This is a genomic window from Streptomyces sp. 1222.5 (assembly GCF_900105245.1).
GTDB lineage: Bacteria > Actinomycetota > Actinomycetes > Streptomycetales > Streptomycetaceae > Streptomyces > Streptomyces albidocamelliae.
Map to the genome: position 1 here is coordinate 7,951,762 of NZ_FNSZ01000001.1, position 56,701 is coordinate 8,008,462.

Consider the following 56,701-nt stretch of genomic DNA (forward strand, 5'->3'; position numbering starts at 1 on the left):
AGGAAACTGCCCACGGCGAGCGCGGTCAGCGAGACGGCGGCCAGCGCGGCGTGCCGCCACATGTCGGGCAGGTCCCGGGTGGTGACCTGGGGGTCCGGGGGCAGCCCGTAGACCTCGGGCTCGTCCAGCAGCAGGAAGAACGCTCCGTCGCCGCCGACCCCGTCGTCCGGACTCTCGCCGTAGAGGCGGGCGTCGGTGACACCGGCCGCGTGCAGCTGCCCCACCCGGGCCTGCGCGCGCTCGCGGAGTTCGTCCAGCGGGCCGAACTGGATGGACTCCGTCGGGCAGGCCTTGGCGCAGGCGGGTTCCATGCCGACGCCGAGCCGGTCGTAGCACAGCGTGCACTTCCACACCCGGCCGTCGTCCTTGCGCTGGTCGATGACGCCGTAGGGGCAGGCGGGCACGCAGTACCCGCAGCCGTTGCAGATGTCCTCCTGCACGACGACCGTGCCGAACTCGGTGCGGAACAGGGAACCCGTGGGGCAGACGTCCAGGCAGGCGGCGTGCGTGCAGTGCTTGCACACGTCCGAGGCCATCAGCCAGCGCAGCTCGGTGCGGCCGTCGGGGGAGACGGGGGAGATCTCGCCGGCGGGAGCGCCCGGGGGAGCCTCGTCGGGCGGGGGAGCGGTGGCGCCCGGCCCGGGTGACGCGGCGTCGGTGCCGAGCCGGGAGGCCGCCGCGAACACGTCGACGTCGTCGTGCGCCACCCCCGGCTCCTGCCCGCGGAACGGCTTGCGCTGCTCGATGAAGGCGACGTGCCGCCAGGTGTCGGCGCCGAGCCCCTGCGTGTTGTCGTACGACATGCCGGTCAGTTCGAGCCCGTCCTCCGGGACGGCGTTCCACTCCTTGCACGCCACCTCGCACGCCTTGCAGCCGATGCACACCGAGGTGTCGGTGAAGAATCCCATCCGCGCCGGAGCGTCCGGATAGCCGGCCGCTCCGGCCACGTCCGGCTCCGGGCCGTACAGCAGATTGCGGTGGGCCTCGTCCCCGCTCGTGCCGTGCCTGGTGGTCCCGCTCATGCCGCGCCTCCTCCCGGCGCGAAGGGAGACGACCGCCGCTCGGCGGACACGGCCGCCGTGCGCTCGCCCTCCGCCCGGTGCCGGGTCCTCGCTCCTCGTGCCCGCTCATCGAGCCTGGCACGGGTGCCCCACCGCCGCGCGCCCGAAACGACCGGGGCGGTCGGCGGTCCGCACGGCCGGGCCGTTTGCGTCCGGCGCGGGGTGGCTGCCCGGTGCCCGGGCGGGGGCCGGGGCCCTGTGCGCGGCCGGCGCGGACCGGTCCCGCCGTACGGCCGGGGCGGCGAGGCACGCCTCCGCCGTCGCCCTGGGAAAACTCTGGCGAGTACCCGGTCGGCAGGCCCTCATGCCTGTCCCGACCGCCGAGTTTCATGATCGTCAACGGTTGGCCGAATGCTTTGTCCACGGGCGTGAAGGTGGGTTACCCTGCGACGTATTTTCTCATCGGGCAAATCCGTGAACTGCGGAAATGCACACACCACTAGCCGGGTCAGGCCGCGTGCCCGGCATTGGTTCCGAGCCCTTGGCACGAGGGCTCCTGGGGAGCGGAACGAGGGTGCGCATGGCCGGCAAGGCTACCGGGACGATCGACGCCGTCCCGGGTGACCAGGAACTGAGACGACTGCTCGCGGGACTGACCGCGGTGCGCGACGGAGACTTCGGCACCCGACTGCCGGACGACTCCACCGGGCTGATGGGGGACATCGCCACCGTCTTCAACGGCATGGTGGACCAGCTGTCGGTGTTCACCTCCGAAGTCACCCGCGTGGCCCGGGAAGTGGGCACCGAGGGGACCCTCGGCGGCCAGGCGCAGGTGCCGGGCGTCTCCGGGACCTGGGCCGACCTGACCGATTCCGTCAACGCGATGGCGGGCAACCTCACCACACAGGTCCGTGACATCGCCCAGGTCGCCACCGCCGTGGCCAAGGGCGACCTGTCGCAGAAGATCGACGTTCCCGCACGCGGCGAGATCCTTCAGCTGAAGGAGACCGTCAACACGATGGTCGACCAGCTCTCCGCCTTCGCGGACGAGGTGACCCGCGTGGCGCGCGAGGTCGGCACCGAGGGCCGCCTGGGGGGTCAGGCGCAGGTGCCCGGGGTCGCCGGTGTCTGGCGCGACCTGACGGACTCGGTGAACTTCATGGCCGGGAACCTGACGGCGCAGGTGCGCAACGTCGCCCAGGTGACCACCGCGGTGGCGCAGGGCGACCTGTCGCAGAAGATCACCGTGGACGCGCGGGGCGAGATCCTGGAGCTGAAGAGCACCATCAACACGATGGTCGACCAGCTCTCCGCGTTCGCCGACGAGGTCACCCGGGTCGCGCGCGAGGTCGGCACCGAGGGCCGCCTGGGGGGTCAGGCGGACGTCAAGGGCGTGAAGGGCACCTGGCGCGACCTGACGGACTCGGTGAACTTCATGGCCGGGAACCTGACGGCGCAGGTGCGCAACGTCGCCCAGGTCGCCACCGCGGTGGCGCAGGGCGACCTGTCGCAGAAGATCACCGTGGACGCGCGGGGCGAGATCCTGGAGCTGAAGAGCACCATCAACACGATGGTCGACCAGCTCTCGGGCTTCGCGGACGAGGTCACCCGGGTGGCCCGCGAGGTGGGCACCGAGGGCCGGCTCGGCGGCCAGGCCCAGGTGCGCGGGGTCGCCGGCACCTGGAAGGACCTCACCGACAACGTCAACGTGATGGCGTCCAACCTGACCGGCCAGGTCCGCTCCATCGCCCAGGTCGCCACCGCCGTCGCCAAGGGCGACCTCTCTCAGAAGATCACCGTCGAGGCGAAGGGCGAGGTCGCGGCCCTCGCCGACGTCATCAACACCATGGTCGACACCCTCTCCGCGTTCGCGGACGAGGTGACCCGGGTGGCCCGCGAGGTGGGCACCGAGGGCCGGCTCGGCGGCCAGGCGCACGTGCCCAACGTGGCCGGCACCTGGAAGGACCTGACCGACAACGTCAACTCCATGGCCAACAACCTCACCGGGCAGGTGCGCAACATCGCCCTGGTGACCACCGCCGTGGCCAAGGGCGACCTGTCCAAGAAGATCGACGTCGACGCGCGCGGCGAGATCCTGGAGCTGAAGACCACCATCAACACGATGGTCGACCAGCTCTCCGCGTTCGCCGACGAGGTCACCCGGGTGGCCCGCGAGGTGGGCACCGAGGGCCGGCTCGGCGGCCAGGCCGAGGTCGAGGGCGTCTCCGGCACCTGGAAGCGCCTCACCGAGAACGTGAACGAACTCGCCGGGAACCTCACCCGGCAGGTCCGCGCCATCGCCGACGTGGCCAGCGCCGTCGCCGAGGGCGACCTGACCCGGTCCATCACCGTCGACGCCTCCGGCGAGGTCGCCGACCTCAAGGACAACATCAACTCCATGGTGGAGTCCCTGCGCGAGACCACCCAGGCCAACCAGGAACAGGACTGGCTGAAGACCAACCTCGCCCGGATCTCCGGCCTGATGCAGGGCCATCGCGACCTGCCCGTCGTCGCCGAGCTCATCATGGACGAGCTGGTGCCCCAGGTGTCCGCCCAGTACGGCGCGTTCTACCTGGCCGAGGAGGGCGCGGCCGGACCCGAACTGGGACTCGTCGGCGCCTACGGCCGGCCCGAGGAGGACAGCCGCCCCGTCCGGATGTCCTTCGGCCGCTCGCTGGTCGGCCAGGCCGCGCGCAGCCGCCGCACCATCGCCGTCGACGAGCTGCCGCCCGGGTACGTCACCATCTCCTCCGGACTCGGACAGGTCGAGCCGACCGCGCTGCTGCTGCTCCCGATCGTCTTCGAGGAGCAGGTCCTCGGCGTCATCGAGCTGGCCTCGGTCACCCGGTTCACCCAGATCCAGCGGGACTTCCTCCAGCAGCTCGTGGACACCATCGGCGTCAACGTCAACACCATCGTCGCCAACGCCCGCACCGACGAACTCCTCCAGGAGTCGCAGCGCCTCACCAGCGAACTCCAGTACCGCTCCGCGGAGTTGCAGGCCCGCCAGGAGGAACTGCAACAGTCCAACGCCGAACTGGAGGAGAAGGCCTCGCTGCTGGCCGAGCAGAACCGCGACATCGAGGCGAAGAACCTGCAGATCGAGCAGGCCCGGCAGGAACTGGAGGCGCGCGCCCAGCAGCTGTCGCTCGCCTCGAAGTACAAGTCCGAGTTCCTCGCCAACATGAGCCACGAGCTGCGCACCCCGCTCAACAGCCTCCTCATCCTGGCCCAGCTGCTGGCCCAGAACCCCTCCCGCAACCTCACCCCGAAGCAGGTCGAGTACGCGGGCATCATCCACTCCGCCGGCTCGGACCTGCTCCAGCTGATCAACGACATCCTGGACCTGTCCAAGGTCGAGGCCGGCAAGATGGACGTGACGCCGGAGCGGGTCCCGCTGCGCCAGCTCATCGAGTACGTCGAGGCCACCTTCCAGCCGATGACCTCGCAGAAGAGCCTCGACTTCACCATCGCCACGGCCCCCGGCGCCCCCGCCGACCTGCTCACCGACGACTCCCGGCTCCGGCAGATCCTGCGCAACCTGCTGTCCAACGCCGTCAAGTTCACCGAGCAGGGCGGAGTCGAACTGCGCGTCGAGCCCGCCTCCGACGACGAGGTCCCCGCAGGCGTGGTCCGCGGCGGCGCGGTCGTCGCCTTCCGGGTGAAGGACACCGGCATCGGCATCCCGGAACAGCAACTGGAGACCATCTTCGGCGCGTTCCAGCAGGCGGACGGCACCACCAGCCGCAAGTACGGCGGCACCGGCCTCGGCCTGTCCATCACCCGCGAGATCGCCCACCTCCTCGGCGGCGCCGTCAGCGTCGACAGCACCCCCGGCAAGGGCAGCACCTTCACCCTCTTCCTGCCCGTTGCACGGCCGGACTTCGAGGAGGTGCTGCGCATCGGCCGCGGCGCACCCAAGCAGGCCGAACTGCCGACGGCGGACGGCACGAGCGGGCACGAACTCACCGCGGGAACACCGCTCGTCACCGCCAAGCGGCAGCGCTCGCGCCGTCTGCTGGTCGTCGAGGAGCGCCCGCGCGGCCTGCTGACCCTCGTCGCCGAGAGCGTGGTCAGGGACCTCGCGCACAACCGGGCCGACGGCGGCGGCACACCCGTCGAGATCATCACCGCGGTCGGCGCCCAGGAGGCGGCCGGCGCTCTCGCCGCCGAGCCGTGCCACTGCGTGGTCGTCGAACTGGGCGTGCCCGACGGCGAGTCCGCCCACTTCCTGGAAGCCCTGCGCGGGGACTCCGCCCTGGCGAGCGTCCCCGTCCTGGTGCACAGCTCCCACCGCACCGAGCAGACGGCCGACGGGGCGGACGGACCGCTGGAGTACCTCTACAGCCTCGACGAACTGCGCGAGCGGATCGCGCTGCACCTCTCGGCCGAGGAACCCGGCGAGGTCCTCACCCTGGTCCGCAACGACGAACCGCAGATCACGGCACCGCACCTGATCGACGAGCACACCCGCGGCCGTACCGTCCTCGTCGTCGACGACGACGCCCGCAACCTGTTCGCGCTGAGCGGCATCCTCGAACTGCACGGCTTCCGGGTGCTGCACGCCGAGAACGGCCGCAAGGGCATCGAGACGCTGATGAACAATCCGGACGTCGAACTCGTTCTGATGGACGTGATGATGCCCGAGATGGACGGGTACACGGCCACGGCGGAGATCCGGAAGATGCCGCTGTACGCGGAACTGCCGGTCATCGCCGTGACGGCCAAGGCCATGCAGGGCGACCGGGAGAAGAGCCTCGCCTCCGGCGCCAGCGACTACGTGACGAAACCGGTGGACACCCATGACCTCATCGCCTGCGTCCGACGCTGGCTCCCGGCATGAGGACGGCACGGCCCGCCCACCCGTTCGCACGCCGAGGAGTACGGACCAGGTGACCACCCAGGAGCCCGCCGCGGGACCGGACGCGTTCGCCGGCCTGCCCGTCCAGATGCCCTCGCTCGACGCCCTCCTGGCCGACGCCCCGACCGGCTCGCCGGTCGGCAGGCTCGCCGCCACCGTCGAGCGGCTGCGCCGCGAGGTGCGGACGGCGCAGGCGGAGGCCGAGGGCCGGGCGCTGATCGAGCTGGCCAAGGGCATCCTCGTCGAACGCCTCGGCTGCGGCCCCGCCCAGGCCGCCCGCCAGCTCGCCGAACTCACCGAGCAGTCCCAGGTGACCCCGCTCGAATTCGCGGTGGAGGTCATCAACCAGGCCGCCCGGGACCGCGTCTCGGAGGTGACCGAGGCGTTCCTGTCCCTCGCCGCGGAACCGGCCGTGGACGTCGAGGAATCGGCCGCCGTCCGGCTGCGCGCCGCCGAGAGCGGTGTCCTCGCCGCGACGGACGCCCAGGCGATGGCCGACTCGCTGCTGGAACACGCCCTGCGGCCGCTCGGCGCGGAGGCGGTGGCGATCTGGGCGGCCGGCTCGGACGGCTCGCTGACCCTCGCGGGCAGCGCCGGTTTCCCACCGGGCGAGGCGGCTCGCTGGCGGTACGTGCCGCCCGACGTGGCCACCGTGGCCCGGCGCGGCCTGACCGAGCCGGACGGGCAGTGGCTGTCCTCGCTGGCCACCTCGGGGCTGCCCACCGTCGGCCGCCGCGAGTACGCCGACGGCGCCCGGATCGCCGTACCCGCCGGCGCGGGCGGCCGGATCCACGGTGTGCTGGAGATCGCCTGGCCGGGGCCGGAGGAGCCGCTGCCGCGACCGGTGGTCCGGCAGGTCGAGGCCCTCGCCGAGCTGTGCGCCCACACGCTGGAGAGCTTCGCGGTGCCGCCCGGCGCCGGGCCCGAACTCCGGCTGCTGCCCGACGTGGTGGAACTGATGGACCTGGCGGACGGTCTCCACGACCCCGCCCTGGTGCTGGTCCCCTACCTCGACGACTCCGGGCAGCTCGTCGACTTCCGCATCCAGCACGTCAACGAACGCTTCCTCGACCCGGCGGGCCGGCCCCGGGCCGTCGTCAACGGCGCACTGCTGCTGGAGGCCTATCCGATGGCCGCCGGCGCCAGCGAACTCTTCCAGCGGGTCGAGCGGGTCTACGCCACGGGCGAGCCGTTCCGCGCCCGCCGCATGCGGCTCACCGCCCTGGTCGACGAGGTGCCGCTGTCGGCCGTCGCCGACATCAGCGTCAGCCGCCACGGCTCCAGCGTGCTGCTCATCTGGCGGATCGAGGACGAGGCGGCACGCCTGGCCAGCCTGCTCCAGAACGCCCAGCGGCTCGGCCGCATCGGCGGTTTCGAGGAGAACCTGCTCACCGGTGAGATCACCTGGAACGGCCAGCTGTTCGGCCTCTACGGCCGGCCCCCCACCAGCCCCCCGGTCGCGCTGGAGGAGCTGCCCGCGCACGCCCATCCGGACGACGCCGTCCCCATCCGCCGCTTCCTGCGCACCGTGCTGCACCACGGCAGGCCCGCGTCGGCCGCGTTCCGGCTGCTGCGCCCGGACGGCGTGACCCGGCACATGCGGGTGGTCGCCGAACCGGTGCTCGACACCGACGGCCGGCTGTTCGTCGTGCGCGGCGCCTACCAGGACATCTCCGCCCAGCACTGGACCGAGGTCGCCCTCGCGGCCACCCGCGACCAGCTGGCCCACACCGAGCAGCAGGCCGACGAACGCAACCGGCTGGCGCTCCAGCTGCAGCACGCCATCATGCCGCCCGAGCAGACCCCCCTCCAGGTGCCCGACCTCCAGGTCGCGGTGCGCTACCGGCCCGCCGAGACCGAGCAACTGGTCGGCGGCGACTGGTACGACACCGTCGTACTGCCCTCCGGGCTGATCCTGCTGTGCGTCGGCGACGTCGCGGGACACGGGATCGAGGCGGCCACCAGCATGGTGGTCCTGCGCAACGCCCTGCGCGGCCTCGCGGTGACCGGAGCGGGGCCCGCGCAGCTGCTGTCGTGGCTGAACATCGTCGCCCACCATCTGACGGGGGCGGTCACCGCGACCGCCGTGTGCGGTCTGTACGACGGAGAGCGGCGGACCCTGCGCTGGGCACGGGCGGGCCATCTGCCGCCGGTCCTGGTGCGCGAATCGGAGGCCAGCACCCTGCCCACGCTCAAGGGCCTGCTGCTGGGCGCCCTGCCGGAGGCGGTCTACGAGGAGACCGAGGTGCAGCTGGCGGCCGGGGACACCCTGCTGATGTACACCGACGGCCTGATCGAGCGCCGGGACCGTTCGGTGGAGGAGTCCCTCTCCCATCTGCTGGAGACGGCCCGTTCGGCCCCCAAGGTGCTGGACCAGCAACTGGACCGGCTGCTCACCTACAGCAGGTCGGACACCGACGACGACACCTGCATCGTGGGCATAAGGGTGGTCTGAGGCGCCGGCGGCCTCAGAGGTCCGCCGCCCCCGTCAGCGGTACCGTCGCGGTGACCCGCTTGCCGCGGGCCAGCCGGGTCACTTCCAGGGCTGTGGCGAGCATCGACACCAGGTTCAGTCCATGGCCGCCGACGCGCCGGGGATCCGGTGGGCGCTGCCGGAGCGGCTCGCTGGACGTGTCCGTCACGGAGACGCGCAGCGCGGTGGCACCGGGGAGCAGTTCGAGACGCAGGGCACAGGGGCCCGGGGCATGCTTCGCCGCGTTGGTGACGAGTTCGCTGACGACGAGCTGGGCATCCTGCACCGAGCGCCGGTCCGGTGCCGGCCGCGCCCGTCCGAGCAGGTCCGCGACGGCGTCTCTGGCGTCGCCGATGCTGAATACGCCGCTGTCCCAGGTGTGGCTGTAGCGCAGCGGTGCGGGGCGGTCCTGCGTCGTCGCGTACGTCCTGAGCCGGATGTCCATACGTCCTTGCCCTTTTCCTGTGGGGTCAGGGTCCCTTCCTGGTGAAGACGGGGGCCGTGCCGTCCCAGCTTCGGCTACCCGCTGGACCGTCGATCAAGGGGACGTCCGCGAGTAATCCTCCGGTTGCACACGACCTCCTGATGGGAGTCGGCGCTCGGCCGACGGGGGTAGGGAGAGCCGCGGACACGTACGGCGAGGCATGCTCGACCGTGCGCGAGCACACACGACGAAACGGGTCCGGGAAACGCCGCGCGAGCGGATTTCCCGGACCCGTTTCCCATGCGTGTACGGCCCGAATCAGTGCTTGAAGACGTCCTTCGTCTTCTCCTTGGCCTGGCGGGCGTCTCCGCGAGCGCCTTCCATGCGGCCTTCGGCCTCCATGCGCTCGTTGCCGACCGCGCGGCCCACGGCCTCCTTGGTCTTGCCCTTGGCCTGCTCCGCCTTGCCCTTGGCCTTCTGGTTGCCAGCCATCGGGTTTCACATCCCAACATCCTCGGGGTGTCCGTTCGCCTTTCGACTTGCCGCTGCGCCGCCGGCCAAACCAGCAATCGCCTCCCGCGTCCATTACCCAGGCTTGGTTGAACAGTCCAAACTGATAAACCTAGTGTGATCAAACGTGGATACCACTGCACTCGCGGGTGAGCTGCGGCTGGCCATGGGCCGGAGCGTCCGCCGGCCCCTCTCGGGCGCTTCGGTGTTGGCCCGGCTGGCGCGTACCGGCCCCGACTCACCCGGCTCGCTCGCCGACCTGGAACGCGTCCGGCCGCAGGCGATGGCCGGCACTCTTGCCGGACTCGAACAGCGCGGGCTGGTGAGCCGTGCCCCCGACGCCGCCGACGGGCGCCGGGCCATCGTCTCCCTCACCGAGTGAGGGACGGGCGGTGCTGGAGCAGCGCCGCACGGCGCCTTCGCCGCGCTGCTGCTGCTCAGCGGCCTCGGCCAGGGCATGTTCTCCTCGCCCAACACCTCCTCGATCATGGGCAGCGTCCCGGCCCGCTACCGGGGCGTGGCCTCCGGGATGCGGTCCACCTTCCAGAACTCGGGCACGGCCCTGTCCATCGGTGTCTTCTTCTCCCTCATGGTCTCCGGGCTGGCCGCCACCCTCCCATCGACGCTGAGCAGCGGGCTCCGGGCACACGGCGTGCCCGCCGGCGCCGCCCACGAGGCGGCCTCACTGCCGCCGGTCGGCACCCTGTTCGCGACGTTCCTCGGCGACAACCCCATCGGCCACCTTCTGGGCACCGGCGGCACGCTCGACCGGCTGACCGCGGCCCAGCGCGTCGGCCTGACCGGTCACCGCTTCTTCCCGGAACTGGTCTCCGGCCCCTTCCACCACGGGCTGAGCATCGTGTTCGGTGTCGCCGCGGCGATGGCCCTCGTCGCCGCGCTCGCCTCCGCCCTGCGGGGCGGCCACGAGCGCGCCGACGACGACACCCGGCGCGGCGGGCCGGACCGCTCCGCCGAGGACCGGTCCGCACGCACCACTCCCTAGCCGGCGTACGCCCGCAGTGGGTAGTGGTCCGAGAGGTTGGTGTACGTGTACGACGTACCCCAGCTGCTCACCGTCCAGGGCGCCGACCGCTCCTGCACGACCTCGTTGCGCCAGCCGGCCGGCCGGGCATGGCCGGCCCGGCTGAGGACGTAGTCCAGGTCCTCGCGCGGATCGTCCGGGTAGCGGTCGTGGGCGATGGAGTTCTCCTGCGTGTCGAAGGAGTACGGATGCCCGGTCCGGGCGTCGGCCCCGACCAGGTCCGCGTCGGCGAGCATCGAGGCGTACTCGGCGCTGCGCGAGTCCACGTTGAGGTCGCCCGCGACCAGGACCTCCTCGTCCGCGGGAATGTTCTTCGCGTCCAGGAACGTGTCGATCGCCTTGAACTGCCGGCTGCGGTCCAGTGCCGCCTCGCCCGCGCCGCATCCGGAGTCCGTCGACTGCGCGTGCGTCCCGATGACATGCACCTTGCTGCCGCCGACGTTCAACACCACATAGGCGAAGCCCTTGTTGGACCACCAGTCCGCGCCGCAGGCGTCCTTGTAGACGTACTGCTCCTTGTGCAGGATCGGCCACTTGCTCAGCACGGTGACCCCGCCGTCCTCGGGCGTGGCCGACGAGTACGCCCCGCCGGTGGCGTCCCACCCGGTGCGGCCGCGCCCCACCACCGGGGTCTGGTACGGGTACTGGGCCGCGGCGGCGCTCTTCAGCGCGTCCGACGAGGAGTTGTCGAAGGCCTCCTGGAGGACGACCACGTCGTTGCCCTGGAAGAAGGACGCCTTCGGTATCTCCGCGGCGCGGTGGTCCTGACCCCAGTTCGGGTACAGGTTCTTGCTCATGAGGAAGGTGTTGTACGTCAGAACCCGCACGGCCGGAGCGGGTTCGGCGGCCTCCGCCGTGGCCGTGCCGGCGAGCGCCGCCGCGGGCAGGGCGAGGACGAGCACGGCCGCGGTGAGGGCGCGGCGCGGTGCGAAGGGCGTCACTGGATCTCCCTGTCGATGGAGTCGATGAAGAGCTGAGTGGCGCCGCACATCAAACCATCTGCGATTACCCACAGGTACACCCAGGCACGCACCGAATGGCACACAGCCGAGGAATCAGGGAGTCCGACATCTCGAAGCTCCCCCAGCACATGTCCGAACCGGAGGAGCCCCGGACCGACGGCCAGAAGCGGCCAGCCTGTCCACCAGTGTGCGCCCGCCGAGCGGGTGTGCACGACTACGACACGCCTGCGGTCACGCGGTGGGCGTACCGGCCGGGGGCGGCTGCCCCCCATGGGGAGGCACCGGGGAACAAGGTGGGAGCAGAAACGGTCGGGAAGCGGCCGGCCGACCGTGGCCGCTCACTGATCCGGTGGCCGCCATGATGACGAACCGCGGCGAGTGCACCGGTGTGCGCTCCGTTCACCGGGCGCGACCGGGCGCCTGGCTGTCCGCCGGCCGGCAGGATGCCGTCCACGGCCTGGCCCGGGACCCGGCCGCCTGGCGGTCCTGGTACCGGCGGACCGTGGTGAAGGACGCCCTGGAGCGTGTGCACGCACTCGGTGCGGCGGGCGGTCGAGCGGCGGACGCCGGGCCGGTCAGGGTTCGCGCCGCCGTCGTACGAGGTGCCGTAGGACGAGGCCGGCGAGCAGTGCGGCGAGGGCGGCGACCACGTGGAGCTGGTAGCGCCGGATCTCGTCGTAGACGGCGGTGATGTGGTCGCCCACCAGGTAGGCCAAGGTGGCCCACAGACCGACCCACAGGGCGGCGCCGAGGGCGTTGAAGGCGAGGAAACGGCGCCAGCGCATACCCGTGGTGCCCGCGATGATGCCGTTGGCCTGGCGCAGGCCCTCGATGAACCGGGCCACCGTCACGATCTTGCCGCCGTGCCGGCCGAAGAACGCCTCGGCGGCCGCGAACCGCTTGGGCGTCAGGAAGACGTAACGGCCCCAGCGGTGCACGAAGGCCCGCCCGCCGGACCGGCCGATCAGGTACCCGATGTTGTCCCCGACGACGGCCGCGGTGAAGGCGATGGCGGCCACGGCCACGATGCTGAGCCGCCCGGCGCCCGCGTAGACCCCCGCCGCGAGGAGGATCGTCTCGCCGGGCGCGGGCACCCCGAAATCCTCCACGAGGACCACGGCCCCGACGGCCCAGTAGCCGTAGTGACCGAGCAGCGGCGCCAGATGGGCCAGCGGTCCGGGGAGCGGAGTCGACATGCCTCCACGGTACGGCGGGCGGTCGGCGCCGGGTCAGGGCCGGCCGGCCGGGTCCTGGTCGCGCACCGCTGGGGCCGGGTCGTGGGCCGGAGCTTCGCCGCCGCCGGCTCCTAGGGCCCCGGGCACGGTCCGCCGGCCGGTGAGCCGGCCGGTCAGCCGCCGGGCCAGCGGCTCGGTCCAGCGGGCGGTCAACGGGCCGAGGACGACCAGGATCAGGACGTACGCGGTGGCCAGCGGGCCGAGATCGGAGTCGATGCCGGCGGTGACGGCGAGTCCGGCGATGACGACGGAGAACTCGCCGCGTGCGACCAGGGTGCCGCCCGCCCGCCACCGGCCCTTGGCCGATACACCGGCACGGCGGGCCGCCCAGTAGCCCGTGGCGATCTTCGTGAGGGTGTTGACCGCGGCCAGCGCGAGCGCGGGCAGCAGCACCGGCGGGATGCTCGCCGGGTCGGTGTGCAGCCCGAAGAAGACGAAGAAGACGGCCGCGAACAGGTCCCTGAGGGGGGCGAGAAGGTGGTGGGCGCCCTCGGCGACCTCCCCGGACAGGGCGATGCCCACGAGGAAGGCGCCCACGGCCGCCGACACCTGCAACTGCTGCGCCACACCGGCGACCACCAGGGTCAGGCCGAGCACCACCAGCAGCAGCTTCTCCGGGTCGTCGGTGGAGACGAAGCGGGAGATGTGGCGGCCGAAGCGCACCGCCAGCAGCAGCACCAGGCCGGCCACGCCGAGGGCGATGGCCAGCGTGACGCTGCCGGCGGCGAAGCCGGTCCCGGCCAGGAGCGCGGTGACGACCGGCAGGTAGACGGCCATCGACAGGTCCTCCAGCACCAGGATGCTGAGGATCACGGGTGTCTCCCGGTTGCCGATCCGGCCGAGTTCGCCGAGGACCTTGCCGATGACACCGGGGGAGGAGATCCAGGTGATGCCGGCCAGGACGACGGCATCAGGGCCATGGCGGCACCGGGCAGGGCGTTGAGGGCGGCGTCGACGAGTCCGGCCGGGTACTGGGTGCGGAGGTGGGAGACCAGATCGCTGGCCGTGTACTCCAGGCCCAGCATGAGCAGCAGCAGGATCACGCCGATCTCGGCGCCGATCGCCACGAACTCCTCACTGGTGCCGAGCGGCAGCAGCCCGCCCTCGCCGAAGGCCAGGCCGGCCAGCAGGTAGAGCGGGATCGGCGAGAAGCGCAGGCGTGCGGCGAGCCGGCCCAGCAGGCCGAGGCCGAGGATGATGGCGCCGAACTCGATCAGGAAGACCGCGGAGGAATGCATCCGGATCACTCCCGGCCGAGGATCGCGGCGGCGGCGTCGGTGCCCTCGCGGGTGCCGATCACGATGAGCGTGTCGCCGCCGGCCAGCCGGAAACCGGGGCCGGGGGAGGGTATGGCTTCGGCGCGGCGCAGCACGGCCACGATCGACACGCCGGTCTCGGTGCGCATTCGGGTGTCGCCGAGCAGGCGGCCGTTCCAGTAGGACGCCGAGGACAGTTCGATCCGCTCGGCGACCAGACCCAGTTCCGTCGTGGAGAGCAGGGTGGGGCTGTGGTGCGTGGGCTTCAGCGCGTCCACCAGTGCCTCCGCCTCACCGCCGGTGAGGCGCACGGAGAGCGCGCAGGCGCCGGGATCGTCGCGGCGGTAGGCGCTCAGTGTTCGCGATCCGTCGCGGTGGGCCACCACGGACACACGGCGGTCCTCCCGTGTGGTGAGGTCGTACCGGACCCCGATTCCCGGCAACGGCGTACTGCTCGTGCGCGCGGCGCCCATGGCTGCCCCCCTGCCCGTCTTGACGGTTTCTTGGTGAAACCATTACCGAAACCCTGACCTGGCGCGGGTGAACGCGGGTGTGGAGGTCCCGGGTCGGGCACGGTCGGGCAGGGAGGTGTCAGAGTCCGGGCGCCGAACAGCTCTCGTCGTCCAGGGCGCCGGGCTGGCAGGTGCGGCACAGTTCGTGGTCCCCGTCGCGGGTGACGACGGTGCCCCACCCGAGGCACTGCTCGCATTCGCGGGCGAGGGTCAGGTCGGGACGGGGAGGCAAGAGGGGACTGCGGTGGGCTCCGTACGCCATGCGGTGAGCGGCTCCTCGAAGTCGCGGGACGAACGCCAGGGGAAGACGGGGAAGAGGGGCGGGGGCGCGCTGACAACGCTGTCCGAGCTGCCTCCATTATGTCCTACTTTTCCTTTATGTCTAGACCCCGGTGTCACTCGGTGCCGGTGGGACAAGCCTGATCCAGCACCGAGTGCCGATCATCCGAGAGTGCCGAGCCGGGCCTCCCGCCACAGGTCCACGCCGCCCTCGGTGGCGTACTTGTCGATCTCGGCGAGTTCCTCGGTGCTGAAGTCGAGGTTCTCCAGCGCGGCCACGTTCTGCTCCAGCTGCTCGGTGCGCGAGGCGCCGATGACCAGGGAGGTCACCCGCTCGTCGCGCAGCGCCCAGGCCAGCGCCAGCTGGGCGAGGGTCTGCCCGCGCCGGGCCGCGATGTCGTTCAGGGCGCGCAGTCGCCGCCGCATGTCGTCCGTGAGCCAGGCCGGGTCGAAGGACTTCCCCTGCGCGGCCCGCGAGTCCTCGGGCAGGCCCTCGAGGTAGCGGCCGGTCAGCAGCCCCTGGGCCAGCGCGGTGAAGCCGATCACCCCGAAGCCCTCCTCCTGCGCCGCGTCCAGCAGGCCGTCGGTCTCGATCCAGCGGTTGAGCATGCTGTACGACGGCTGGTGGATCAGCAGGGGGGTGCCGAGGTCCCGCAGGATCGCCGCCGCCTGCCGGGTGCGCTCGGCGTCGTAGGACGAGATGCCGACGTAGAGGGCCTTGCCCTGGCGGACGGCGGTGTCGAGCGCGCCCATGGTCTCCTCCAGCGGCGTGCTCGCGTCCAGCCGGTGGGAGTAGAAGATGTCCACGTAGTCCACGCCCATCCGGCGCAGCGACTGGTCCAGCGAGGCCAGCACGTACTTGCGGGAACCGCCGCCCTGTCCGTAGGGGCCGGGCCACATGTCCCAGCCGGCCTTGGTGGAGACCACCAGTTCGTCCCGGTGGGGCGCCAGGTCCTGCTTCATGAGCCGCCCGAAGTTGACCTCGGCCGAGCCGTACGGGGGGCCGTAGTTGTTGGCCAGGTCGTGGTGGGTGATCCCGAGGTCGAAGGCGCGCAGGGCGATCTCGCGCTGCGTCTCGAACGGGCGGTCGTCGCCGAAGTTGTGCCAGTAGCCCAGCGACAGGACCGGCAGGTCCAGTCCCGAGCGGCCGGTGCGCCGGTAGCGCATGGTGCCGTCGTAGCGAGCGGGGTCCGCGACGTACGTCATCGGGTCTTCTCCGGGTGGTGCCGTAGGGGATTCCTCCGTGTGCGGAGGATCCGTCCACCCTGCTCCCTGCCGCCCGCGCAAGTCCAACCGCCGTCCCGGATGGGATTGAGTGGTTCCGTTTCTTAATCGGCCGCCCGGGCAGGCGGTGATCAATGGCGCGAGAGACGCGGGAGGCGCTCGTGAACGGTGCGACGGCCGACGGTGAACGGCGGACGGGCGACAGGCCGCGGGCGTCGGGTGCGGTCGCGCGGTTGCCGCGCCAGGTGCGGGAGGAACTGACCCGCAGGCTCCGCCGCAACAAGGGGGCCTTCCGCAAGGACGACGTGCAGGTCGTCGAGCCCCCGCTGCTCCGGCGGGCCGTGGGCGCCTCCGCGCTCGGCAACTGCATGGAGTGGTTCGACTTCGGCGTCTACAGCTACCTGGCCGCCACGATCGGCAAGGTGTTCTTCCCGGGCGCCTCGCCGGCCGCCCAGGTCATCTCCTCCTTCGCGACCTTCGCCGCCGCCTTCGTCGTACGGCCCCTCGGCGGGCTGGTCTTCGGGCCGCTGGGCGACCGGATCGGCCGGCAGAAGGTGCTCGCCACCACCATGATCATGATGGCGGTGGGCACCTTCGCCATCGGCGTCATCCCCGGCTACTCCACGATCGGCATCGCCGCGCCCGTGCTGCTCCTGCTGGCCCGGATGGTCCAGGGGTTCTCGACGGGCGGCGAGTACGGCGGCGCGACCACGTTCGTCGCCGAGTACTCGCCGGACCGCAGGCGGGGCTTCCTGTCCAGCTGGCTCGACTTCGGCACTTTTGTCGGCTACGCCCTCGGCTCGGCCCTGGTCACCGTGCTGAACCTGACGCTGACGGACGGCCAGATGCTTTCCTGGGGCTGGCGCGTCCCCTTCCTGATCGCCGGGCCGCTCGGTGTGATCGGTCTCTACATGCGGCTCAAGCTGGAGGAGTCCCCGGCCTTCCAGCAGCAGCTGGACGAGCACGAGAAGTCCCTCGCGCAGGAGTCGGCGGGCAGCGAGTTCAAGGACATCATCAGGAACCACTGGCGGCCGCTGCTGATCTGCATGGGCCTGGTCCTGCTCTACAACGTCACCAACTACATGGTCACGGGCTACCTTCCGACGTACCAGACCGAGACCCTGCACCGCTCCAGCGGCTCCGCGGACCTCCTGGTGCTCGTCGGCATGGTGTGGATCGTCGTCCTGATCACCTTCCTCGGCCGGCTCAGCGACCGCGTCGGCCGGCGGCCGCTGTACGCCGTCGCCGCCGCGGCGATGATCGTGCTGGCCGTGCCGGCCTTCCTGCTGATCAAGGCGCAGGGCACCTGGCCGCCGATCCTCGGGGTGCTCATCCTGTCCACCCTGCTGGCCTGCTTCGCGGCACCCAGCGCGGCCACCCTGCCCGCCCTCTTCCCGACCGCGGTCCGTTACGCGGCCATGGGCATCGGCTTCAACATCGCCGTCGCCGCGTTCGGCGGCACCACCCCCCTGGTCACCGCCGCGCTGGTCGGCGCCACGGGCGACGACCTGATGCCGGCCTACTACCTGATGCTGGCGGGCGTCGTCGGCCTGCTGACCGTCAAGTTCCTCCCCGAGAGCGCCCAGGTCCCGCTGAAGGGCTCGCAGCCGATGGTCGGCTCGCGGGAGGAGCGGCGCGAACTGATCACCGCCTCCAAGGAGTTGTACGCCTTCGTGCAGGAGCGGGAGGAGGCGCGACACGGCTGAGCCGCGGGGCGGCCCCTGGGGAGCTGTTCGATCCTACGAACTTCACGCGTGCCGGGTTACCGGTCCGCGCTGCATTTGATAGGAAACTTTCCTACCAGTGCGGTTCGGACCAACTCCCCACCCCCCACTCCCACTTGGAGTCCCTGTGGTGCACGCAGACCGCGAAACAGCCAACCCCGCCCTCGCCCGCCGGACCTTCGTCGCCGTGCTCGGCGCCGTCGCCTCCGGCGCCCTGTTCGCCGGCCGGAGCGCCGTCGCGGCGCCGCTGGCCGCCCCGGGCCTCGACGACCCGGCGAAGAAGGAGACCGCCATGAAGCTCGTGTCGAGCGCGGAGAACTCCTCGCTCGACTGGAAGGCCCAGTATAAGTACATCGAGGACATCGGCGACGGCCGCGGCTACACCGCCGGCATCATCGGCTTCTGCTCCGGCACCGGTGACATGCTGGACCTGGTGCGGCTCTACACCGACCGCAAGCCGGGCAACGTCCTCGCCAAGTACCTGCCCGCCCTGCGCCGCGTCAACGGCAGCGACTCGCACTCCGGCCTGGACCCCGCCTACCCGGGGGACTGGCGCAAGGCGGCCCAGGACGGGGCGTTCCAGCGGGCCCAGAACGACGAACGCGACCGTGTCTACTTCGACCCCGCCGTCGCCCAGGGCAAGGCCGACTCGCTGCGCGCCCTGGGGCAGTTCATCTACTACGACGCCATCGTCATGCACGGTGACGGCGACGACCCGACCAGCTTCCGCAACATACGCAAGCGCGCCCTGCGCAGCGCCGAGCCCCCGGCCCAGGGCGGCGACGAGACGACGTACCTGAACGCCTTCCTCGACGCCCGGGTGTGGGCGATGAAGCAGGAGGAGGCGCACAGCGACACCAGCCGCGTCGACACCGAGCAGCGGGTCTTCCTGCGCAAGGGCAACCTCGACCTGAACACCCCCCTCGACTGGAAGGTGTACGGCGACAGCTATCACATCGGCTGATCCCGGGCGCCGGGAGACGTGCGGGGCGACGAAGGCACAGCGTCGTCGCGCACGCCTCCCCGACGAGCCGTACCGGCCGGAGGGGCGCACTCGCACGGTGCGCCCCTGACGGGGAAAGATGGGTGGTGAGCGAACGAGCCCACCGATGCGGAGGAACGAAACTCATGCCGCACGAGCGAGCCGGCCGGCCGGCCGGTCCCGAGGACCTTGTCGACGTGGCCCGGCTGGTCACCGCGTACTACGCCCTGCACCCGGACCCGGCCGACCCGGCCCAGCGGGTGGCGTTCGGTACCTCGGGGCACCGGGGTTCGTCCCTGGCGACCGCGTTCAACGAGGACCACATCGCCGCCACCAGCCAGGCCATCTGCGAGTACCGCGCGGACCAGGGCACCGACGGCCCCCTCTTCCTGGGCGCCGACAGCCACGCCCTGTCGGAGCCCGCGAAGGTCACCGCGCTGGAGGTGTTCGCCGCCAACGGCGTCACCGTCCTCGTCGACAGCGAGGACGGCTACACGCCCACCCCGGCCGTCTCGCACGCGATCCTCACGTACAACCGGGGCCGCACCTCGGGCCTGGCGGACGGGGTGGTCGTCACCCCCTCGCACAACCCGCCGGCCGACGGCGGTTTCAAGTACAACCCGCCGAGCGGCGGCCCGGCGGCCTCCGACGCCACCTCCTGGATCCAGGACCGCGCCAACCAGATCATCGCGGGCGGCCTGAAGGACGTACACCGTCTGCCGTACACCCGCGCGCTCGCCGCCGACACGACCGGCCGGTACGACTTCCTCGGCGCGTACGTCGGCGACCTGCCGAGCGTGCTCGACCTCGACGCGATCCGCGCGGCCGGCGTCCGCATCGGCGCCGACCCGCTCGGCGGCGCCTCCGTCGCCTACTGGGGGCGGATCGCCGAACAGCACCGCATCGACCTCACGGTGGTCAATCCGCACACCGACCCGACCTGGCGGTTCATGACGCTGGACTGGGACGGCCAGATCCGCATGGACTGCTCGTCGCCGTACGCGATGGCCTCCCTCATCGAGCAGCGCGACCGCTTCCGCATCGCCACCGGCAACGACGCCGACGCCGACCGGCACGGCATCGTCACGCCGGACGCGGGCCTGATGAACCCCAACCACTACCTCGCCGTCGCCATCTCCTACCTCTACCGGCACCGCGAGCGGTGGCCCGCCGAGGCGGGCATCGGCAAGACGCTCGTCTCCTCGACGATGATCGACCGGGTCGCCGCCGACCTCGGCCGCCAACTGGTGGAAGTACCGGTCGGGTTCAAGTGGTTCGTGGACGGACTCGTCAGCGGCGCCCTGGGCTTCGGCGGCGAGGAGTCGGCCGGCGCGTCCTTCCTCCGCCGGGACGGCTCGGTGTGGACCACCGACAAGGACGGCATCATCCTGGCCCTGCTCGCCTCCGAGATCACGGCGGTGACCGACCGCACCCCGTCCGAGCACTACGCCGAACTGACCACCCGTTTCGGCGAGCCCGCCTACGCCCGCATCGACGCCCCCGCGACCCGTGAACAGAAGGCCCTGCTGGGCAAGTTGTCACCGGCCCAGGTCACCGCGGACACGCTGGCCGGCGAGGCCGTCACCTCCGTCCTCACCGAGGCGCCCGGCAACGGGGCCGCCATCGGCGGCATCAAGGTCGGCACCGAGAACGCCTGGTTCGCGGCCCGCCCCTCGGGCACCGAGGACGTCTACAAGGTGTACGCCGAGTCCTTCCTCGGCCCCGAGCACCTCGCCCGGGTGCAGGAGGAGGCCCAGGCGGTGGTGCTGGGGGCGCTCGGCGGCTGAGCGAACCGTACGGCGGCCTCCGTCCCGAGGGTACGGAAGCCGCCCGGATTAGCCGCGCCCGCGGCCCCCGTCGAGCCGGTCCAGCACCGCCGTCGCCATCGCCGCCTCGCCCTTGGCGTTGGGGTGGGCCGGAGCGGCGGGGGAGGCGGGCTGCAGCGGCTCGATCCAGCGGTCGGCGGGCGCCTTGCACATGTCGTGGCCGGCCGTGGGGCGGTAGGTGTCGACGTACTCGGCGCGGTTCACGCCGGCCACCACGCGCAGCATCAGGTTCAGCCGCTTCTCGGTGTCCCGCAGATAGGGGAAGTCCTTCTGCGCGAAGGGCACCTGCGGGAAGCAGCCGCCGCCGTCGTCGGGGAGCAGGTCCGGGTAGCCGACGACGACCACCCGTGCGTGCGGCGCCCGCGCGTGCACGGCCCGCAGCACCCGGTCCACCTTCGGCGCGGTCCGCAGGATCGCGAGGGCCAACTGGTCGTAGCCCGCCGCGTTGTAGGAGCGCTCGCACGGGTTGCCCGCCGGGTCCTGGACGCCGAGGCGCGCGCAGGTGCCGATGATGGAGCCGAAGCCGACGTCGTTGCCGCCGATCTGGAGGGTGACCAGGTCCGTGTCCCGTCGCAGCGCGTCGAGTTGGGGCCCGTTGGTGCCCTGTGCCTGCCACATCTCCGCCGTCGTGGCCCCGCCGCAGCTGACGTCCGTGAAGCTGGTCACCCGCCGCTGTGCCGCCACGAGGGAGGGGTAGTTGTGGTCGGAGCGCGCGCAGTCGGCGTCCACCTGCCGCGGAATGCCGGGCCCCGAGGTGTAGGAGTCGCCGAGGGCGACGTAGCCGGTCTGCCGGCCGTGGCCGGCGGGGTGCGCGGCGGCCGGCACCGCGGCGGTCGCGACCAGGGCGCAGCCGCCCAGGGCCGCTCCCAGTACGGTGGCCCGCCGCCGGCTTCTCGCCCCGCCCGCCGGACGTGTGTCGTTCGCCATGGATCCTCCCCCTGAGCCCGGTACATCGCACACGGGCGGCACCGGAGTGCGGCCCCCGCGCGTTCGACTGGGTCTGTATACCGTCCGGTAGGTCTTGCCGACCAGAAGCGGGACGCAACGACTTCGAGGGGGTGGCGGCGAGAGGGTGGCGGAGGGTTCGTCGCCGGGCGGGAGGCGGCGACCCGTGCGGCGCGGGGTGGCACACCGGCGGTCCAGGTGCCGACCGGTGTGCCGCTCTCGGTGCGCTCAGGCCGCGGGTTCCGCCGCGTCGGCCGACTGGACCAGGGAGTCGTCCTCCGGGCGGGCCCCGGACAGGCGGTGGCGGGCCGCGATGACGGCCATGTCCACGTCCTTGGTGCCGGTGGCGACGCACAGCGAGTAGGAGATGTCGGCGAGCCGCTGCCGTGCCTGCGGTGTGCTCTCCTCCGCCCCGAGCAGTGACAGGGCCTCGTACTGGGCGATGAGGTCCTCGAGTACCGCGGGGTGTGCCATCAGCATGGGCGCCGCCTCCTGGTGTCTTGCCGTCTTGCCATGCCTCGCCGTGGTGCGAAGTCGCAGCGCGAATACCCGCCGCCGCGTCCCGCATGCATCCCGGATCCCACGGTCCTCTCCGACCTCGGCAGGACGCCTCCCTGCTGCTCGTCCTGGACGCCGCCGGGCTCGACCGGACCGCCGCAGTCGACCTGCCCCGGGCGGCGGGGAGGTCTGAAGCGGGGCGGGCCCGCCGGTGCGCGGCTCCCGGGCGTACGTGTACGCGCCGGGGCGGCGCGGTGCCGGCCCGGCGGGGCTGCGGAGGGCGGCGGTACCTCTGTCCGCCCGAGCCGCAGGTCACCCGGTCGGGTGCTCTCCGGCCGACGCCCACCAGGAGAAACGATGCGGCCGTGCTCCGTCCCCGATCATGCCCCTGTGACTCTGCAACGTCGAAGGGCCGTGCGCCGCCGGGTCGTTCCCGCCGCGCTCGGCACCCTCAGTGTCCTTTCGCTGGTGTCCGCACTGCCCGCCGCCGCACAACCGGCGCGCCCGGACGCCCGTCCCCCCGCGCTCGCGCCCCGGCCGGTCACGGTCGCGGAGGCGCGCACCGACGCCTACCTCCGGTCCGTGCACGACCGGCCCGCGGCCCTGCGCGACTTCTTCCGGCAGCTGCCCAAGGGCGGGGACCTGCACAACCACCTGTCCGGCGCGGTGTCCACGGAGTACCTGATCGAACTGGCCGCCGAGGACGGGCTGTGCGTCGACACCGCCACCCTGACCGCCGTCGCCCCACCCTGCGGCACCGGCACCCGCCCCGCCGCCGACGCGCGTACGGACCGCGCCTTCCACGACGCCCTCGTCCGCGCCTGGTCCATGGAGGACTTCCCGCCCGGCCAGAGCGGCCACGACCACTTCTTCGACACCTTCGGCAAGTTCGGCGAGGTCACCTGGCGGCACCGGGGCAAGCTCCTCGCGAACGTCGCCGACACCGTCGTCCGCGACAACCAGTTCTACCTCGAGACGATGGTCACCCCCGCCTCCGACGGAGCGAGGAACCTCGCCGCCGAGGTCGGCTGGGACGACGACCTCGCCGCCCTGCACCGCAAGCTGCTCGCGGGCGGCAGGCTGGACAGGCTCGTCGCCGACGCCCGCAAGGAGGCCGACGACGGCGACGCCGAGTTCCGCGCCGCCGAGCACTGCGGCACCCCGCAGGCCCGGCCCGCCTGCGGTCTCGTCGTCCGTTGGATCTCCCAGGCGTCGCGCGGCAGTTCGCCGGAACGCGTCTTCACACAGCTCGCCCTGGGCATGCGGCTGGCCGAGGCCGACCCGCGCTTCGTCGCGGTCAACCTCGTCCAGCCCGAGGACTGGGACAGCTCCCTGCGCGACTACAGCCTGCAGATGCGCATGGTCGGCTACCTGCGCACCCAGTACCCGAGGGCCCATGTCAGCCTGCACGCCGGCGAGTTGTGGCCGGGGCTGGTCAAACCCGAAGATCTCGAGTTCCACATCCGGGAGGCCGTGCGGGTCGCCCGCACCGACCGCGTCGGACACGGCGTGGACCTCGTCCACGAGGACGACTGGCAGCAGACCGCGCGCACCATGGCCACCCGCCGGATCGCCGTCGAGGTGCCCTTCTCCAGCAACGCCCAGATCCTCGGCGTCAAGGGCGCCGACCACCCCTTCACCACCTACCGCCGCTACGGCGTCCCGGTCGTCATCGCCACCGACGACCCCGGTGTGTCCCGTATCGACATCGCCCACGAGTACCAGTACGCCGCCGGTACCTACGGGCTCGGCTATCCCGAGCTGAAGGACCTGGCCCGAGCCTCGCTGGAGTACGGCTTCCTGCCCGGCGCCGACCTGTGGCGGGGCAACCCCACCGCCGACGGCTACCGGCCGGTGGCGGCCTGCCGCGGGGAACGCCCGGGCCTGCCCGTGCGCGGAGCGGCCTGCCGGCACCTCCTCGTGGACAGCCCCAAGGCCCGGCTCGAATGGCGTCAGGAGGCCGCCTTCGCCGCCTTCGAGCAGGCGCACACCCGCAAGGCGCACTGAGCTCGCGGCCGGTGGGCCGGGGCGGGCCGACAGCGGCCCGCCCCGGCCCACCGTCATGTCCGAGGAGGCGGGTGCAGGCCGTCGAGGGGCTTTCGGCCGACCGCGGGCCTGTGGCCAAGAACCAACCAAGGGCACAACCGGTAGCCCCCGTTCCGTCGACGCGGTCCCGCTTCGCCGGCACCGGTACCGCCGCGCTCGCGGGCCGTCGCGGAGCCGTGCCCGCACCGTGCTCCGGGAGGCCCGGTGCGGGGCCGACGCGGCATCCGGCCCCGCCGTCCGGCTGCGGGCGACACCCCCGCGCGATCCCGAAGACGCCGAGGTGGAACGCGCGTTCGGAGGGTGACGGGGCCGTCCCGGCGGGGCGCTCGCACGGCCCGGCGCGGGCGCTTCCCTCCCGCCCGGCTCCCGCCGCCCTTCGCCACCCGAACCGCCACCGCCCCGCCGAGTCGCCCGTCGGAACGACGTGCCCGGGACGCGCGCGCCCCGCGTCCGGCGGAAGGCTTGATTCCGTAATTCGGTGGCTGAAAATCGCCCTCCCCGCGGCAACCGTTCCCGGCAGTCGATCACCTAAGTCCCGCCCGAAGGACCGGCGTTGCCCTCTCGGCCCCCGTTCGACGGCCGGACCAGCGGTTCGTCGTCCGCCGTCCCTCACGGCCGTCTCGCGGGGCGAGGGAAATCAGGCTCTACGGGTCGCTTCGGGACGCCTCAGGACAGCTGCACTTTTCCGTCAGCTTTCGTCCGACGCCCACAAAAGCTACACAGAGCCATCACTATGTGACGCGACGGATGCGTCGACGACCGGCTTCTGAGGGGGAACGCCGGCGTCGCGCAAGGGGTGCGTCCGCTCCACGGGAGCGCGCTCACCCCTGCCCGGGGAGGGGACTTCACCGCATGCAGCGGACCTTACGCACCACCGTGCCGACGGTGGGCGTGCTCGACGCCGCGCTCGGCCGCCAGGCCGGTCCGGCGCAGGCCGACACCGGCGCGCCGCGAGCCGGCCTCGTCGTTCCGGACGTGAGCGACGGCGGCCCGGCCACCGAGACCACGGCAGGCGGACCCGGCGCCACCGGCACGCCGTACGCCACGGCCCGCCCCACCCGGTCCGGCCTCGCACACTCCGACCGCCCCACGCCCGACGTCGTCCTCCGCACGGACACCGCCGACGGCCGGACCAAGGCGACACGCCGCACCGCCGTCCTGCCCGGCGGCAACCCGGTCGCGACCGTCCCCGGCCGCGCCCACCCGGGCGAACCGCCCGGCCGGACCGCCTTCCGCGGCAGCGGGCCCACCCGCCTCCTGCCGCCCGCCGCCACGGCCACACCCGAGGCGGCCACCGTCCCGGCACCCGCACCGAAGGTCCGAAGGGCGTGACCGTACAGGTCCCGTACGCGCCCGACAACTGATCAGCGCACCGATCCCAGGGCCCGCCCGGTCGCTCCCGACACGGGACGCACAGGCCCGGATCCCGGCCGCCCGATCGCTGCCGGCGCCCACACGACCACCCCACACCTCGGCCGTGGAGCACAACAGCCATGCATGTTCATCCCGGCGCGCGCCGCCACGGCGCCGCGCACGTCACCCTGCTCACCGAAGGCACCTATCCGCACAGTCACGGCGGCGTCAGCGTCTGGTGCGACCAACTCGTCCAGGGCATGCCCGACCTCGACTTCGACGTCATCGCCGTCACCGGCACCGGGCGCGAACCCGTCGTCTGGGACCTGCCCGCCCACGTCCACGACGTGCTCACCGTCCCCATGTGGGGAGCGCCACCGGACGGCCGCCCGCCCCGCGGACGCTCCCGCAACCGGCTCGCCGCCGCCTACGAACGCTTCCTGACCGCCCTTCTCGATCCGCACACCGAGGACGAGTTCGCGCCCGCGCTGTACGCCCTGGCCCGGGCCGCGGCCGACGGCACGCTCAGCCCGTTCCTGCGCGGCGACCGGGCCGTCGCCATCCTCGCCGCCGTGTGGAACCGCCCGGGACTGGCGGTCCGCGAGGCCCGGCCCACCCTGCACGACGCGGTCACCACCACCGCCCTGCTCGAACACGCACTGCGCCCACTGGCCGCACCGCCGCCCCGTCACGGGGTGGCCCACGCGGTCAGCGGCGGTGTCGCGGTCCTGCCCGGCCTCGCCGGACTGGACCGGTACGAGGTTCCGCTGCTGCTCACCGAGCACGGCGTCTACCTGCGCGAGCGCTACCTCGGCTACCGCACCGCCCCCTACCGCTGGCCGGTCAAGGCGGCCCTGCTCGGCTTCTTCCGGCTGCTGGCCGAGGAGAGCTACCGCCGGGCCGCCCTGATCACCCCCGGCAACCGCTACAACCGGCTCTGGGAGGAACAGGGCGGCGCCGACCCGCAGGCGATCCGCACCGTCTACAACGGCGTGGACCCCGCGGCGTTCCCGGCGGCCGGCCCCGAACCCGACGTGCCCACGCTCAGCTGGGCCGGCCGGGTCGACCCGATCAAGGACCTGGAGACCCTCGTACGCGCCTTCGGTCTGGTCCGCGCCGAGATCCCCGAGGCCCGGCTGCGGCTGTTCGGCGGCACCCCGCGCGGCGGGGAGGCGTACCGGGAGCGCTGCGAGGCGCTGGCGGCCGAACTGGGCCACGCGGACGCCGTCACCTTCGAGGGGCGGGTCGACGACATCAAGGACGCCTACGCGGCGGGGAACGTCGTGATGCTCTCCAGCATCAGCGAGGGCTTCCCGTTCACCCTGATCGAGGCCATGTCCTGCGGCAGGGCGACGGTCTCCACCGACGTGGGCGGCGTACGGGAGGCCGTCGGCGACACGGGCCTCGTGGTGCCGCCCCGCGACCCCGCGCGCATGGCCGCGGCGGCGCTGGAGCTGCTGCGCGCCGGCGAACGGCGCAGGGCGATGGGGGAGGCGGCCCGGCTGCGGGTGATCGAGCAGTTCACCCTGCGGCGGACCATCGACACCTTCCGCTCGATCTACTTCGAACTGGCCACGCACACCGAGCCGTTCACGGCCACCGGCCAGGAGCGGGACCTCCGGATCGCGGCGGGGAGCCTGGCCGGATGAGCGGACCCATGGCCCTCGAACCCGGCGGCCCCGAACAGGACACCCTCGCGCTGCGGCTCGCCGAGCCGCCCGCGCTCCGCGACGACCGCACCCCGGCCCTGCGCCTGCCCGGCCAGGGCCCCGACGAGGAGGAGGTGAGCCGGCTGGCCGCCGAACTCGCCGACCGCGTCGGCCCCGCCGTCCACCCCTACGAGGTCGCGGCCCTGCTGGAGGCCGAAGGCCTGACCGCCGACCGGATACGGGAGCACTACGGCCACCCCGGCCTCTTCTCCCTCGCCACCGCCCTCCACGAGCGGGTGCCCCGCACCTTCCCGGAACCGGCGCGAGCGGGCGACCCCTGGCGCCCGGACCACGTCCGCTGCCTGCTGCGCGGCGTCCTGTTCGCCCTGCCCGGACTGGCCTACCTGCTGACCGCACCCCTGTGGCACCCCGGACGGCACGCCACCGCGCTCGTCGCCGCCGGTCTCGTCTCCTGGGCGTGGGGGCAGGGACTCGGCCACCGCGCCCACCTGCGGATGACGACCGGACCCAGGGAGGCCGCCCGCACCCTGCTGACCGGCGCGCCCCTCGGAGCGGGACTCGCCACGGCCACCGCCGTCCCGTTCGCGGGCGGCCCTCCGGTGGTCCTCGCCGCGGCGGCGCAGTCGCTGTACCTGGCGGCGGCCGGCGTCCTGCTCGTGCTGGCCCGGGAGCGGCTGCTGCTCGCCGCGCTCACCCCGCTCGTCGCGGGCGCCGCCGTACTGCCCTGGTGGGAACCCGGCACCCTGCCGCGCGCCGGGCTGACCCTGCTGGCGCTGGGCGCCACGCTCGCCGTCACCGGCCACGCGCTGCGCGGTCCCCTCACCACTCCGGCCGCGGAGGGCGGGCGGCCACCGCTGCTGCGGTCCCTGCCGTACGGGCTGTTCGGGCTGGCCGCGGGTCTGCTCGTGCTGCTGGAGGGACACCGGGAGCCGTACGCGGTGATCGCGCTGACCGTCAGCATGGGACCGGCGGAATGGCTGCTGTACCGCTACCGGGGTCTGTCCGTCGCGGCCCTCCGCGCGACCGCCACGCCCGCCGGATTCCTGCTGCGCTCGGCGGCCGTCCTCGGCCTGTGCCTGCTGGCGTACCTCGTCCCGCTGCTGCCCGCCGCCCACCTCACCGGCGCCACCCCGGCCGGCCTGCTCCCGCTCGCGGCCACCCTGTGGACCGCGCTCCTGCTCCAGGCGTTCGGGACCGCCTGGCCACCGGCCGCGATCTGTCTGGCCGCCGCGGGCGCCGCCGGCGCGGTCACGCTGCTGCACCTGCCCCCGGGCCCGGCCGCCGCACTGCCGCTGTGCTGCTGCGCCGCCGCCCTCTGTCTCGTGGCGTGCGCGCTGCGGCTGCTCGGCCGCCCCGCCCGTCACGCCTGATGCCCCGTCAAAACACCAACTGTGAGGACCTGTCAGTTGACCTCCGCACCGCTCGCCGCCGTCACCGGAGCCGACGGCTTCATCGGCTCCCACCTCACCGAGGCCCTCGTGGCCTCCGGACACCGGGTCAGAGCCATGGCCCAGTACAACTCCTTCTCCTCCTACGGCTGGTTGGAGTCCCTGGCCCCGGACGTCCTCGAACAGGTGGAGATCGTCCTCGGCGACGTCCGTGATCCCGGCTCGGTCCGCGGGCTCCTCGAAGGCGCCGACATCGCGTACCACCTGGCCGCCCTGATCGCGATCCCGTACTCCTACCAGGCCCCGCACAGCTATGTGGAGACCAACGTCACCGGCACCCTCAACGTGCTGGAAGCCGTGCGCGCCCTCGGCACCCCCCGGCTCGTGCACACCTCGACCAGCGAGACCTACGGCACCGCGCTGACCGTGCCGATCACCGAGGACCACCCCATCAACACCCAGTCCCCGTACGCCGCTTCGAAGGCCGGCGGGGACCGGCTGGCCGACAGCTACCACGCAAGTTTCGGCACCCCCGTGGTCACCCTGCGCCCGTTCAACACCTACGGCCCCCGCCAGTCCATGCGGGCGGTCATCCCGACCGTCATCGGCCAGGTCGCGGCGGGGGAGCGCACCCTCACTCTGGGCGATCTGAGGCCCACCCGCGACTTCACCCTCGTCAAGGACACCGCGCGGGCCTTTCTGGCCGTCGGCACCGCGCCCGGCGAGCAGGTCGTCGGCCGCACCTTCAACGCCGGTACGGGCGGCGAGATCTCGGTCGGCGACCTGGTCGCGCTGATCGGCAAGGTGATGGACACCGCCCTCGACGTCCGCGAGGACCCCGAGCGCATCCGGCCCGCCGCCTCCGAGGTGATGCGGCTGGTCGCCGACGCCACCCGGCTGTCCGCGGCCACCGGCTGGCAGCCCGCGCACACCCTGGAGCAGGGCCTCGCGCACACCGTGGAGTTCTTCCGCGACCCGGCCAACCTGGCCCGCTACAAGACCGGCATCTACAACATCTGACCCGTCCGGCACGTCCCCCGTGTCCTTGCGTCAACGAAGGAGGAGCCCCATGCACGCTGTGATCCTGGCGGGAGGCAAGGGCGTCCGGCTGCGCCCCTACACCACCGCGCTGCCCAAGCCACTCGTTCCCATCGGCGACCAGCACGCCATCCTGGAGATCGTGCTGCGCCAGCTCTCGGCGGCGGGATTCGACCGCTGCACCATCGCGATAGGCCACCTCGGCGAGATCATCCGCGCCTACGTCGGCGACGGCTCGCAGTGGGGCATGAGCATCGACTACGCCACCGAGGAGAGCCCGCTCGGCACGATGGGCCCGCTCCTCAACCTCCGGGACCGGCTGCCCGAGGAGTTCCTGGTCATGAACGGCGACGTCCTCACCGACCTCGACTACGCCGACGTCCTGCGCCGGCACGGACGGTCCGGCGCACCGCTGACCATCGCCACGTACGCACGCAAGGTGCACATCGACTTCGGCGTCCTCACCACCGACGCGAGCCGGGTCGTCGCCTTCACCGAGAAGCCGAGCATGGACTACCGCGTCTCCATGGGCGTCTACGGTCTCAGCCGCACCACCCTCGACGACTACACCCCGGGACTGCCGCTGGGCTTCGACGAACTGGTCCTCGACCTGCTCCGCGCCCAGAACCCGCCGCACGCCTACGAGTTCGACGGCTACTGGCTCGACATCGGCCGCCCGGACGACTACGACCGGGCCAATGCCGAGTTCACCAGCCGCAAGTCCCTGCTGCTCAAGGGAGCCTGAGTCCCGCATGCGCATTCTTGTCCTGGGCGGCACCGGATATCTGGGCCGCCACGTGGCCGACCGGCTGCGCGCCCTCCCGGGCGCGCGGATCCTCACCGCCGGCCGCTCCGACGCCGCCGAGTTCCGTGCCGACCTCGCCACCGACCGGCCGGAGCAGCTCGTGCGGACCCTGGCGGCGGCCGCGCCCGACGCCGTGGTCAACTGCGCGGGCGCCACCGGCGGCGACGCGGTGAACCTGGCCGAGGTCAACGCCCGCGGCCCGGCCGCGCTCTGCGCCGCGCTCCGCGAGGCGGCCCCCACGGCCCGCCTGGTGCATCTCGGCTCGGCCGCCGAGTACGGCCCCGGCACCCCGGACGAGCCGGTCACCGAGTCCGCACCGGCCCGGCCGGTCACCCCGTACGGCGCGACGAAGCTGGCGGGCACGCTCGCGGTGACCTCCGCCGCCCTGGACGGCGTGGTGCTGCGGGTCGGCAACCCGGTCGGCGCCGGCGCGCCGAGGGCGAGCCTGCCCGGCCGGATGGCCCTGCTGCTCCGCTCGGCCGGCGCGGACCCCGGCGCGGTGCTGCGGCTGGGAGACCTCTCCGCGTACCGCGACTTCGTCGACGTGCGCGACCTCGCCGGGGCGGTCGCCCGCGCGGTCACCACCCCGGGGCACCTGCCGCCGGTGCTCAACATCGGCGGGGGAGTGGCAGTTCCCGTACGGGAGTTGGTGCACGGACTCGCGCATCGGGCCGGCTTCCTGGGGCGGCTGGAGGAGAGCACGGGCGGCTCGGCCCGTTCCGCGCGGGTGTCGTGGCAGTGCTCCGACATCACCGCCGCCGAACGGGCGCTCGGCTGGCGGCCCGTCCACGGTCTCGACGACTCCCTCGACGCGCTGTGGGCGGCCACGGTGGAGAACGGGCGGGTGGCGTGAGCCTGCTGATACCGCTGTACGTGCATCCGGCCGAGGATCCCGGCGCCTGGCACCGGCTGATCACCGCGGCCACCCGGACCTACGCGGTCGTCCTCAACCCGGCGAGCGGCCCGGGCACCGCCCCGGACCCCGCGTTCGCGGCGGCCGCCCGGTCCCTGCGCGCGGCGGGCGCCCGCCTGCTGGGCTACGTCGACACCGACTACGGCGTACGGGACCGGGCGGCGATCACCGAGGACGCGCGCCGCCACCAGGCCTGGTACGCGGCGGACGGCTGCTTCCTCGACCGGGTCACCGCGACCACGGCCGGGCTGCCCGCCTGCCGGCACCTGGTCCGGGACCTGCGCCGGCTCGGGGTGGGCACGGTGGTCCTCAACCCGGGCGTCCACCCCGCGCCCGGATACACCCGGCTCGCGGACCTGACCGTCACCTTCGAGGGGCACTGGAGCACGTACGTCTCGGCGTTCACCCGGCCGGAGTGGACCGCGCGCCATCCTGCGGACCGGTTCTGCCACCTGGTGTACGGCGTGCCGGAGGTCCTCGTCCCGCTCGCCGTGCGCACCGCGCGCGAGCGGGGCGCGGGTGTGTGCGGTCCGGTGACGGGCGAACCGCCCAATCCCTGGGCGGGGTTGAGCCCCGCGCTGACGGGTGGGGAGGGTGTGGAAGGCTGAGCGTCACCGCAGGAGCGCAACGGGAGGAACCGCCGCATGGCCCTGATCCACCACACCACCGTCAAGCCCACGAAGGTCAAGCTGCTCACCGACTGGCTGCCCACCCGCCCCTGGTACCGCGGCGGTCCGGCCGCGCCCGTGCTGGAGAGGTCCGGCGGCTTCCGGCTGGACGATCCCGAGGGCGAGGTGGGCATCGAGTTCATGGTGGTCACCGACACGTCGGGCCCCGAGCGGACCGCCTACCTGGTGCCGCTCACCTACCGGGGTGCCCCGCTGGAGGGCGCCGAGCACGCCCTGGTCGGCACGATGGAGCACGGCGTGCTGGGCAAGCGCTGGGCCTACGACGGCTGCCACGACCCGGTGCTGGTCACGGAGTTGCTGTCGCTCCTCGCGGGCGGGGCGCAGGCGATGGCCCAGAGCATCACCGACACCCCCGACCACGAGGTGACCCGCTCCTGCACGGGCGCGCCGCTCGCCCCGGCGGGCTTCGCGCCCGAGCCGGTGGACGATGAGGAGGGCACCCGCCTTCCCGCGCCGGGTGGTTCGACCCTGCACGTCCACCGTGTCCTCCTCCCCGTCGCCGAGAACCCGCCCGCGCCGCCGCAGGGAGCCCTCGGCCATGTCGCCTCCGGCTGGAGCGGCCCGGCGGACACCCGCCTGCGCGCGGTCTTCATGACCCTGCGCACGCGCTGACGGAAGGCCCCCGACGCGACCCGCCGCCCGCCGTCACCGAAACGGCGGGCGGCGCCCCACTGCGGCGACAGCCACGCCGCGGCCCACGGGCGTGTTCCTCCGTGCCGGGCGGTGTCGATCCGCAGGTGCGCCTTCCGCTTCCCGTCCCCGCCGAACCGTCGGAGACATCTGGCATGGACCGGTCAAATCTGTCACTCTTTCGGCAGCCGCCGCCCTGACCCCAGGAGGGCGCGGCAGCTCCTCCGCACTGCGATCACGCAAGCACCGTCCACGGCCGCCCCGGCGCACCCCAGCCGGCCGGGTGGCCTTCGAGCAGGCCGGGATCCCGGCCGCCGCAAAGGAGTAGCGTGTGAGATCGACCCCCCACAAGGCCCTCGGCATCGGTGCCCTCACCGTCGCCGCGGTGGCCGCCCTCGTGCTTCCCGGCACTCCCGCCGTCGCCCGGCCGGACACGGCCCCCGCCGCCTGCACCCCGGCGCAGGTGGTCACCAACGGCGGTTTCGAGAGCGGTACTTCACCATGGACCGCGTCCTCCTCCACCGTCGTCACCAGCCGTTCCGGGCAGACCGCCCACGGCGGCAGCTCCTACGCCTGGCTGGACGGAGTCGGCAGCACCCACACCGACACCCTCACCCAGAGCGTCACCGTCCCGGCGGGGTGCAGCACCGCCACCCTCACCTTCTGGCTGCACATCGACACGGCCGAGCGGACCACGTCCGTCGCCTACGACAAGCTGACGGCCAAGGTCGGCAGCACGACGCTGGCCACCTACTCGAACCTCGACAAGAACACCGGCTACGTACAGAAGTCGATCGACGTGTCGTCGTACGCCGGGCAGACCGTCAGCCTGTCCTTCACCGGCACCGAGGACTCCAGCCTCCAGACGAGTTTCGTCCTGGACGACGTCGCCCTCGACACCTCCGGCGGCACCACGCCTCCGCCCGGCGACTCCACCCGCACCCCGGCAGCACCCTCGTACACCGTGAACCTGAGCAGCGACACGAGCGGCACCGTCTGGACCGGGCACGAGAACGTGACCTTCACCAACGCGTCCGCCACCGCGCTCGGCGAGCTCTACCTGCGGCTGTGGGACAACTACCACGGCACCTGCGGCTCGATGCCGATCAAGGTCAGCAACGTCACCGGCGGCACCGCCGGCGACCTCTCCGTGGCCTGCACCGCCCTGAAGATCACCCTGCCGGCCCCCCTCGCCCAGGGCCAGAGCGCCACGATCGGCTTCGACCTCGGCATCACCGTGCCGAGCGGCGCCGACCGCTTCGGCCACGACGGCGCCTTCAGCTTCATCGGCAACGCGCTGCCCGTCCTCGCGGTCCGCGACGGCGCCGGCTGGCACCTGGACCCCTACACCAACAACGGTGAGTCCTTCTACTCCCTGGCCGCCGACTTCAACGTGACCCTCGACCATCCGAGCACCCTGCTCGTCCCGGCCACCGGCACCTCCACCGACACCCCGGGCACGAGCGGCCGTACGGTCACCACGGCCACCGCGAGCAAGGTCCGCGACTTCGCCTGGGGGGCCGGGCCCTTCACCAAGATCTCCGGTACCTCGCCCGGCGGTGTCCCGGTGAACGTCTACTCCGTCACCGGCATCAGCTCCTCCAGCGCCCAGTCGATGCTCAGCACCGCCAAGACCGCCGTCGACGCCCACGCGGCCCGCTTCGGCGCCTACCCGTACGGCGAGCTGGACGCCGTCATCGACAACAACTACTGGTTCGGCGGGATGGAGTACCCCGGGTTCGTCCTGGACCTCGTCAGCACCACCGCCCTCACCCACGAGATCGGCCACCAGTGGTGGTACGGCATCGTCGGTGACGACGAGTACAACAGTCCCTGGCTGGACGAGGCGTTCACCGACTACGCCACCGACCTCGCTCTCGGCAAGACCGGCACCAACTGCTGGAGCAGCGTCTCCTGGGCCTCGAGCGCCGAGAAGATCACCAACCCGATGGCCTACTGGGACGCCCACTCCTCGCGCTACTCCACCGTCGTCTACGGCTACGGCAAGTGCGCCCTGCACGACCTGCGGCGCGTCCTCGGCGACACCGCCATGGCCAAGCTGCTGAAGGACTACGCGACCGCCCACTGGTACGGCGTGTCCACCACCGCCGAGTTCAAGGCGGCCGCCCAGGCCGCCACGAGCACGGACCTCACCTCCTTCTGGAGCACGCACCGCATCGACGGCTGACCCTTCGGCGGCCGCCTCGGCGACGGCCGGCCGGAGACGGGCACCCGTGCCCTCCTCCGGCCGGCCGAAGCCACCCGGATGGACCAAACGCGCGCCAGGATGGCTTCGTTGGGCGGAACCCGGAGTGCGGTGCCGACCGACCGCGGGTCAGATGGACACGTGCGATCACCCATACGCCTCCACCGCAGCCGCTCACGCCTGGCCCTCACGGCAGCCCTGACCGGCCTCCTCCTCGCCCTGCCCGCTCCGTCCGCCCTGGCCGGCACCGGCCCCGACGCCCCGGAGATACCCGTGCGGGGCAGCGCCTACATGGGCATGGGCGTCCTCGCCCACGACGGGGCCGGCGACGATTCCGACGCCCCCCTCGGCACCGACACCCCGCCCACCGCCACGCGTGCCACCCAGACCGAGGGTGTCGACGTCTCCAGTCACCAGCGCGACGTCGACTGGCCGACGCTGTGGGGCAGCAGCACCAAGTGGGCCTACACGAAGGCCTCGGAGGGGACCTACTACACCAACCCCTACTTCAAGCAGCAGTACGACGGCGCCTACGGCGTCGGCATGGTCCGCGGCGCCTACCACTTCGCGACCCCGGACACGAGCGGCGGCGCCACCCAGGCGGACTACTTCGTCGACCACGGCGGCGGCTGGACCAAGGACGGCAGGACCCTGCCCGGTGCCCTGGACATCGAGTGGAACCCCTACGGCGACGCCTGCTACGGCAAGTCCAAGAGCGGGATGGTCACCTGGATCCGCGACTTCCTGAACCGCTACAAGGACCGCACCGGCAGGGACGCGGTCATCTACACGGCCACCAGCTGGTGGACCGACTGCACCGGCGACTACGCCGGCTTCGGCAAGACCAATCCGCTGTGGGTCGCCCGCTACGCCTCCGCACCGGGCACGCTGCCCTCCGGCTGGTCGTCGTACACGATGTGGCAGTACACCTCCACCGGGAAGACGGTCGGCGACCACGACCGGTTCAACGGCGCCCTGGAGGAACTCCGCGACTTCGCCGGCGACTGACCCGTAGCGCGTCCGCGGCCCCTGATCCGACCCCTCGGTCGACCCTCAGTCCACGTCCACGTCCTCGAACAGCGCGTGCATCGCGCCGAGTACGCGCAGACACGCTTCGACGTCCCCCATGCTCAGGTCGCCGCCCACCTTCCGCAGCAGCTCGTGCTCGCGGCCGCGTACCGCCCCGATCGCCGTCAGGCCCGGGTCGGTGAGCCGGATCAGCGACGACCGGCGGTGCGCGGGGTTCGGGATGCTCTCCACCAGCCCCTGAGCGGCCGCGTCGTTCACCATGCGCTGCACGAACTGCCGGCTGAGTGCCTGCGCCCGGCCCATCTGCGGGACCGTCATCGGTCCGCCGGTGCGCAGCAGATCGAGCACCGCGCGCACACCGACCGACAGACCCTCGATCGGCGCGGCCTGCTCCACCTTGCGGTGCACCCGCCGGTAGAGCGGCCCGACCAGGTCGAAGACCTCGGTGAGGCGATCGGCCAGCTCGTCCCGGGACGGTTCGGCGTGGGTACTGCGGTCGTCCTTCATGGGAACAGGATGACACCTTGGTTGCCAACGCGCGCAAAAAATGACACCTTGGTTGTCATGAGTCTCGATCTGGCCTCCACGCCCGTCCGTTCGCTCCAGACCGCCGACGGCTGCCTCGCCTACCGCGAGGCCGGTTCCGGAACCCCCCTCGTCCTGCTGCACGGCGGCTTCACCGATCACCGCATGTGGGAGGAGCAGCTACGGGCCTTCGCGCCGAGCCACCGCGTCATCGCCTGGGACGCCCGCGGTCACGGCGCCTCCGACAACGCGACCGCGCCCTTCCGGCAGGTCGACGACCTCGCCGCGCTGCTCCGGGGCCTCGACGCCGCGCCGGCCGTGCTCGTCGGACTCTGCATGGGCGGCGGCATCGCCGTCGACTGCGCGCTGGAGTACCCCGAGCTGGTCCGCGCGGTCGTGGTCAGCGGGGTCGGCACCAGTGAGCCCGTCTTCAAGGACCCGTGGGTGCTGGAGGTGGCGGGCGCCCAGCAGGCCGCCCTGGCCGCCGGCGACCTGGCCGGCTGGGCCGACGCGTACCTGAGGTGGGCCGCCGGCCCGCACCGGGGCGTGGCCGACGTCGACCCCGAAGTGGTGCGCCTGCTCCGGGAGACGGGCCTCGGCACCCTGAGCAAGCACACTCCGGGCGAGCCCGACCATCATGTGCCCGTCACGCGGACCTGGGAGCGCGTGCCCGGCATCGAGGTTCCCCTCATCGCGGTCAACGGCGCCCTGGACTCCGCCGACCACCTCGCCATGGCCGCCCGGCTGACCGAACTCGTCCCGGGCGCCCGCACCGTGACGGTCCCGGACGCGGCGCACTACCCGAACATGGAGAACCCGGAGCGTTTCAACGCCGAACTGGCCGCGTTCCTGGAGAAGTTGCCGTAGTCGGACGGCGGCGACGAGAGCGGGGTGGGCGCACGGGTGCGTACGCGTGCGCCCGCCACGGGTGCGCGCCAGGGCCGAAGTCCTGTCAGGAGCGCCGCCGTTCGGGCGCGGTCGGCAGTGGTCGTGTTCCAGCCCGGGGTGATCGGCGACACCGAGACCCGGCCCGCCCCGACGGACGCGACGTCGGTGCCCGGCAGCTGGCGGCTCCAGGCCGCCGGTGCTGACGGCGATGGCGGGCACGCCGTTCTCCGCGGCCCTACGGCGGCGCCGACCGTGCCCGAATGGGTCGCCAGGGCCGCCAGGTCGGGGCCGTCGACCGCTCGGCTCCGGGTGCCGTACGCCGATCGTCGGCGCGTTGGAGATCTTGGTGCCGGCTTCACCAGGTCTCCGCGTACCCCCGCAAGGCCGTTGTCCGCCGGGCCCTTTCTCCGTGAGGTCCGGGGGGCGGTACCGTCGGCACCATGGCTGACCTGCGGCTGACCACCTCGTCCTACCTGGTCCTCGGCGTCATCGACAAACTCGGGGAGGCCAGCGCCTACGACGTGAAGGTGGAGGCCGGCCGTACCGTCGCGCCGTTCTGGTCCGTGCCGCACGCGCAGGTCTACGCGCAGTGCGACCGGCTCCTCGCGGCCGGGCTGCTGGCCCAGGTCCGGCAGGAGAGCGGGCGCAACCGCCGGGTGCTGACCCTGACCGAACAGGGCAGGCGGGCCCTGCGCGACTGGCTCGACGACCCCGAGTTCGTCCCGGTCGAGGCCCGTGAACGCGGCATCCTCAAACTGTGGTTCGGCGCCGACCCCGAGGCCCTCGTCCCCGGCCAACTCGGCGAGCACCGGCGGACGTTGGGTGAGTACGAGGAACTGGCCGAGAGTGTCGGCACGTTGCTGACCCCTGGACAGCGGGAGGCGCTCGAGTTCGGCATCCGCTACGAGCGGATGATGACCGAGTTCTGGGAGTGGGTCGGCCGGCGGGACGAACGCGCGCCAGACCGTTGACCTCGCCGCCGGTCGGCTCTACCGTCGGTAACCCCGATAGTCCAGAAGAGACTATCGGCATCCGGTGAGAACGGCGGGCCGAGCCGCCGACGAACGGGGGGTCGCCGTGCGCCCGTGGACGACGAGCACCTGGCGGCGTGCCGCCGCGGTGTCCGTGACGGTCGTGTGCCTCTGGTACGCGCCCATCGCGATGACCGAACTGTGGTCGTACGCACGCCCCGGTGCGCCCGCGCCCGGCGAGTGGCTGCTCGGGCAGCTGGTCTCGCCCCGGTACGTGGCCGACGCGCTGGCGACCCGGGTCGCCCCGTACCGGCACAGCCTGATCCCGATGATCGTGCACTCGGTGCTCGGCGGACTGCTCATGCTGCTGGGCCCCGCGCAGCTGCTGACCGCCGCACGCCGCCGGGCACGCCTGCACCGCGCATTCGGCGTCCTGTTCGCGGTGACCGTCTACGCGTCCATGGCGGGCGCCGGCCTCTACCTGGCCCGCACCGCGCCCGAGGACGCCTTCAGCGGGACCGCCTTCTGGATCGTCCTCGCCACGATCCTCGTCGGCACGGTCCTGAGCGTCACCTTCGGCATCCTCGCGGCCGTGAGCGGCTTCCCCGACCTGCACCAGCGCTGGCTGCTCCTGTGCTACGGCTACCTGCTCACCGCGCCGTTGCTGCGCATCGAGTGGGGCGCGCTCCCCGCGCTGCTGCCCGGTCTGCCGATGACGGAGATCAACCGGGTGGCGATCATGCACCTGGGGTCGCTCGTCGTGTTCGGCGCGCTGCTCGCCTCCCGCGCCCGGGACCGCCGGGACACCGTCGAGGGCCTCGGCCGCTCCTGGGCCCCGCTGCCCGTGACCGTCGGAGCCCATCTGGCCGGGGCGGCCGCCCTGGTGTGGATCGTGCGCGCCCTCTCCCTGTACGGCGCGGCCGGCCGGCGGCTGCTGGCGGGCTACCTGATCCCTTACGCCGTGGCGTACGCGGTCATGGCGCTCGGCGCGCGGCGCGCGGGCCGGGCGGGCCGTCCCTGGGCGCGCGAGGAGTGGCGCATCCAGCTCGTCGGGCTGTGTCTGGCGCCCGTGCTGTCCGCCGGTGCGGTGGCCGTCCTCGAACGCAGCCTGCGGCTCGGCCGGTTCACCGCGCTCACCTCGGGCGTCGCCGTCGGCTGCGGCATGACGGCCTTCGCGGCCACCCTCGTCGTGAGCCTGCGCCTGATGCACGCGCGCGAGGTCACCCGGCGCGCCCTGCCCGCCCCGCCGGCCACGCCCCGGGCGACGGCCCCGGTGGGATGACCGGTGCCGGGCGCGCGCCGGCAGCAGTACCGCGTCCGGCCCGCATGCCGACGGGCCTGCCGCCCGTTCGGAGCCCGATCGACGCGCTTGCCCGGATCGGCCCGCCGCGTCCGTTCGGTGCCCGGTCGGTGCGCCCGCTCGGATCCGCTCGCCGCACGTTCGGTGCCTGGTGGGCGAGCCTGCCCGGGGCGGCTCGCCGCGCCTTCGGTTCCCGCTCGGTGGGCCTGTCCGAACCGCTCGCCGTCCGATCGGAGCCCGGTCGGTGCGCCCGCTCGGATCCGCTCGCCGCACCTCCGGTGCCTGGTGGGCGAGCCCGCCCGGGGCGGCGCTCGGTGGGCCTGTCCGAACCGCTCGCCGTCCGATCGGAGCCCGGTCGGTGCGCCCGCTCGGGTCCACTTGCCGCACCTCCGGTGCCTGGTGGGCGAGCCCGCCCGGTTCGCTCGCCGCGCCTTCGGCCCCCGATCAATGAGCCCGCCCCGACCCGCCCGCCGCACCCCCGGCCCACCGGCCGCATCCTCGGCCCCCGATCACCGACCTCGCCCGGATCCTTCCGCCGCATCCCCGGCCCCCGATCGACGAACCCGTCCGACCCGCCCGCCCACTTTCGGAAACGGAACCCGCCATGGCCCACCCGACCGAGCCCGCCGTACCAAGTCCGGGCTCAGAGGACCCGCCCGCGGTCGCCCTCCCCACGCTCCCGCCCGGCCGGCCCCTGTCGGCCGGGGTGGCACTGCTGGCCGTCGCCGTCGCGGTGATCAACCTCCTCGTCGGCGGAGTGCTCACCGTCGTCGCCCTGACCGGGCACGTCCTCGGCGCCTGGCCGTCACCGGAACCGCTCACCCCCGGACTGGTCGGCGCGGGCATGCTGGGCACCGCGCCCGCGCTGTTCGCCGTCGCCCGTGCCACCACCTGGCAGGAGGCCCGCACGCTCGTCATGCCCCTGGCCGTGGTGCTGACCGGCCTGTTCGCGGTCAGCCTGCTCAACACACCCCGGCTGTACATCGGCCACGGCGGCCCGCTCGTCTCCGTGCTGTTCAGCCTCGGCTGGCTGCTCACCCTCGGTCTGCTGTGCGTGGCGGCGGCCGTCTCCCTGGCCGGGCAGGCCCTCACCCGCTCCGGGCCCGCCGTACCGCGTACCACCCCGCTGCCCGGCTGGGCGAAGCCGCCGCTCGCTGTGCTCGGTTCCTCCTGGCTCGGCATCGGTACCGGACTGCTCGTGCGGCCCGGTTTCTGGGCCGACTTCGTCCCCTGGCACACCAACCGGGTGGACGCGCAGGCCCTCGGTGTCTGGGCCCTCGCCCTGGGCGTGGGCGTCCTCGGCTCGCTCGCCGAGGACGACCTCGACCGCACCCGCGCGGCCCTGCTGTCCCTGCCCTGCACGGCCCTGGCCATGGCCGTCGTACTGGCCGCCCGGGCCCCCCACGTCGACTGGTCCTCCGGGCCCGGCCTGAGCCTGGCCGCCATGGTGGCCGGACTGCTGGCGGCCGGGGCGAGCGGCCACTTCCTGGTGCGGGGCGCCGCCGGCGGCCGGATCCTGGGGAACGCCGGTTAGGCTCGACGCGTGCCGCACGTCGAAATCCTCCAGCTGCTGGTCTCGCCGGTCCACCGGCTGGCGGGCCGGCCCGGCGACGGGATGCCCGAGCTGCCGCCCGGCGAGCTGGTCGGCACCGCCGAGGTGCGCGCGGGACTGGGCATCGTCGGGGACCGGTACTTCAACCACCCCGCCCACCGCAACGCGTCGATCACCCTGATGGCCGCCGAACGGATCCCGCGACCGGGCCCGCACGAGGCTGACCTGCTGCGGACCCGGCGCAACGTCCTGCTGCGCGGCGTCGACATCGACGCCTACATCGGTGCGACCGTCTACCTCGACTGCGGCTCGGGACCGGTCGACCTGGCGGTGCGCAGCGCGGCCCGGCCGTGCGCCTGGATGGACACCACCGTCGGCCCCGGCGCGCAGCGCGCCCTGCGCGGCGGTGGGGGAGTCCGCTGCCGGCCGCTGACCGACGGCGTCCTCGCGGTGGGGCCGGCCGTGTTCGGCGTACGGGAACCTGCCCCGGCCCCGGGGACACGACTCACTACCGGATGAGTACGGCTACTCAGGCGCCCCGCTCCCTCGATTCGCAAAGCTGAGGGCATGACGACGCCCTCTCCGACGACGTACCCGCCCCGCCCGGACTCCGCCCCTCGGCCCGCGCCTACCCGGGCGCGCCGCGCGTCGGTCGGCGGACTCGTGGCGCTGCTCCTCGCCGTCGCGTGCGGTGCGGCGGCCCTCTGGCCGACCCGTGGCGGGGACTCAGACCCGCTGGCGGGCCGCCCCCGGGTCACGGACACCCGGGCCGGCCTCTCCTACGGCGTCCCGGACGGCTGGACGCACGACCCGGCCAAGGACCAGGACCTGATCGACGCCTTCTCCTCGCAGATCACCGGCAGGACCCACGGGGCGGCCGCCACCACCGGTGCCACCGTGCTCGCGGGCCGCGCGGGCCGTCCGGTGTCCCGCGCCGACCTGCGCCGCACCACGGAGGCCGCCGCCCGCTCCAACGCCGGGTTCTTCTTCCCGGACCGGCCGGCCACCCTGGAGGAGTCGCACAGCACGGTCGTCGACGGCCGTCCTGCGCACACCGCCGTCCTGCGCGTCACCGGAGACACCGGCGGGCGGCTGGAGATGACCCTGCTGACCGCCCCCGGCGGCCGCACCTCCTTCCTGCTGGGTGTCGTCACCGGCGAGCCGGATCCGGCACTCGTCGAGGACCTCCACGACGTCCTCGCCTCCACCACCGTCGACTGAGCCGCCGGGGTCAGGTCCCCGAGGCGATCAGCTGGTCGGCCAGCCGGTGGGCCTGCGCGAGCAGCGCGCCGTAGGTGGCGAGCTCGTCGGGGTCACCCGTCGCGGACCGGGCCAGGTCCCGGCGCAGGTCATGCAGCGTGCCCCGCAGGTCCGCCACCGCGTCGCGCAGTTCGTCCTCTCGCTTGTGGTCGAACCGGCTCTGGCCGTAGGCCCGCAGGGCGCGGGCGGACCGGTACAGGAACTCCGCGTAGTGGCGCGCGAGATCCGGGTGCGGGCGGCGCGCCGGACGGTCCTCGGCAGCGGCTTCCAGCACCGTCCGGGTGACCCCCGCGGTGTGCACCGCGGCGTAGTCCAGCACCAGGACGGCGTCGTCGTACTCCTTGCCCACCGGCGGGACGGGGCCCCGGTGGCGGTGCCGCAGGTTGCCGCGCAGGCTCTCCCGGCCCCACTCGACCGTCGAGTGGGCCTGTTCCACCAGCCGGCGCAGCCGCAGGGCCCGTTCGTGCCAGACGCCGGCCTCCTCGGTGTCCCAGCGGTCCTCCGCCAGCCCGTCCGCCACCGCCCGCAGGATGTCGTGGGCCTCCTCGGTCGCGTCCTGGAGCACGGCCTCGCTGTCCCGCAGGTACAGCGGCGGCCGGATCAGCGCGTTGACGGCGATGCCCACCACCGCCCCGAACAGGGCCTCGCCGAGCCGGGCCGCGGAGGTGGTGACCGTGACGGCGCCGTTGGTCAGGACGAACAGAGCGCCGGTGGCCGCGTAGATGCCCTGGCTGCCCAGCCGTCCCCATTGGCCCAGCAACAGGGCCAGGGGCAGCACCACGGCCATCGCGACGACCGTGTCGTGCACCAGCAGCCCGATCGCGGTGGCCACGACCGTGCCCGCCGCGATCGCCGCCAGCTGCTGGAGTCCGTGCGCGATCGACCGGTACACCGTCGACTCCACCAGGACGACCGCCACCCACGGCGCGACGAACGCCACCGGGGCGTGCAGCCACCAGCCCGACACCGCCCAGGCCAGCCAGGCGGCCAGCGCCGCCTTCGCCGCCTGGACGACCAGATCCCGCTCCCGGCCCGGGCCCGCCCAGGCCCGGCGCACACCCTGCGCCGCGGCCGTCACATCACGCCACAGCGCCTGTCCGTTCACTCGTATCCCACGCACACCGCCCCGGGTGCCACCCAGCGCACCCTCCATGCAGAGTTCCTGCACAGAAGGGGTGCGGCTGCGGCACCTCACCGTCACGGAGGCGCCGGGCGCAGGGCGCTCAGCACCGCCCAGACCACGGAGACGAACGGGACGGCCACCACGGCGCCGATGACGCCGGCGAGGACGCTGCCCCCGATCACCGACACCGCGACGACCAGCGGGTGCAGCCGCACGGCCCAGCTCAGCACCAGCGGATGCAGCACATGTCCTTCGAGCTGGCCGATCACGACGATGAGCACCAGCACGGCCAGGGCCGTGAGCGGCCCCCGCCCCGCCAGCGCGACGATCGTGGCGACCCCGAGCGCCACCGGCGAACCCACGAGCGGGACGAAAGCGGCGAAGAACTCCAGCAGGGCCAGCGGCAGCGCGAGCGGTACCCGGAGCACGAGCAGGGCCACACCCACCAGCACGGCGTTGGTGGCGGCGACGATGATGATGCCGCGCGTGTACCCGGCGAAGGTCCGCCAGGCCGCCCTGCCGGCCCGGTCCCAGCGAGCTCGGGCTCCGCTCGGCAGCAAGTGGTCGCGCGCCCAGGCCCACAGCCGCTCGCCGGAATGGAGGAAGAAGACCGAGGCGAACAGCGCGAGCACCGCCCCCGTGGCCACCTCGACCACCCGGCCGAGACCGCTGACGGCGTTGCTGAGCAGGTCCGACCGGTGCGCGGAGACGTAGTGCGTCAGCTGCTGCTGGAGATCGGAGAGCTTGCCGGGCCCGAGCCGGAACGGCGGCCCCTGCAGCCACTGCTCGATCCGGTGCACACCGCCGCGGAAGTCGCCCGCCAGCCGGGACGACTCGCCCGCCACCGCGTTGCCCACGAGGGCGAGCAGGGCGAACAGCACCATCAGACTGCCGACCAGGGCCACGGCGACGCTCAGTGACCTGGGCAGCACCCGGTTGATCAGGTCCGTCGGCGGGCGCAGGACGGACGTCACGACCAGTGCGAGGAACAGGGCCACGGCGATGAGCTGGAAGCGGCCGAGGATGCTGAAGACGCCGTAGACGACGATGCCGACGAGGATGAGCCGCCACGAGTAGGCGGCGGCGATCCGCAGCCACGGCACCGTCCGCTCGGCCCTTTGCACCGGCGGCTCGGTGCGGTGCGGGACGGGAAGCCGAACGGAGTGTCCGGGGCGGCTGCCCAGCACCGGGCCCACCGCAGGGCGTCCCCCTCCCGGCCCCGCCGCCCGCCGACGCGCATCGCCCACCGCTGCTCCCGCCTGTTCGCCCTCCCGGGACGCTCGGTCACCTCCCGAGAACCGTAAGCACAGGGCGGGGGCGGGGGCCCGTGGTGTGCGCCCGCGCGGGTGCAGGTCACGGGGGCCGCTCGCGCACAGGAACTTCACATCGGCCGGGGGTGGAGATGCGTGGTCAGGGCATTCGGAGGGGGTAGTCGGCACGGAGGGGAGAGCCTCCAGTGACAGTCATCGCGGTTCTGCTGCTTCCCGTCCTCGGCATCCTGCTGTACGGACTGGACCAGGTCGAGGACCGGTGGGTCGTCCGGCCCCCGAGGTCCCGGCACGCGCGCCCCCGCCGACGCCACCGCATGAAGCCGGGCCGCCACTGACGGACCGGTCCGGCCGCCGGGCCGTGTACGGCCTGCCCAACCCGGCCTGGCCTCACTCAGCCCGGCCTCACTCAGCCCGGACCCGCTCAGCCCAGCTCCTCGGCGGCCCGTTCCGTCGGCAGCAGTACGCGGATGTCCGCGGGCAGCGCGCCCGCCATGCGCTCGGTCAGTTCGGGGGCGAGGGCGGCGTCGAGCACCTCCAGCACGGCGGCGGCCTCCTCCAGCGCGGTGTCCTCGTCGGTGCCCGCCCGGTCGGCGATGCGTCCCGCGAAGGCGGTCAGCCCGAACCGTTCACCGGCCGTACCGGAGTCGGCCCCGGCGGCGTCAGCGGCGTCGGCTGCCTCCCGCATCGCCGCTCCCATGTCGGGCGGCAGCTGGGCGGCCACATGGCGGGCCAGTCCGGACGGAAGCCGTTCCGACAGTGTGCTCACGACCGCATGGGCGGCCCGCTCGGCAGAACCTCGGTCGGGCAGGCGGGCGAGCACCTGCACCTTTCCGATCATCTCGTCGTGATGCATGAGGCCGGTCCCTTCGTCAGGAGGTCCTCTCGGCGCGATACGTCCAGAATCCCGCCGGGCTGCCCTCTCCGCGCGGCGTGTCCGGCCCCGCCGTGGCGGCCGGGAGGCCGCGCGCCGACCGAGTACCCCGGGGGCCGGGTGGCGTCGCGGGCCGGGGCACTTCTCCACCGGCCCTCGCGTGCCGGGGCTCCGACCGCGTCCGGGACCGGGTCCCTCGGCGGCGGCCCGCCGGAAGGGGCCCGGCGCCGCTCAGTCCTCGGCCGTCTGCTGCGTCCACGTCCACGCGTACTGCAGCCAGTCCGAAACCGTCAGGGCGCCGAGCCCCGCGCAGACCAGGCGGGTGAGCCGCGGGGACGCCGTGTAGGAGGCGACCAGGGCACCGGCGGCCCACGCCGCCGTACAGAACGGGCAGGACACCAGGTCGCCGACGGCACGCCGGAACCCGCTGCCCCGCGGCTCGTCCATGACCTCGCTCGCCTCACCGTCGCCCGCCCGGCGCGTGAACGGCGCCCGGAGGAAACTGGTGATCTTGTCCCGGGTCAGCACCCGCGACGCCTTGTACGTCCCCGCACCCAGCAGCGCGACGTCCCACGGCGGCACCTCCTCCGGCAGCCGTACGCCCCGGCGCCGGGCCAGCACCGCGAAGGTGCCGGCGCTCGCCACGAACACGGAGGCGAGGGCGGCATAGCCCCCCAGCGGGGCATCGCCCCGGTCGTCGTAGTGTGCGGTCACCGTCGTCATGAGACCTCCCTGACCTCCTCGTCGCGCGGTCCTGCCACGGGCGCGCACCGAGTTCCCCGGGGTGAGGGGGCGACACCTGGCCCGGCGGCCTCGCGCACGCACCGGAGCGGGCCTCGGGCCGAACCGGTCCTGGCCTCACCCCTGGCCACCCCCAGCGCACGCGCCGGCGCGGGGCCGGGACGTGGGCGATGCCACATATGACCTGGTTCGCACTCCCTCCCGGAGGCAGCGGGCGGCAGGCTACCGTTGCGTGACAGCCCCTGTTCCCTCGCCCCCCGGACGGCCCGGCCTTGCTGAACGACCTGTCCTCCCTCATCGCCGCGACGGCACGCTGGCTGACGGTCTCCTACCCGTCGTCGGGCGGTGCGCTGGCCTCCGCCCTGTGCGAGGCGCAGGCCCGTCAGGCGGTGACCGTCGCGGCCTGGCTGCGGTACCCGACCGAGATCGACGCGGCCCTCGTCACCATGGCCGGACCGGGCGGCGCCGACCGCCTCGACTGGATCACCGGAGCCGAGCAGCGCGGCACCATGTGCGCCGAGGACTGGGCCTGGTGCACCTGGGTGGACGAGGTCGTGGCCAGCTGGGCGGCCTGCCTGCTCACCGACCCGGAGCTGGCGGGGCTCGCCGTCGACGCCCTCGCCGAGGGCGAGCACCCCTCGTCCGGCCCGGCCGAGTTCCGGCGGCTGGTCGACCCCGACGACGGCGACCGCCGCGCCGCCGCCCTGCTGCGCCACCCCGACCTCCTCGCCCCCGTGGCCGACCTGCACCACGAGCAGCTGCTCGACCGGCTCGGCCAGGGCCGCGCCCTCGCCGCCTGACCGTCGCGCCCCGCGGTACGCGACCCCGTCGCCGTAGGCACCGGGGCGCGAACGGCGGACCCGGGCGTCGGACGTCCGACTCCGCCGGAACCAGGCCCCTCACGCGGACGCGCCGTACGGCGGGCCGCGCATCCGGATGCGGACGGCCGGCCGGGCGCGCCCGTGCGAGTTCCGTACCGGGCCCCTACGCCGCCCGGACGGCGGCCGACGGGCCGGCCGCCGAGGGGTATGGCTCGGCCATGACGTTCAAGAATCCCGTGCATCGCGGTGGCGCGCGCCGCGGCCGGTTCGAGCAGTTCGCCGAGTACGCCTCCAACTTCACCAGCTCCCCGGCCTTCTTCGCCTTCTGCCTGCTCCTCGTCGGCTTCTTCGTCGCGGCCCACGCCGCGCACCTGCGGCTGGAGGTGCTCCTGCTCGCCGGCGAGTCCATGACCGCGGTGACCCTGCTGCTCCTCGCCCTGCTCAAGAACGCCGAGATGCGCGCCGAGCACGCCATCCAGCGCAAGCTCGACGCGATCGCCGGGGCCCTGCTGGCGGCACACCCGGATGTGCGGAGCCAGGCGTTCGAGGATCTGCGCAATGCGATCCGGATGGAGGAAGAGACCTGAGCGGCGCGGGCGAAACGCCGTCGGGGTCCTTCCGGGCACCCGGAACAGGGACGAACATGCCGTGTCATGGACATTCTGCTCGTCGCCAGCGCGTTCAACAGCCTCACCCAGCGCCTGTACGCCGAACTCTCGGACCACGGGCACCACGTGGATGTCGTCCTCGCCTCGCACGGCCCCGACCCGGTCCGCGCCGCCGTACGTGAACTGCGGCCGGAACTGGTCGTCGCGCCGATGCTCAAGACCGCCCTGCCGGAGGACGTCTGGCGGGAGCACACCTGCCTGATCGTGCACCCGGGTCCGCCCGGTGACCGCGGGCCGTCCTCGCTGGACTGGGCCATCGCCGAAGAGGCACCCCGGTGGGGCGTGACCGTGCTCCAGGCCGAGGCCGCGATGGACGCCGGCCCGATCTGGGCGGCCGAGTCCTTCCCGGCACCCCCGGTCGGCAAGAGCGACCTCTACCGCAACGAGGCCTCCGACGCCGCCGCCACCGCCGTCCTGACCGCCGTACGGCGCTACGCCGAAGGCGCCCACAAGCCCCTCCCGCAGAGCCACGATTCCGTCGACGTCGTCTGGCGCGACGCCTTCCGGCAGGAGCGGCGGCGCATCGACTGGGCGCACGACGACACCACGACCGTGCTGCGCAAGCTCCGCGGCGCCGACTCCCAGCCCGGAGTCCTGGACGAACTCCTCGGCCGGGAGATGTTCCTGCACGGCGGCCACCCGGAGGACCGGCTGCGCGGCCGCCCCGGCGACCTGCTCGCCCAGCGCGCCGGCGCCGTCTGCCGCGCCACCCGGGACGGCGCGGTCTGGATCCCGGAACTGCGCCCCCGCAAGAAGTCCGGCGACCCCGCGCCCTTCCGCCGGCCGGCCGCGGCCGTCCTCGCCGACATCACGGGCGAGCGCGTCCCGCGGCTCGCGGAGGACCCGGTCCCCTTCGAACTGCCCGCCGGCCGGCGCACCTGGACCGACATCCGCTACCGGCAGCACGGCGAGGTCGGCTTCCTCGGCTTCTCGTTCCCCGGCGGCGCGATGAGCACCCTGCACTGCCGCCGACTGCTCGCCGCGTACGAGTACGCGCTCACCCGCCCCACCCGGGTGCTCGTCCTCGGCGGAGCGCGCGACTTCTTCTCCAACGGCATCCACCTGAACGTCATCGAGGCCGCCCTGGACCCGGCCCGGGAGTCGTGGGCCAACCTCAACGCCATGGACGACCTCGTCGAGGCGGTGCTGCGCACCACCGACCGGCTCGTCGTGGCCGCCCTCGCCGGGAACGCGGCAGCGGGCGGCGCCATGCTGGCCCTCGCCGCCGACCAGGTCTGGTGCCGCACCGGCACCGTTCTCAACCCGCACTACCGGCGCATGGGCCTGTACGGCTCCGAGTTCTGGACGTACTCCCTGCCCCGCCGGGTCGGCCCCGAGCAGGCCGAGCGGCTGACCACCGAGGCGTTGCCGGTCAGCGCCGCGACCGCCGAACGGCTCGGACTCGCCGACCGCCTCGTACCGGCCGCACCGCGGGACTTCGCGGCCGAGGTGGAGCGACTCGCCGCCGGCCTCGCCGCCGCGCCCGACCTGGACCGGCGCATCACCGCCAAGGCGGCCGCCCGCGCCGCCGACGAACGACAACGCCCCCTCGCCGACCACCGGAAGGCCGAGATGGCCCGCATGCACCACACCTTCTTCGACCCCATGGCCGCCTACCACACCCTGCGTGCGGCCTTCGTCCGCAAGACGCCCGACGGCTCCGCGCGCCCCCTCGACATCCCCTTCGGGGACCTCCGATGACGCCCCGGCTGCTGGTCGCCGGCGTCGGCAACATCTTCCTGGCCGACGACGCGTTCGGCCCCGAGGTGATCCGCGCCCTCGAACACCGCCCGCTGCCGCCCGAGGCCCGTGTGCACGACTACGGCATCCGCGGCATGGACCTCGCCTACGCCCTGCTGGACGGCTACCCCACCGCACTCCTGGTCGACGCCGCCCGGCGCGGGCACCCGCCCGGCACCCTCTCCCTGATCGAGGCCGAACCCCCCGACGGCACCGTCCCGCCCGAGGCCCACGGCATGGACCCGGCGAAGGTCCTCGCCCTGGCCACGCACCTGGGCGACGAGCCCCTGCCCCGGGTCCTGGTACTGGCCTGCGAACCCGAGCTGCTGCCGAGGGACGACGATCTCCTGCCCGGGCTCAGCGCACCGGTGCGGGCAGCCGTCGACCGGGCCGTGGACGCGCTCCACTCACTGGTCCCCGCCCTGCTGGCCGACCCCGCCGGGCCCCTGCCGCCGTTGGGCCGCCCGGTGGAATCCGGCACCCCTCGTCCGGCTGCGCTGCCGGGCACAACGCCCGGCGGCGTCGAGAATCGGTGAACCCCGGGCCCCACGCGACGCGGCCCGGACCCCCTCACCGACCTTGCGAGGAGCAGCGCCCATGTGCGGGTCCGACGTCAAACAGGCCGTACTGGCGAAGAACGACGGCCTGGCCGCCGACCTGCGCGGCGACCTGGCCCGGCAGGGCGTCACCCTGGTGAACCTGCTGTCGAGCCCCGGCAGCGGCAAGACCGAACTCCTCGGCCGGACCCTGGCCCTCGCGGTCGAGCGCGGCCTCCCCGTGGCCGCGCTCACCGCGGACCTCGCCACCGAGAACGACGCGGTCCGGCTGGCCCGCTCCGGCGCCCCCGTCCAGCAGCTGCTCACCGACGGGCTCTGCCACCTGGAAGCACGGCAGGTCCGCACCCGGCTGGACGGCTGGCTGCCGGCGGACACCGCCGTGCTCTTCGTGGAGAACGTCGGCAACCTCGTCTGCCCGGCCGCCTACGACCTCGGCGAGACCCTGCGGGTCGTCCTGATGGCGGTCACCGAGGGCGAGGACAAACCCCTGAAGTACCCCACCGCGTTCGGCTCGGCCCACCTGGTCGTCGTCACCAAGACCGACCTGGCCGAGCCGGCCGGCTTCGACGAGACCGCCTTCCGGGCGAACGTCCACCGGGTCAACCCGGGCGTGGAGATCGTCCGGTCCTGCGCCCGCACCGGGGACGGCGTCGACATCCTGCTGGAGCACGCCCTCGCCGCCCGCGACAGCGCCCCGCCGCACCGACCGCCCCTCGCCCCGCACCCCCACGGCCACCACCACCCCGAGTCCGCCCCCGTCGCGTGACCGCCCCCGCCACCGGCCCGGTGCGCCGCCGGCTCACCGTGCGCGGCACCGTGCAGGGCGTCGGCTTCCGCCCGCACGTGCACCGCCTGGCCGCCGGACTCTCCCTCGCCGGATTCGTCGGCAACATCGGTGACGGGGTGCTCATCGAGGTGGAAGGCCCGGCCGGCGAGGTGGACCGGTTCTGCGCCCTGCTCGCCGAGCAGCCGCCGCCCCTCGCGGCCGTGACCGCGGTCGCCGGCGAGGACCTGCCCGCCACCGGCGAGAGCGGCACCTTCACCATCCGCACCACCGAGCGGTCCCCGGGCCGCACCCAGCTCCCACCCGACACTGCGACCTGCGCCGACTGCCTGTCCGAGCTGTCCGACCCGGCCGACCGCCGCCACCGGCACCCCTTCATCACCTGCACCCACTGCGGCCCCCGGTTCACCGTCGCCACCGGCATGCCGTACGACCGCGCCGTCACGACCATGGCCGGCTTCCCCATGTGCCCCCCGTGCGCACGCGAGTACGGCGACCCCGCCGACCGGCGTTTCCACGCCCAGCCCGTCGCCTGCCCCGACTGCGGGCCGCGGCTCGCCCTGACCCCGGCCGCCGGCAGCGGCGCCCGCCCCGCCCGGGACGGAGAGGCGATCGCCACCGCCCGCGCGCTGCTCGCCGCCGGACGGATCGTCGCCGTCAAGGGGGTCGGCGGCTACCACCTGGCCTGTGACGCCACCGACACCCGGGCCGTCGGGGCCCTGCGCGACCGCAAGGAGCGGGGCGGCAAGGCCTTCGCGGTGATGTGCGCCGACCTGACCACGGCCGAGCGGATCGCACTGCTCTCCGACGCGGAACGGGCCGCCCTCACCAGCGCCCGCCGCCCCATCGTCCTGCTGCGCCGCCGCACACCCCCGGACGGCCTCCGCCTCGCCGAGCAGGTCTGCCCGGGCAGCCCGCACCTCGGCGTCCTGCTGCCCTACACCCCCGTCCACACCCTGCTGTTCGGACTGCCCGGCGATCCCCCCGGCCCCCGGGCGCTGGTCATGACCAGCGGCAACCGCTCCGGTGAACCCATCGTCACCGACGACACCGAGGCGCTGACCAGGCTGGCCGGCCTCGCCGACGCCTGGCTCACCCACGACCGGCCGATCGCCTCGCCCTGCGACGACTCCCTGCTCCGGGTCCGCCCCGACGGCACCGAACAGGTGGTGCGCCGCTCCCGCGGCTACGTGCCCCGCCCGCTGCGGCTGCCGGTCCCGGTCCGGCCCACCCTCGCGGCCGGCGGCGACCTCAAGAACGTCCTCTGCCTGGGCGAGGGCGAGCACGCCTGGTTCGGGCCGCACATCGGGGACATGGGCGAACTCGCCACCCTCGAGGCCGCCGACCGGGCCGAGCGCCACCTGGCCCGCCTCACCGGGGTCACCCCGCGCCTGGTGGCCGCCGACCGGCACCCCGGATACCACTCGACCGCCCGGGCCCGCAGAAGCGCGAGCCGGCTCGGCGCCGGCGCCCCGGTCCTGGTCCAGCACCACCACGCCCACGTCGCCTCCGCGATGGCCGAGCACGGCCTCGACGGCACCACGCCCGTGATCGGCGTCGCCTTCGACGGCACCGGGTACGGGGACGACCGCACGGTGTGGGGCGGCGAGATCCTGCTCGCCGACTACACCGGCTACCGGCGCTTCGCCCATCTGACCCCCGCCCCGCTGCCCGGCGGCGACGCGGGCGTGGCCAACCCGTGCCGGCTGGCGCTCGCCCGGCTCTGGGCGGCCGGGCTGCCGTGGACCCCCGCCCTGCCCAGCGTCATGGCCTGCTCGGACGTCGAGAAAGCCGTGCTGCGAAAGCAGTTGGAACGCCAGGCGGCCTGCGTCCCGACCTCCAGCATGGGCCGGCTCTTCGACGCGGTGTCCTCCCTGGTGGGTGTCTGCCACCGCGCGGAATACGAGGCCCAGGCCGCGATGGAGCTGGAGGCGGCGGCGCTGGAGGCGGCGGGCGACGACGCGGTGGCCCATCCCTTCGGTTTCGGGACGCGCGGCGAGATCGACCCGGCGCCCGCCCTGGCCGCGCTGCTGGACGACCAGTCCCGCGGCACCCCCGCCGCCGTCCTCGCGGCCCGCTTCCACCGCGGCGTCGCGCGGGCCGTCACCGAGATCTGCCGCCGGGCCCGCACGGCGACCGGCCTGACCACCGTCGCGCTGACCGGGGGTGTCTTCGTCAACGCCCTGCTGGAGGAGGAGTGCACCGCCCTGCTCACCCGGGAGGACTTCACGGTGCTGCGGCACGGCGACGTACCGCCCAACGACGGCGGGCTGGCGCTCGGCCAGCTGATGGTCGCGGGAACAGCAACCAACCACGAGACGGAGTGACCCATGTGTCTGGCAGTGCCCGGCAAGGTCGTGTCCATCGACCACAGCGCCGACCCGCTCACGGGACTGATCGACTTCGGCGGAGTGCAGAAGCAGGCGTGCCTCGAGTACCTGCCCGATGTGCGGGTGGGGGAGTACGTGATCGTCCACGTCGGGTTCGCCCTGCAGCGACTGGACGAGGAGTCCGCCCGGGCGTCCCTGGAACTCTTCGAGCAACTGGGGCTGCTGGAGGAGGAGTTCGGGGACGCCTGGGAGCAGGCGTCCCGGCAGCAGAGCGGAAGTGAGACCCGGTGAAGTACATCGACGAGTTCAACGACCCCGAGCTGGCACGCCGGCTGCTGGACGAGATCCGCGCCACGGCCACCCGGCCCTGGGCGCTGATGGAGGTCTGCGGCGGTCAGACCCACTCCATCATCCGGCACGGCATCGACCAGCTCCTGCCCGAGAAGGTGGAGTTGATCCACGGTCCCGGGTGCCCGGTGTGCGTCACCCCGCTCGACGTCATCGACAAGGCCCTGGAGATCGCCGCCCGCCCCGACGTGATCTTCTGCTCCTTCGGCGACATGCTCCGCGTGCCGGGCACCGACCGTGACCTGTTCCGGGTCAAGGGCGAGGGCGGTGACGTCCGCGTGGTGTACTCGCCGCTCGACGCCCTCGAACTCGCCCGCAGGAACCCGGACCGCCAGGTCGTGTTCTTCGCCATCGGCTTCGAGACCACGGCCCCCGCCAACGCCATGGCCGTGCACCAGGCCCGGCGGCTCGGCCTGGACAACTTCACCCTGCTCGTCTCCCACGTCCGGGTCCCCCCGGCGATCGAGGCCATCATGACCGCCCCCAGCTGCCGGGTGCAGGGCTTCCTGGCCGCCGGCCACGTGTGCAGCGTGATGGGCACCGCCGAGTACCCGGACCTGGCCGAGAAGCACCGCGTACCGGTCGTCGTGACCGGATTCGAGCCGCTGGACATCCTCGAAGGCATCCGCCGCGCCGTGCACCAGCTGGAGCGCGGCGAGCACCGGGTCGAGAACGCCTACCCGCGTGCCGTACGCGACCAGGGCAACCCGGCCGCCGTCCGCATGATCGAGGAGGTGTTCGAGGTGACCGACCGCAACTGGCGCGGCATCGGCCGCATCCCGGCCAGCGGCTGGCGGCTGACCGACGCCTTCCGCGCCTTCGACGCCGAGCACCGTTTCGACGTGACCGGCATCCGCACCGAGGAGCCCGCCGTGTGCCGGGCCGGCGAGGTCCTGCAGGGGCTGATCAAGCCGACCGAGTGCGAGGCGTTCGGCAAGGCCTGCACCCCGCGCACCCCGCTCGGCGCCACCATGGTCTCCAGCGAGGGCGCCTGCGCCGCCTACTACCTGTACCGCCGCATGAACGCCCCGGCACCGCAGGGATCCCGTATCCCGCAGGAGGAGATGAACCCCGTTGGCTGACCTCGCCACCGAAGCCCCGCACGCGGCGGCCGAGCCCGAAGCACCCGTCGACCCGGCGGACTGGACCTGCCCGGCGCCCCTGCGCGACCAGCCGGTCGTCGTCATGGGCCACGGCGGAGGCGGCGCCCTGTCCGCCGAACTGGTCGAGCAGGTCTTCGCGCCCGCCTACGGCAACCCCACCCTGGCCGCCCTCGCCGACTCGGCGGTCCTCGACCTGGGCGGCGCGCGGCTGGCCTTCTCCACCGACTCCTACGTCGTACGGCCGCTGTTCTTCCCCGGCGGCAGCCTCGGCGACCTGGCCGTCAACGGCACCGTCAACGACCTCGCCATGAGCGGCGCCCGGCCCGCGTACCTGTCCACCGCCTTCATCCTGGAGGAGGGCGTGGAACTGGCCGTCGTGGCGCGCGTCGCACGTGCCGTCGGCGCGGCGGCCCGGGCGGCCGGCGTCACCGTCGTCACCGGCGACACCAAGGTCGTGGAGTCCGGGCACGGCGACGGCGTCTACGTCACCACCGCCGGCGTCGGTCTCGTGCCCGACGGGGTCGACATCCGCCCGCAGCGCGCCCGGCCGGGCGACGCCGTCATCGTGAGCGGTCCGATCGGCCTGCACGGCGTGGCCATCATGAGTGTGCGCGAAGGCCTGGAGTTCGGGGTCGAGATCGCCTCCGACACCGCGCCCCTCGGGGACCTGGTCGCGGCCATGCTGGCGGTCACCAAGGACATCCACGTCCTGCGCGACCCCACCCGGGGCGGCCTCGGCGCGTCCCTCAACGAGATCGCCCGCGCCTCCGGCACCGGAGTGCGGCTGCGCGAGCGTGCCGTTCCCGTCCCGGACGAGGTCGCGAACGCCTGCGGTTTCCTCGGTCTGGACCCGCTGTACGTCGCCAACGAGGGACGGCTGGTCGCCTTCGTTCCCCCGGAGCACGCCGAGGCCGTCCTCGCGGCCATGCGCGCCCACCCGCACGGCGCGGGCGCGACCCTCATCGGGGAGTGCGTGGCCGACCACCCCGGCATGGTGGTCGTCGCCACCGGTCTCGGCGGCACCCGCGTGCTGGACCTGCCGCTGGGCGAGCAGCTGCCACGCATCTGCTGACCGGACCCGGAAGCCGAACGCGACCGGCCCCGCCACGAAGGCGGGGCCGGTCGCGTCCGGTCACCGGGCCGGACACGTCAGGTCTCGACGCCGGTGATCTCCAGTTCACGTCCGCTGCGCAGTTCCTGCGAGGGCCGGTCGCAGCGGGGGCACCAGAAGAACGGCGGCATGCCGACGGCGAACTCCTCGGCGCACTCGCCGCACCAGGCCTGGGCGGGCACCTGCTCGACCACGAGCCGGGCCGCCGCGAGGGCCGTACCGTCGCGGGCCACCTCGAAGGCGAAGTGCAGCGCGTCCGGCACCACCCCCGCCAGCTCCCCGACCCGGACGGTCACCGACGCGACGTCGCCGGTGCCGTCCGCCCGGGCGATCTCCCCGGCCTGCTCCACGATCGCGGTCGCGATCGACAGTTCGTGCACGCCGGCCTCACGGGTACCGGTGACCGGCGCGCAGGCCCCCGGTCATCCGGTAGATACGCAACTCTCGCATGATGCCCGGGAGTTCTCTGACGAACAGGGCCGCGACGAGGCTGCCGACCACCGCGGCCTGGGCCACGAGCAGCTGGCGTCCCGTAAGGCCCGAACGCGTGGATCTTCTTCTCTTGCCCATGTCCATGACGGTCGCTTTCTGCTGTCTCATCCGGCTCATCCGGGTGAGATGTTCGGCATGTCCTTCACCAGCGCGTCGTGCCGTTTCCAGTGGATGCCGGTGGAGCGGCGCGCGTCGGAGCTGCCGTCCTCGTGGTGTCCGGTCTGGTGCTGGTACGGGCCCTTGTTCCCCTGGTGCAGTCCGCGCACGTGGGAGGGCATGTCGGGCTTCGCCTGGGGGCGCCCCACTCGGATGCTGCCCATGTCCGATCTCCTTCCGGATCCCTATGACCGCTCAGTCAGCTCCCTGAAGAACTGTTCTACGGCCGGCCAGACCCGCCCGCCACCGGAGAGGCCCCGCCACTCGCGGCGGACCAGGGCGACCATCCGGTAGCAGTCGTCGACCGGCACGATCCAGTGCTCGTCGAGGCCGCGGGCGGTGTTCACCAGCAGCGCCTCCACGTCGGGTGTCATCGCGGCCAGCTGCGGAACCGCGGCGGCCAGCCGCTGCCAGGCCGCCGCGTCCACCTCCCAGCGCATGGCCCCGGCCGGGCTCGGCCCCTGCGCGGTGACCGTGCCGTCGGAGCGCGGCACGAAGAACACCAGCCCCACCGGGACGCCCAGCACCCCGGTGTCGACCCGCGGCAGCCGCTGCCGGCGCCGGGGAA

Annotated in this window: 52 protein-coding genes and 2 pseudogenes (2 of these 54 running past the window's edge); 34 read left to right on the plus strand and 20 right to left on the minus strand. The window is 73.3% G+C overall.

Annotated elements, in window-relative coordinates:
• Positions 1-1,022, minus strand: the 5' portion of a protein-coding gene (locus BLW57_RS36005; RefSeq protein WP_093479884.1) for a 4Fe-4S dicluster domain-containing protein. The gene continues 16 nt to the left of window position 1, outside the view; the window shows 1,022 of its 1,038 coding nt (coding positions 1-1,022); it begins with the start codon at positions 1,020-1,022; the stop codon falls past the left edge of the window.
• 559 nt (positions 1,023-1,581) lie between these two features.
• Between BLW57_RS36005 and BLW57_RS36010 the strand changes: the two genes are divergently transcribed.
• Entirely contained in the window at positions 1,582-5,844 is a 4,263-nt protein-coding gene (locus BLW57_RS36010; protein ID WP_093479885.1) for a HAMP domain-containing protein, read from the plus strand.
• Between the two features lie 106 nt (positions 5,845-5,950).
• Complete coding sequence (locus tag BLW57_RS36015) at positions 5,951-8,317, plus strand: SpoIIE family protein phosphatase (protein ID WP_093481070.1); 2,367 nt, start codon at positions 5,951-5,953, stop codon at positions 8,315-8,317.
• A 13-nt stretch (positions 8,318-8,330) separates the two neighbouring features.
• On the opposite strand, the gene BLW57_RS36020 is transcribed toward BLW57_RS36015, so the two are convergent.
• Positions 8,331-8,780 (minus strand): ATP-binding protein, encoded by a 450-nt coding sequence (locus tag BLW57_RS36020; RefSeq protein WP_093479886.1) that lies wholly within the window; start codon positions 8,778-8,780, stop codon positions 8,331-8,333.
• Between the two features lie 297 nt (positions 8,781-9,077).
• A complete protein-coding gene (locus BLW57_RS36025) occupies positions 9,078-9,251 on the minus strand; it encodes a CsbD family protein (protein ID WP_093479887.1) in 174 nt (57 codons plus the stop codon).
• A gap of 145 nt (positions 9,252-9,396) precedes the next feature.
• Here BLW57_RS36025 and BLW57_RS41630 point away from each other — a divergent pair, with 145 nt between their 5' ends.
• On the plus strand, positions 9,397-9,651 hold the full coding sequence (locus tag BLW57_RS41630) for a MarR family transcriptional regulator (RefSeq protein WP_256339673.1): 255 nt from the start codon (positions 9,397-9,399) through the stop codon (positions 9,649-9,651).
• Between the two features lie 27 nt (positions 9,652-9,678).
• A pseudogene (locus tag BLW57_RS41635) lies at positions 9,679-10,272 on the plus strand (MFS transporter); the annotation flags it as partial.
• Here BLW57_RS41635 and sph read toward each other — a convergent pair.
• From sph to mgrA, 6 genes and pseudogenes are all read right to left on the minus strand, one after another.
• Positions 10,269-11,252, minus strand: a complete 984-nt coding sequence (gene sph / locus BLW57_RS36040) for a sphingomyelin phosphodiesterase (protein WP_093479889.1) — start codon at positions 11,250-11,252, stop codon at positions 10,269-10,271. The pseudogene BLW57_RS41635 and the gene sph sit on opposite strands and share 4 nt — an antisense overlap.
• Before the next feature lie 596 nt (positions 11,253-11,848).
• Positions 11,849-12,469 carry a DedA family protein gene (locus BLW57_RS36045; protein WP_093479890.1) on the minus strand — a complete coding sequence of 207 codons (621 nt, stop codon included), beginning with the start codon at positions 12,467-12,469 and terminating at the stop codon, positions 11,849-11,851.
• 33 nt (positions 12,470-12,502) lie between these two features.
• Positions 12,503-13,746, minus strand: a pseudogene (locus BLW57_RS36050) (cation:proton antiporter).
• 5 nt (positions 13,747-13,751) lie between these two features.
• Positions 13,752-14,237: a cation:proton antiporter regulatory subunit gene (locus BLW57_RS36055; RefSeq protein WP_093479891.1), complete on the minus strand. Its 486-nt coding sequence runs from the start codon at positions 14,235-14,237 to the stop codon at positions 13,752-13,754.
• Positions 14,238-14,355: 118 nt separating this feature from the next.
• Complete coding sequence (locus tag BLW57_RS36060; protein ID WP_093479892.1) at positions 14,356-14,538, minus strand: hypothetical protein; 183 nt, start codon at positions 14,536-14,538, stop codon at positions 14,356-14,358.
• 179 nt (positions 14,539-14,717) lie between these two features.
• A complete protein-coding gene (mgrA, locus tag BLW57_RS36065; protein ID WP_093479893.1) occupies positions 14,718-15,761 on the minus strand; it encodes an L-glyceraldehyde 3-phosphate reductase in 1,044 nt (347 codons plus the stop codon).
• Between the two features lie 152 nt (positions 15,762-15,913).
• Here mgrA and BLW57_RS36070 point away from each other — a divergent pair, with 152 nt between their 5' ends.
• From BLW57_RS36070 to pgm, 3 genes are all read left to right on the plus strand, one after another.
• Positions 15,914-17,485: an MFS transporter gene (locus tag BLW57_RS36070; protein WP_093479894.1), complete on the plus strand. Its 1,572-nt coding sequence runs from the start codon at positions 15,914-15,916 to the stop codon at positions 17,483-17,485.
• Between the two features lie 145 nt (positions 17,486-17,630).
• Positions 17,631-18,467: a chitosanase gene (locus tag BLW57_RS36075; RefSeq protein ID WP_093479895.1), complete on the plus strand. Its 837-nt coding sequence runs from the start codon at positions 17,631-17,633 to the stop codon at positions 18,465-18,467.
• A 164-nt stretch (positions 18,468-18,631) separates the two neighbouring features.
• Positions 18,632-20,272 (plus strand): phosphoglucomutase (alpha-D-glucose-1,6-bisphosphate-dependent), encoded by a 1,641-nt coding sequence (pgm, locus tag BLW57_RS36080; protein ID WP_093479896.1) that lies wholly within the window; start codon positions 18,632-18,634, stop codon positions 20,270-20,272.
• Between the two features lie 48 nt (positions 20,273-20,320).
• Here the strand turns inward: pgm and BLW57_RS36085 are convergent, their stop codons facing one another.
• Together BLW57_RS36085 and BLW57_RS36090 are read right to left on the minus strand one after the other, a co-directional pair.
• The gene (locus BLW57_RS36085) at positions 20,321-21,238 is read right to left on the minus strand and encodes an SGNH/GDSL hydrolase family protein (protein ID WP_093479897.1); all 918 of its coding nucleotides are present in this window, start codon (positions 21,236-21,238) and stop codon (positions 20,321-20,323) included.
• 246 nt (positions 21,239-21,484) lie between these two features.
• Positions 21,485-21,736 (minus strand): DUF5133 domain-containing protein, encoded by a 252-nt coding sequence (locus BLW57_RS36090; protein ID WP_093479898.1) that lies wholly within the window; start codon positions 21,734-21,736, stop codon positions 21,485-21,487.
• A gap of 375 nt (positions 21,737-22,111) precedes the next feature.
• Between BLW57_RS36090 and BLW57_RS36095 the strand changes: the two genes are divergently transcribed.
• From BLW57_RS36095 to BLW57_RS36145, 11 genes are all read left to right on the plus strand, one after another.
• The gene (locus BLW57_RS36095; RefSeq protein ID WP_176985856.1) at positions 22,112-23,761 is read left to right on the plus strand and encodes an adenosine deaminase family protein; all 1,650 of its coding nucleotides are present in this window, start codon (positions 22,112-22,114) and stop codon (positions 23,759-23,761) included.
• Positions 23,762-24,652: 891 nt separating this feature from the next.
• Positions 24,653-25,132 carry a hypothetical protein gene (locus BLW57_RS36100; protein ID WP_093479900.1) on the plus strand — a complete coding sequence of 160 codons (480 nt, stop codon included), beginning with the start codon at positions 24,653-24,655 and terminating at the stop codon, positions 25,130-25,132.
• A gap of 161 nt (positions 25,133-25,293) precedes the next feature.
• Entirely contained in the window at positions 25,294-26,802 is a 1,509-nt protein-coding gene (gene pelF, locus BLW57_RS36105) for a GT4 family glycosyltransferase PelF (RefSeq protein ID WP_093479901.1), read from the plus strand.
• Positions 26,799-28,193 (plus strand): hypothetical protein, encoded by a 1,395-nt coding sequence (locus BLW57_RS36110; RefSeq protein ID WP_093479902.1) that lies wholly within the window; start codon positions 26,799-26,801, stop codon positions 28,191-28,193. Before pelF ends, BLW57_RS36110 begins: the two co-directional genes overlap by 4 nt.
• Before the next feature lie 36 nt (positions 28,194-28,229).
• The gene (locus BLW57_RS36115; RefSeq protein ID WP_093479903.1) at positions 28,230-29,231 is read left to right on the plus strand and encodes a GDP-mannose 4,6-dehydratase; all 1,002 of its coding nucleotides are present in this window, start codon (positions 28,230-28,232) and stop codon (positions 29,229-29,231) included.
• 49 nt (positions 29,232-29,280) lie between these two features.
• Positions 29,281-29,994, plus strand: a complete 714-nt coding sequence (locus BLW57_RS36120; protein WP_093479904.1) for a nucleotidyltransferase family protein — start codon at positions 29,281-29,283, stop codon at positions 29,992-29,994.
• 7 nt (positions 29,995-30,001) lie between these two features.
• Positions 30,002-30,907, plus strand: a complete 906-nt coding sequence (locus BLW57_RS36125; protein ID WP_093479905.1) for an NAD-dependent epimerase/dehydratase family protein — start codon at positions 30,002-30,004, stop codon at positions 30,905-30,907.
• Positions 30,904-31,575 carry a spherulation-specific family 4 protein gene (locus BLW57_RS36130; RefSeq protein ID WP_093479906.1) on the plus strand — a complete coding sequence of 224 codons (672 nt, stop codon included), beginning with the start codon at positions 30,904-30,906 and terminating at the stop codon, positions 31,573-31,575. Before BLW57_RS36125 ends, BLW57_RS36130 begins: the two co-directional genes overlap by 4 nt.
• A 36-nt stretch (positions 31,576-31,611) precedes the next feature.
• Positions 31,612-32,268, plus strand: a complete 657-nt coding sequence (locus tag BLW57_RS36135) for a maltokinase N-terminal cap-like domain-containing protein (protein WP_093479907.1) — start codon at positions 31,612-31,614, stop codon at positions 32,266-32,268.
• A 349-nt stretch (positions 32,269-32,617) separates the two neighbouring features.
• A complete protein-coding gene (locus tag BLW57_RS36140) occupies positions 32,618-34,474 on the plus strand; it encodes a M1 family metallopeptidase (protein WP_093479908.1) in 1,857 nt (618 codons plus the stop codon).
• 171 nt (positions 34,475-34,645) lie between these two features.
• Positions 34,646-35,500 (plus strand): lysozyme, encoded by an 855-nt coding sequence (locus BLW57_RS36145; protein WP_371127872.1) that lies wholly within the window; start codon positions 34,646-34,648, stop codon positions 35,498-35,500.
• A gap of 45 nt (positions 35,501-35,545) precedes the next feature.
• On the opposite strand, the gene BLW57_RS36150 is transcribed toward BLW57_RS36145, so the two are convergent.
• Positions 35,546-36,028, minus strand: coding sequence for a MarR family winged helix-turn-helix transcriptional regulator (locus BLW57_RS36150; RefSeq protein ID WP_093479910.1), 483 nt, complete (start codon positions 36,026-36,028; stop codon positions 35,546-35,548).
• A 57-nt stretch (positions 36,029-36,085) separates the two neighbouring features.
• Between BLW57_RS36150 and BLW57_RS36155 the strand changes: the two genes are divergently transcribed.
• From BLW57_RS36155 to BLW57_RS36180, 6 genes are all read left to right on the plus strand, one after another.
• A complete protein-coding gene (locus BLW57_RS36155) occupies positions 36,086-36,913 on the plus strand; it encodes an alpha/beta fold hydrolase (RefSeq protein ID WP_093479911.1) in 828 nt (275 codons plus the stop codon).
• A 461-nt stretch (positions 36,914-37,374) separates the two neighbouring features.
• Positions 37,375-37,905, plus strand: coding sequence for a PadR family transcriptional regulator (locus tag BLW57_RS36160; protein ID WP_093479912.1), 531 nt, complete (start codon positions 37,375-37,377; stop codon positions 37,903-37,905).
• Positions 37,906-37,969: 64 nt separating this feature from the next.
• Positions 37,970-39,187, plus strand: coding sequence for a DUF2306 domain-containing protein (locus BLW57_RS36165; protein ID WP_256339675.1), 1,218 nt, complete (start codon positions 37,970-37,972; stop codon positions 39,185-39,187).
• A gap of 622 nt (positions 39,188-39,809) precedes the next feature.
• The gene (locus BLW57_RS36170) at positions 39,810-40,739 is read left to right on the plus strand and encodes a hypothetical protein (protein WP_093479913.1); all 930 of its coding nucleotides are present in this window, start codon (positions 39,810-39,812) and stop codon (positions 40,737-40,739) included.
• A 9-nt stretch (positions 40,740-40,748) separates the two neighbouring features.
• On the plus strand, positions 40,749-41,276 hold the full coding sequence (locus tag BLW57_RS36175) for a molybdenum cofactor biosysynthesis protein (RefSeq protein ID WP_093479914.1): 528 nt from the start codon (positions 40,749-40,751) through the stop codon (positions 41,274-41,276).
• A gap of 48 nt (positions 41,277-41,324) precedes the next feature.
• The gene (locus tag BLW57_RS36180; RefSeq protein WP_143050183.1) at positions 41,325-41,978 is read left to right on the plus strand and encodes a hypothetical protein; all 654 of its coding nucleotides are present in this window, start codon (positions 41,325-41,327) and stop codon (positions 41,976-41,978) included.
• A 10-nt stretch (positions 41,979-41,988) separates the two neighbouring features.
• Here BLW57_RS36180 and BLW57_RS36185 read toward each other — a convergent pair whose 3' ends face one another.
• A complete protein-coding gene (locus BLW57_RS36185; RefSeq protein WP_107450027.1) occupies positions 41,989-43,170 on the minus strand; it encodes an FUSC family protein in 1,182 nt (393 codons plus the stop codon).
• A 44-nt stretch (positions 43,171-43,214) separates the two neighbouring features.
• On the minus strand, positions 43,215-44,387 hold the full coding sequence (locus tag BLW57_RS36190; RefSeq protein ID WP_093479916.1) for an AI-2E family transporter: 1,173 nt from the start codon (positions 44,385-44,387) through the stop codon (positions 43,215-43,217).
• A gap of 209 nt (positions 44,388-44,596) precedes the next feature.
• On the opposite strand from BLW57_RS36190, the gene BLW57_RS41640 reads away from it, so the two are divergent.
• Positions 44,597-44,746 (plus strand): hypothetical protein, encoded by a 150-nt coding sequence (locus tag BLW57_RS41640; RefSeq protein ID WP_176985857.1) that lies wholly within the window; start codon positions 44,597-44,599, stop codon positions 44,744-44,746.
• A gap of 86 nt (positions 44,747-44,832) precedes the next feature.
• Here the strand turns inward: BLW57_RS41640 and BLW57_RS36195 are convergent, their stop codons facing one another.
• Positions 44,833-45,264 carry a DUF2267 domain-containing protein gene (locus BLW57_RS36195; protein ID WP_093479917.1) on the minus strand — a complete coding sequence of 144 codons (432 nt, stop codon included), beginning with the start codon at positions 45,262-45,264 and terminating at the stop codon, positions 44,833-44,835.
• Between the two features lie 249 nt (positions 45,265-45,513).
• Positions 45,514-46,005 (minus strand): DUF1360 domain-containing protein, encoded by a 492-nt coding sequence (locus tag BLW57_RS36200; RefSeq protein WP_093479918.1) that lies wholly within the window; start codon positions 46,003-46,005, stop codon positions 45,514-45,516.
• Positions 46,006-46,295: 290 nt separating this feature from the next.
• Between BLW57_RS36200 and BLW57_RS36205 the strand changes: the two genes are divergently transcribed.
• From BLW57_RS36205 to hypE, 9 genes are all read left to right on the plus strand, one after another.
• A complete protein-coding gene (locus BLW57_RS36205; protein ID WP_093479919.1) occupies positions 46,296-46,823 on the plus strand; it encodes a hypothetical protein in 528 nt (175 codons plus the stop codon).
• Positions 46,824-47,062: 239 nt separating this feature from the next.
• Positions 47,063-47,431: a hypothetical protein gene (locus BLW57_RS36210; RefSeq protein WP_093479920.1), complete on the plus strand. Its 369-nt coding sequence runs from the start codon at positions 47,063-47,065 to the stop codon at positions 47,429-47,431.
• A 66-nt stretch (positions 47,432-47,497) separates the two neighbouring features.
• Positions 47,498-49,213: an enoyl-CoA hydratase-related protein gene (locus BLW57_RS36215; RefSeq protein WP_093479921.1), complete on the plus strand. Its 1,716-nt coding sequence runs from the start codon at positions 47,498-47,500 to the stop codon at positions 49,211-49,213.
• Positions 49,210-49,788, plus strand: a complete 579-nt coding sequence (locus tag BLW57_RS36220; RefSeq protein ID WP_093479922.1) for a hydrogenase maturation protease — start codon at positions 49,210-49,212, stop codon at positions 49,786-49,788. Before BLW57_RS36215 ends, BLW57_RS36220 begins: the two co-directional genes overlap by 4 nt.
• A gap of 61 nt (positions 49,789-49,849) precedes the next feature.
• Positions 49,850-50,575: a hydrogenase nickel incorporation protein HypB gene (gene hypB / locus BLW57_RS36225; protein WP_093479923.1), complete on the plus strand. Its 726-nt coding sequence runs from the start codon at positions 49,850-49,852 to the stop codon at positions 50,573-50,575.
• Entirely contained in the window at positions 50,572-52,920 is a 2,349-nt protein-coding gene (hypF, locus tag BLW57_RS36230; protein ID WP_093479924.1) for a carbamoyltransferase HypF, read from the plus strand. Before hypB ends, hypF begins: the two co-directional genes overlap by 4 nt.
• Before the next feature lie 3 nt (positions 52,921-52,923).
• Entirely contained in the window at positions 52,924-53,214 is a 291-nt protein-coding gene (locus BLW57_RS36235; protein ID WP_093479925.1) for a HypC/HybG/HupF family hydrogenase formation chaperone, read from the plus strand.
• Positions 53,211-54,353, plus strand: a complete 1,143-nt coding sequence (hypD, locus tag BLW57_RS36240) for a hydrogenase formation protein HypD (RefSeq protein ID WP_093479926.1) — start codon at positions 53,211-53,213, stop codon at positions 54,351-54,353. The genes BLW57_RS36235 and hypD overlap by 4 nt, the downstream gene beginning before the upstream one ends.
• On the plus strand, positions 54,346-55,446 hold the full coding sequence (hypE, locus tag BLW57_RS36245; RefSeq protein ID WP_093479927.1) for a hydrogenase expression/formation protein HypE: 1,101 nt from the start codon (positions 54,346-54,348) through the stop codon (positions 55,444-55,446). The genes hypD and hypE overlap by 8 nt, the downstream gene beginning before the upstream one ends.
• A 77-nt stretch (positions 55,447-55,523) precedes the next feature.
• Here the strand turns inward: hypE and hypA are convergent, their stop codons facing one another.
• The 4 genes in view from hypA to BLW57_RS36265 are tightly spaced (at most 21 nt apart) and all read right to left on the minus strand, a layout consistent with a single transcriptional unit that may run on beyond the window.
• Entirely contained in the window at positions 55,524-55,865 is a 342-nt protein-coding gene (gene hypA, locus BLW57_RS36250) for a hydrogenase maturation nickel metallochaperone HypA (RefSeq protein ID WP_093479928.1), read from the minus strand.
• Positions 55,866-55,872: 7 nt separating this feature from the next.
• Positions 55,873-56,085, minus strand: coding sequence for a hypothetical protein (locus BLW57_RS36255; protein WP_256339676.1), 213 nt, complete (start codon positions 56,083-56,085; stop codon positions 55,873-55,875).
• A gap of 5 nt (positions 56,086-56,090) precedes the next feature.
• Positions 56,091-56,297, minus strand: coding sequence for a hypothetical protein (locus BLW57_RS36260; protein WP_073895531.1), 207 nt, complete (start codon positions 56,295-56,297; stop codon positions 56,091-56,093).
• A 21-nt stretch (positions 56,298-56,318) separates the two neighbouring features.
• Positions 56,319-56,701 carry the 3' portion of a DUF5947 family protein gene (locus tag BLW57_RS36265; RefSeq protein ID WP_093479929.1) on the minus strand. The gene runs 214 nt beyond the window's last position, so only the last 383 of its 597 coding nucleotides appear in the window; the start codon falls outside the window, past its right edge; it ends in the stop codon at positions 56,319-56,321.

What these genes read in the sequence shown, in the direction of transcription:
- BLW57_RS36200 (WP_093479918.1), bottom strand. Translation starts at nt 46,005, where the DNA reads ATGACGACGGTGACCGCACACTACGACGACCGGGGCGATGCCCCGCTG.
- BLW57_RS36110 (WP_093479902.1), top strand. Translation starts at nt 26,799, where the DNA reads ATGAGCGGACCCATGGCCCTCGAACCCGGCGGCCCCGAACAGGACACC.
- BLW57_RS36210 (WP_093479920.1), top strand. Translation starts at nt 47,063, where the DNA reads ATGACGTTCAAGAATCCCGTGCATCGCGGTGGCGCGCGCCGCGGCCGG.
- BLW57_RS36215 (WP_093479921.1), top strand. Translation starts at nt 47,498, where the DNA reads ATGGACATTCTGCTCGTCGCCAGCGCGTTCAACAGCCTCACCCAGCGC.
- BLW57_RS36045 (WP_093479890.1), bottom strand. Translation starts at nt 12,469, where the DNA reads ATGTCGACTCCGCTCCCCGGACCGCTGGCCCATCTGGCGCCGCTGCTC.
- mgrA (WP_093479893.1), bottom strand. Translation starts at nt 15,761, where the DNA reads ATGACGTACGTCGCGGACCCCGCTCGCTACGACGGCACCATGCGCTAC.
- BLW57_RS36100 (WP_093479900.1), top strand. Translation starts at nt 24,653, where the DNA reads ATGCAGCGGACCTTACGCACCACCGTGCCGACGGTGGGCGTGCTCGAC.
- BLW57_RS36255 (WP_256339676.1), bottom strand. Translation starts at nt 56,085, where the DNA reads ATGAGACAGCAGAAAGCGACCGTCATGGACATGGGCAAGAGAAGAAGA.
- BLW57_RS36260 (WP_073895531.1), bottom strand. Translation starts at nt 56,297, where the DNA reads ATGGGCAGCATCCGAGTGGGGCGCCCCCAGGCGAAGCCCGACATGCCC.
- BLW57_RS36185 (WP_107450027.1), bottom strand. Translation starts at nt 43,170, where the DNA reads ATGGAGGGTGCGCTGGGTGGCACCCGGGGCGGTGTGCGTGGGATACGA.
- BLW57_RS36195 (WP_093479917.1), bottom strand. Translation starts at nt 45,264, where the DNA reads ATGCATCACGACGAGATGATCGGAAAGGTGCAGGTGCTCGCCCGCCTG.
- BLW57_RS36220 (WP_093479922.1), top strand. Translation starts at nt 49,210, where the DNA reads ATGACGCCCCGGCTGCTGGTCGCCGGCGTCGGCAACATCTTCCTGGCC.
- BLW57_RS36125 (WP_093479905.1), top strand. Translation starts at nt 30,002, where the DNA reads ATGCGCATTCTTGTCCTGGGCGGCACCGGATATCTGGGCCGCCACGTG.
- pgm (WP_093479896.1), top strand. Translation starts at nt 18,632, where the DNA reads ATGCCGCACGAGCGAGCCGGCCGGCCGGCCGGTCCCGAGGACCTTGTC.
- BLW57_RS36235 (WP_093479925.1), top strand. Translation starts at nt 52,924, where the DNA reads ATGTGTCTGGCAGTGCCCGGCAAGGTCGTGTCCATCGACCACAGCGCC.
- hypB (WP_093479923.1), top strand. Translation starts at nt 49,850, where the DNA reads ATGTGCGGGTCCGACGTCAAACAGGCCGTACTGGCGAAGAACGACGGC.
- BLW57_RS36120 (WP_093479904.1), top strand. Translation starts at nt 29,281, where the DNA reads ATGCACGCTGTGATCCTGGCGGGAGGCAAGGGCGTCCGGCTGCGCCCC.
- BLW57_RS36025 (WP_093479887.1), bottom strand. Translation starts at nt 9,251, where the DNA reads ATGGCTGGCAACCAGAAGGCCAAGGGCAAGGCGGAGCAGGCCAAGGGC.
- BLW57_RS36020 (WP_093479886.1), bottom strand. Translation starts at nt 8,780, where the DNA reads ATGGACATCCGGCTCAGGACGTACGCGACGACGCAGGACCGCCCCGCA.
- BLW57_RS36170 (WP_093479913.1), top strand. Translation starts at nt 39,810, where the DNA reads ATGGCCCACCCGACCGAGCCCGCCGTACCAAGTCCGGGCTCAGAGGAC.
- BLW57_RS36160 (WP_093479912.1), top strand. Translation starts at nt 37,375, where the DNA reads ATGGCTGACCTGCGGCTGACCACCTCGTCCTACCTGGTCCTCGGCGTC.
- pelF (WP_093479901.1), top strand. Translation starts at nt 25,294, where the DNA reads ATGCATGTTCATCCCGGCGCGCGCCGCCACGGCGCCGCGCACGTCACC.
- BLW57_RS36155 (WP_093479911.1), top strand. Translation starts at nt 36,086, where the DNA reads ATGAGTCTCGATCTGGCCTCCACGCCCGTCCGTTCGCTCCAGACCGCC.
- BLW57_RS36010 (WP_093479885.1), top strand. Translation starts at nt 1,582, where the DNA reads ATGGCCGGCAAGGCTACCGGGACGATCGACGCCGTCCCGGGTGACCAG.
- BLW57_RS36015 (WP_093481070.1), top strand. Translation starts at nt 5,951, where the DNA reads ATGCCCTCGCTCGACGCCCTCCTGGCCGACGCCCCGACCGGCTCGCCG.
- BLW57_RS36055 (WP_093479891.1), bottom strand. Translation starts at nt 14,237, where the DNA reads ATGGGCGCCGCGCGCACGAGCAGTACGCCGTTGCCGGGAATCGGGGTC.
- BLW57_RS36135 (WP_093479907.1), top strand. Translation starts at nt 31,612, where the DNA reads ATGGCCCTGATCCACCACACCACCGTCAAGCCCACGAAGGTCAAGCTG.
- BLW57_RS36090 (WP_093479898.1), bottom strand. Translation starts at nt 21,736, where the DNA reads ATGCTGATGGCACACCCCGCGGTACTCGAGGACCTCATCGCCCAGTAC.
- BLW57_RS36095 (WP_176985856.1), top strand. Translation starts at nt 22,112, where the DNA reads ATGCGGCCGTGCTCCGTCCCCGATCATGCCCCTGTGACTCTGCAACGT.
- BLW57_RS36060 (WP_093479892.1), bottom strand. Translation starts at nt 14,538, where the DNA reads ATGGCGTACGGAGCCCACCGCAGTCCCCTCTTGCCTCCCCGTCCCGAC.
- BLW57_RS36180 (WP_143050183.1), top strand. Translation starts at nt 41,325, where the DNA reads ATGACGACGCCCTCTCCGACGACGTACCCGCCCCGCCCGGACTCCGCC.
- BLW57_RS36070 (WP_093479894.1), top strand. Translation starts at nt 15,914, where the DNA reads ATGGCGCGAGAGACGCGGGAGGCGCTCGTGAACGGTGCGACGGCCGAC.
- BLW57_RS36085 (WP_093479897.1), bottom strand. Translation starts at nt 21,238, where the DNA reads ATGGCGAACGACACACGTCCGGCGGGCGGGGCGAGAAGCCGGCGGCGG.
- BLW57_RS36150 (WP_093479910.1), bottom strand. Translation starts at nt 36,028, where the DNA reads ATGAAGGACGACCGCAGTACCCACGCCGAACCGTCCCGGGACGAGCTG.